This is a genomic window from Tsukamurella conjunctivitidis (assembly GCF_007858475.1).
Lineage (GTDB): Bacteria > Actinomycetota > Actinomycetes > Mycobacteriales > Mycobacteriaceae > Tsukamurella > Tsukamurella conjunctivitidis.
In genome coordinates, this window is sequence record NZ_VIGX01000002.1 from 1 (window position 1) to 56,297 (window position 56,297).

The window sequence follows — 56,297 nt, forward strand, 5'->3', positions numbered from 1 at the left end:
GGCGGGTGCGTCGGTCGCGGGTGCCTCGGCCGCCGGAGCGGCGTCGGCTGCGGGAGCGGCCGGCTTGGCGCCGCCGGGCTTCTTCGGCCCGCCCGGGCGCTTGGCCCCACCCGCGAGGCCGAGGCCGACTGCGGGCTTCGCGGGTGCGGCGGGTGCGTCGGTCGCGGGTGCCTCGGCCGCCGGAGCGGCGTCGGCTGCGGGAGCGGCCGGCTTGGCGCCGCCGGGCTTCTTCGGCCCGCCCGGGCGCTTGCCGCCGCCGGCCAGGCCGAGGCCGACCGCGGGCTTCGCGTCCTTCTTCTCCGCCGGTGCGGCGGGCGCCACAGCGGCCGGGGCGGCCGCCGGAGCAGCCGCGGGGGCCTCGGCAGGTGCCTCGGCGAGGGCGGTGGCACCGTCGGACACCTTGCGGTTGGGGTTGCCGACGACGATGCCCTCGGGAAGGCCGCGCTTGACGGACTCGAGGAGCATCTGGGCGACGTCGACGACCTCGGGCGCGGCGGCCTCGTCGTCCGCGGTCTGGGCGGTCACCCCGTCGGAGAGCATCACGCGGCAGAACGGGCAACCGGTGGCGATCTTCTTGGGCGTGGCCTCGGGCGTCGAGGAGAGGGTGTTGAGGGCCTCGTCGACGCGGTCGATGTTGATGCGCTTGCCGAGCTGTTCCTCCATCCACATGCGCGCGCCACCGGCGCCACAGCACATGGACCGCTCGAGATGCCGCGGCATCTCCTTGAGGGTGGCGCCGGATGCGCCGATCAGCTCACGCGGCGCCTCGTAGACCTGGTTGTGGCGACCGAGGTAGCAGGGGTCGTGATAGGTCACGTCCTCGCTCGGGGGCGCGACGGGCACGAGCCGCTTCTCACGGACCAGCTTGTTCAGCAGCTGCGTGTGGTGGACCACCTCGTAGTCGCCGCCGACCTGCGGGTACTCGTTGCCGAGCGCGTTGAAGCAGTGGGCGCAGGTCACGACGATCTTGCGCTGCTTCGCGGGCACGCCGTCGAAGACCTCGTCGAGCTGCTCGATGTTCTGCTGCGCGAGCATCTGGAACAGGAACTCGTTGCCCGCGCGACGAGCGGAGTCGCCCGTACACGTCTCGCCCTGGCCCAGGACCAGGAAGTTCACGGCGGCCACGTCGAGCAGCTCGGCGACGGCCTTGGTGGTCTTCTTGGCGCGGTCCTCGAAGGCGCCGGCGCAGCCGACCCAGAACAGGTACTCGAAGCCGTCGAAGCTCTCGACGTCCTGGCCGTAGACCGGGATGTCGATGTCCATCTCGTCGATCCACGCGGTGCGCTGGCTGGCGTTCTGGCCCCAGGGGTTGCCCTTGTTCTCGAGGTTCTTGAACAGTCCGGCGAGCTCGTGCGGGAACTCCGACTCGATGAGCACCTGGTAGCGCCGCATGTCGACGATGTGGTCGACGTGCTCGATGTCCACGGGGCACTGCTCGACACACGCGCCACAGGTGGTGCAGGACCAGAGGACCTCGGGATCGATGACGCCGCCCAGTGCGCCGTCCTCGCCCGCGGGCCCGACGAGCGCGCGCTCGGCCTCGGCGCGGGCGTCGGCGGGGATCTTCTCGAGTTTGGCCTCGTCGGGGTTGCCCTCGGCGTCGACCAGACCGATCTGCTCGCCCGACGGATCCGTGCGTCCGCCGGCCAGCAGGTACGGCGCCTTGGCGTAGCCGTGATCGCGCAGCCCCATGATGAGCAGCTTCGGGCTCAGCGGCTTGCCGGTGTTCCACGCGGGGCACTGGCTCTGGCAGCGACCGCACTCGGTGCAGGTCGTGAAGTCGAGCCAGCCCTTCCAGGAGAAGTCCTCGATCTTGCCGGCGCCGAGGTTGTCGACGTCGGGATCGGTGTTCTCCATCGTCAGGACCTTGCCGTTGGAGATCATCGGCTTGGCGGCGCCCAGCGCGCGCCGGCTGCCCAGGTCGCGCTTGAAGTAGATGTTGAAGAACGCCGAGAAGCGGTGCCAGGCCACGCCCCAGGTGAGGTTGCTGCCGACCAGGATGAGGAACATCACGCCCGACATCAGCTTGATGAAGGCGAAGATCGTGACCATCGTCGGGCTCGCGGGGAGCAGCTCGGCGACCTGACGGGTGAAGAAGTCGGTGACGGGGCTGGACTCGCCGGTCATGGCGATCTTGCCGGCCTTCACCATGATCATGCCGAGGCCCTCGAACAGGACGATGGCCTCGATCGTGTACGCGGGCAGGAACTTGCTGCCGGAGAAGCGCGAGAAGAGGGCGGGATTACGCGGGTGCCTGACCTGGCGGACCACGATGAGCACGAGGATGCCCAGGAAGGTCGCGATGCCGAGGAGCTCGTCGAGCAGGTGGTAGAACGGCCACGAGCCGATGACCGGCCAGTGGAACGACGGGTCGAAGCTCTGCGGCAGCGCCTCGAACCACAGGATCATGCCCGCGAGGAAGCCGACCATCACGAACCAGTGGGCGATGCCCACGGTGCGGTTCTTGATCATCTTGGTGTGGGCGAGGAACTCGACCACGACCTCCGCGGCGCGGGGGATGAAGGGGAGCCAACGGTCCTTCGCGGACTGACCCTGGGCGATGATCCGCACCATGCGGAATGCGCCGCGGAAGAAGATCGCCCACGCGACGACGAACGCGACTGCGCCGATCGTGCCGAGGGCGATGTTCAGCGGGGTGATGTCGGACTCGGCGGCGGCCAAATACGTCTGGTCCACGTCGTGCACCTTTCTGCCTCGCGGGCTGGGTAGCCACTCATGTTACTTGCGAGTAACATGAGTGCGAAACCACTGCGTCTGGCATAACGGTAGATCGCGGACCGGGGGGCCTTCTCGCGAAGGTTGACCTAACTACCTGCTCGGTAAGGTGTGGTCATGAGTTCCGTCGTCCCAGCGCTCGCGCGGCCCGTCTCGCGCCTGCGCTCCGTCGTGACGGGCATCACCGGGCTCGGGCCCTTGTATTCGCCCGCGACGGCGCCGTCCGCGCCGGTCGCGATCGCCTTCGGCGCGTCCGTGCGCGGCGGCCGGCCGGGCTCCTTCGTCGAGGGGCGACTCAAGGCGTCGCTGCAGCTCTATCGGCTGGGACAGGTCGAGAAGATCCTGGTATCGGGCAACGCCGGGGGACTCTCCGGTGACGAGATCGCAGTGATGACGGGGTGGCTCCGCGACCACGGCGTGCCGGATTCCGCCCTGCTCACCGACGGTGCCGGGCTCGACACCTATCTCGCCTGCCTCCGTGCGCGGGACGAGTTCGGGGTGGAGCGCGCCCTGCTCGTCTCCCAGTTCTTCCATGCCCGACGGGCCGCCGCCCTCGCCCGGCACCTCGGCCTCGACGCCGACGCCGTCCGCGCCGAGGCCGCATGTACCCGCCGCTCCTGGGTGCGCAACCTCGCCCGCGAGTACTTCCTCTCGCGCCCCAAGGCGGCTCTGGACATCGCGCGGCGCCGCTGATGTGTGGCAGTGGTGGCACGCCGCGTCCTTCGGGGCTTCCTGTGGCGGGGCCGCGCGTCCGTGAATAAGGGCCCGGAGGCTGAGCCGGAGGGGCGGGCCGCGGCCGCGGGTCAGTCGCGGGTGTCGATCCACTCCAGGTAGGCGCTGCCGGCGACGGGCTCGTCGGCGAAGGTGCCGATGTAGGTGTACGCGCCGACGTACCCGCGACCGTGGCCGTACCGGAGCGGGCTGTCGACGGAGCTGTCGATCGTGAGCACCTCGGCATCGCCGTCGCGCACCGTCCATCGGAGGAGCACGGGCACCGACATCGTCCGGCCCAACCCGTCGACGAGATCGCGCGACTCGAGGACCTCCATGCGCACGTCGTCGTAGACCTCGGCCGGCTCGCCGAGGCGCCGCACGTGCGCGAGCCGGCAGGCCATGGCGCCGCGGGCGCGGACGTCCGTGAGCAGGATCTGCGTCGTCGGATCGATGTCGATGATCTGGTAGGTGAAGAAGTCGATCGGCAGCTTGAGCGGGCCGGGGATGGGGCGCCGGGTCAGGGCCTGGTGGCTGCGGATGCGCGCGTACTCGAAGGTGCCGAGGCCCTCGACGTGATCGCCGTCGACGGTGCCGGCGTACGGCGCGGTGAGGCTCAGGTGGTCGTAGACGGGCGTCTTCACGAAGTAGGAGACCTGATCGGTCACTTCGAGTTCGAGGTCGACACTGAACCCGGGGTAGCGCCCGCGCACCGAGACGCGGGGGAGTTCGACGTCGATCGCCAGCTCGTCGCCCCAGCGCAGCTCGGATCCGTCCGCCGCGAAACGGCATTCGGTCGAAGCGTCGTAGGCGCGGTAGAAGTGCTGGTCGTCGTAGGCGGTGGAGGAGAGCACCGTCGTGGTGTGGCGGGCATCGGTCGCGGCCAGATGATCCTGGTCGAAGAGTTCCGCGCCCGAAGCGCCGATCAGAGTCATCGTGTTCACGTACCGGTAGGGCTCGGGCAGATCGGGCACGAAGACGCCGTAGTGCGTGGTGGCCCACACCTTCGAATCGACGTGCGGCCGTAGGATGTCCGGCTGGTCGAACGGGCGACGGGACGCCGCGATCCTGCTGTCGAGCAGGGGGAGCGCCGTGTCCACGACGGCGCGGGACAGAAGAGTGGAAACGATGCGGCTCATGGCATCTCCGTTTCGGATGCGGTCGACGGTGCCGGGTACGAGAAGGCCGCGAGGATGCGGCCCGAGGTGGCGGACAGCTCCGCCGCGGACAGTTCGGGGTTGAGGCGCCACCAGTGCATCGACGCCGAGACCATGGACTCCCAGATGAGCACGGCGGCGGCGCTATCCCGGGGGTCGGCGAGTCCGGCCGAGCGGAGCACGTCGGCGACGGTGCGCGCGGACTGCTCGCGCAGCCGATGCCGTTGCGCGCGCGCCGCATCGCGGCCGGCGCCCGCGGGGAGCGTGCGGTCGTAGAGGAGCGCCCAGTAGCCCGTGCGCCCGTCGAGGGCGGTGAACAACGAGGTGAGGACGGCGTTCGCGGAGCCGCTGAAGAGGGACGACCCGGGGATCGCGGGGGCGGGGGCATCGACGGCCGCGGCAACCGCGTCGAAGACGATCGGGCCCGCCTTCTCGACGCACGCGATGTAGAGCTTCTCCTTGGAGCAGAAGTAGGCCAGCACCAGCGCCTTCGACACCCCGGCGCGGCCCGCGATCGTGGTCAGCTGCGCGCTGGCGTAGCCCGCCCTGCCGAACTCCTCGGCGGCGGCTTCCAGGATGGCGGCGGCGCGAACGGCGCGCGGTACGCCACGGGTTCCGGATCGGCCGGACGTGATCGACGCGGTCATCCGGCCTCCTCTCTCCTGGGCGGCCTGCGGATCAGATATGACCTGTCGGTCACATTAGGTCGCGCTCGGCCGATGGTCAATCGCGCGACGGTGCGGCTTGCTCGGCTAACGGTGTTCGCCTATCGTGAAGCTAACAACGTTAGCCAAGGAGGAAGCGATGAAGTGGATCCTGTCGATCGCCGCGGTGGTCGTGCTGGTGGGAAGTGCGGCCCTGGTGCTGTACCGGGAGCGGACCGTCGAGCGGTCGATCGAGATCGCCGCCCCGCCCGCCGAGGTGTGGCGCGTCCTCGTCGACTTCGACGCGTACCCGCAGTGGAACCCGTTCGTGGTGCACGCCGTGGCCCCCGACGGGCTGGCGGTGGGCCGCGATCTCGACGTGCGCATCCGCGGCCGCGGCTCCGAGACCGGCTTCCGCCCCGAACTCCTGGCAGTGGAGCCCGAGCGTGAGATCCGTTGGGTGGGAAAGGTGCTGATCTCGGGGCTGCTCGACGGCGAGCACTCCTTCCGGCTGGAGCCGGCGGCCGGCGGCACCCGGTTCACGCAGGGGGAGAGATTCCGCGGCGTCCTCGTCCCCCTCGTCGGCTCATCGATCGACGTCGGCGACGGCTTCGACGCGATGAACTCGGCGCTCCGCGATCGGGTGCTCGCTACGATCGCCCGGTGATCCCCGACGACCTGGACCCCCTGCGCTCCGCGACGCCGCGGGCGCGCCAGATCGTTGACGCCGCACGCGGCCTCCTGGAACGCGAGGGCTGGGACCGGGTCACGATGCGCGACCTCGCCGACGACGTCGGGATCCGCGCACCGTCGCTCTACAAGCACTTCGCGAACAAGGACGCGCTCAAGGCGGTGCTGGTGGGCGTCGCGCTCGCCGAGTCGGGCGGGGCGCTGCGGCCCGTCACCGGCGTGTCCGATCTGTTGACCGCCTACCGCGCGGTCGCCCGGGGCAACCCCAATCTGTATCGGCTCGCCACCGTTGGGCCGCTGGACCGGGACGCGCTGCCCGAGGGGCTGGAGGAGTGGTCGGGGGCGCCGTTCTTCGAGGTCACCGGCGATGCGCACGCGGCGCAGGCCCTGTGGGCCGCGGCGCACGGCATGGCGATCCTCGAGATCGACGGTCGCTTCCCCACCGGCACCGCGCCTGACGAGACGTGGGCCGAGCTGGCCCGCCGCTTCGCCTGAAACGTCGTCGTCGCTGAGGCGGCTCCGTGGACGAAGTCGGTGCCCGCGCCGGAAAACGTGTCGAGGTTTCGCGGCGGCCGGGCGTAGGGTGGGGCCCATGAACCGAGGAGGAGTGTCCGGCGCCCTGCGCCACGGCAGATGACCACGCCCCGCAGCCGATCCGTCCAGGACCGGCTGCGCAGCTCTGCCCACACACTCCCTCACCCCGCGTCCGGTCGCGGGGCCTTGTGAAAGACGGTTCGATCATGGATCCCGTATCCCAGCAGCAGATCATCGACGCCTTCCGCGGCGCCACCAAGAGTGAGGTCAAGCGGGTCACCTTCCCCGCGGACTTCGACGACATCGACTTCGGCAAGCTCGAGTTCCTCGGCTGGCGTGACAAGAAGATCCCGCGCCGCGCCTACGTCTCCGTGCCCACCGGCGACGGGTTGGTGACGATCCTGCTCACCCAGGCCGAGGCCAAGCCCAAGGCGAAGGCCATGTGCACCTGGTGCCGCGACGTGAACATCTCCAGCCAGGCGGTTCTGTACACGGTCCGACGGGGTGGTCCCGCGGGTCGCAAGGGCGACACGATCGGCGTGCTCGTGTGCGAGGACTTCAGCTGCGCCGCCAACGCGCGGAAGCTGCCGCCCGCCTTCCACAAGGGCACTGACACCGAACTGATCCGCGAGCAGAACCTCGCCGACCTGCGGCGCCGGGTGAACGGTTTCGTCGCCGAGGTGCTCAGCACGGAGGACTAGCGGCGGGCTACCGGTACAGCGGCTTGCCGTAGTTCGGGTTGTTCCCCGTGGGGATCTCGATGTTGATGGGCCGGAACTCGCCGAGGTACAGCAGCTCCAGAGTGTTGGCGAGCTGATCGAACTGGCGGTAGATCTCCGGCGGCATGGCTGTCTGCGTGAGCACGCCCTCGCGGATCGCGACGTACGTCGGCCAGCCCGCGGTGAGCAGGCCCTGCAGCAGTGGCTGCCGGGGCAGCTGCATCCAGTCGGTCAGTTTGTCGCCCAAGGAGTACCGGGTGAAGGCCTCGAGGGAGGGGCGGGAGAGGATCGTGCCGTCGACGGATCTGCCCAGATCCATCAGCATGCTCGCGATCTTCACCCCCTCGGGCGTCGGGCCCATGATCGAGTCGAGATCCACCTGTGCCTGCCTCTCGGCCTGGTCCCAGCTCGACGGGATGTACGCGTCGTCGATGCCCAGCATGTGGCCGTTCACCTGCCACGAGTGCAGGAGCCCTTCGGTTTCGTCCTGCGGCAGGTGGACGCCCCAGTTGCGCATGATCCGCATGCCCATGGTCGCCAGGCTGTGCCAGGTGACCATCATGTCGGCCTGCGAGATGGGCAGGGGTTGCTTGTTCACCTTGCGCCAGTGCGGGGACTGCGGCAGCAGGTGTCGCACGGCGCTGTGCGTGAGCCGCACCTTGACCGCGGTCGTCGCGGCGCGGCCGCTGGGGCCGTAGGCGCCGACGGCGATCTGGTCGTAGACCAGGCGGTAGGTCTTGGCGATGCGGTCCTTCATGTCCGCGCCGCCGGCGGACCAGTACACCGCCTGCGACTCGCGGGGGATCACCGACATCATGACGCCGCCCGAGAAGCCGATGATGACCGACAGGTACAGGCTGCGGGTGGTGTAGAACTTGTCGGCGCCCTTGAGGAGGCGCCGGTCGAGCCAGTCCGGGAGTTTCCGGGCGTGCTCGATGAAGTCCCGCACGTCCGATGGCATTCCGGCCGGGACCGGCTGGTCGTTCGTCTGCCAATCCGCGAGTGCCCGGTTGACCCTGCCCGCGTCTCCCCGTTCGAGCACCGACTTCATGAGCTGGTCGCACTCGGTGTCCCACGTCCGTTGCGGATCCGGCGTGCCGTCCGTGCGGACGCCCGGCGCCGCGGAGACGAGGCCTGTGCCGAGCGTCCCGCCCAGTGCCGCGACGCCCGCCGCGGCCGCGCCCACGCCGGCGGCGCGGAGCGCGCCCCGCCGGCTGATTCCGTCGTGCCCCAGGATCCCGCTCACACCCACGCCCTCTCGCCCATGATCTCGGCGTAGGGTAGCGAGTAGGTGTTGCTATTGCAATGTCGTGGTCATTCCTTGGCTTGGGGCAGCTTCGCGCCCCGGGGCGACACCCGCCCCGCGGACGGCGGCGGCACCATCGGGCCGATGTCCCCGTCGGGAGCGGTGTCGATGTCGAGCATCACGGGGGCGTGGTCCGACGGTCCTTTGCCCTTGCGGGCCTGCCGGTCGATCCACGCCGCGGCGGTGCGGTCGGCGACCTCGCCACTGGCGAGGATGAGGTCGATCCGCATGCCGAGGTTCTTGTTGAACATGCCGGCGCGGTAGTCCCAGTAGGAGAACACCTGCTCGTCCGGCCAGCGCTCGCGCACGACGTCCCGCAGGCCGAGCTCCGCAAGTGCCGCGATGGCCGCGCGCTCGGGCGCGGTGACGTGCGTGTGTCCGTCGAAGGCGGCCGGATCGAAGACGTCCTCGTCGGTGGGGGCGATGTTCATGTCGCCGCAGACGAGCTGGGGCACGGTGTCGGCCTTCACCTGGGCGACGAGGGCGGCGAGCCACTCGAGCTTGTAGCCGTAGTGGTCGGAATCGATCTCCCGGCCGTTCGGCGTGTACAGCGAGTGCACGCGGATGCCGGGGTCGCCGTCTCCGGCCCCGCAGACGCCCGAGATCGCGCGGCCCTCCGTGATGCCGTCGAAGACGGGCGCTCCGGGGATACCGACGATCACGTCCTGCAGCCCGACCTTCGACAGCAGCGCCGAGCCGTTCCACTGCGGCTGCCCGGCCGTGGCGAACTCGTAGCCGCGCTCTTCCAGATCGGGCCCGATGAGGGTGGCGAAGGCGTCGTCGGTCATCTTCAGTTCCTGCAGGCAGACGACGTCCGGCCGGCGCGAGTCCAGCCACTCCAGCAGCCGCCCGTGCCGCTGCTTGACCGAGTTCACATTCCAGGTGGCGACGCGCATGCATCCACCGTATCGGGGTGCCCTGACAGGTCCCGCGACGCGGTCGGGACACTGGAGGCATGGATTCGAGCGAGCGATACCGCCGCGCCGCCGTCGCGGCCTCCGCGGTGGTGATCCGCGACTACTCCACCTCCTTCTCCCTCGCCGCGCGTCTCATGCCGCGGCGCGTGCGTGACCACATCACGTCGATCTACGGGTTGGTCCGCGTGGCCGACGAGGTCGTCGACGGTGCCTGTCCCACCGATCCGCGCGCCCACCTCGATGCGCTCGAGGGCGCCGTCGAGCGCGCGATGGAGGAGGGGTTCAGCGCGAACCTCGTGGTGCACGCCTTCGCCTGCACCGCCCGCGCCACGGGTTTCGGGACGGAGCTGACCAGGCCCTTCTTCGCGTCCATGCGCGCCGACCTCGAACCCGCGCCGCATACCGAGGAATCGCTCGCCGAGTACATCCACGGCTCCGCGGAGGTCGTCGGCCTCATGTGCCTGCGTGCCTACCTGGTGGGGGTGGCACCGTCGGACTACGAACGGCTCGCGCCCGACGCGCTCCGGCTCGGCGCCGCCTTCCAGAAGGTCAATTTCCTGCGCGACCTCACCGACGACGAGCTGCGGCTCGGACGGGCCTACCTCCCCGAGCTCACGCAGCGCGCCTACGACGATGCGCTCGACGACGCCGCCGCCGACCTCGCCGCCGGGCGGGCGGGCATCGCGCGGCTGCCGGGCGATGTTCAGCGGGGCGTCCGGGTCGCCGCCGACCTCTACGCCGAGCTCCTGCGCCGCCTCCGCGCCGCCGGCCTCGACGGTGCGCGGTCCGGCCGGATCCGCGTCCCCACCGCGACGAAGGCGGCCGTGATCGCCCGCTCGCTCTCGATTTCCCGATGATGCGGTAGTCGCCCGGAAAGCCGTGCGTTCTGCGCATGTCTGGTGCATCTCCAGTTCAGAAGCTGTTTCTCGAAGTGGTGACATGCGTTCCGCGCATGGGCTCCTCGACCGACGGTATTGCCCGCGAATATGGCGCCTGCTATACCTAGATACAAATTCGATCTAGGTAGGAGTCGAGATGGCGGTGGACGACTGGCCAGAGGGCGACCGGCAGTGGGCAGGGGAGTACATCCTGGGACTGTTCAGGGCGGGCGTTCCGGCGGGCGCGACCGTGACGCGACAGACGGAGCTCATCGCCGCGGCCGAGGCCGCGGGTGCCCCGGCGGTGGAACTGTTCGGAGATCCCGGCGAGGCCGCCCGCGCCGATGCCCCTGATCTCATGGATGCCGACGCCGTAGCGGCGGACGCGGACGAGATCGGCTTGCGGAAAACGCTTGTGTACGGCGGTGTTGCGTTGATGTTCATGGGGGTGATCGCTGCGATCATGGTCGTTATCGATGGCGCAGGAGCGGTCGATGTCACCGTGGGGATGACCGTCGTGATGGTCGCCATCGTCGCCGCGCTGCTGCTCGGGATAGCGGCGACGAACCACTTCCGTGCCGGACGCCTGACGTCCGCGAAAGTGCTGGCGGTACTCGCGGTGACGGCCGTCGTGGTCGGTGGATCGCAGGTCGCCTGGCCGGGTCGTGACGTCATCCTGATGGATGGTCTTCCTCGATGGGCGGCCGCTCTCGCCCTGCTCGGTCCCGGTGTCCTCGCGATCATCGTCGGACGAATGATCCCGGAGCGCGTTCCACAGGATTCGTGGACTGACGAGGAGTGGTTCGACCGTTTCCGGGGTGTGCTGGTGTCGAAGCAGGTTTCCCCTGCGGCCGCGCGCGAACACGAGCGTTCGCTACGAGACGGGCTGGCGGTCCCGGCATTCGAAGAATACGGCCGCCCGGACGTCCTCGCGCTCCGTCTTGCCAGTGAAGATCCGGCGGCGCCGAGTCGTCGGCAATGGTGGGGCGCCGCGGGCTGGTTCGCCTTCGCTGTGCTCCAGGCGACCTTCATCCCCGGCGAGACGGGCGCGTGGCTCGTCGTCCGCATCGCGTTCACGATCGGGTTGCTCGCGCTCGCCGTGCGCAGTGCACTCCGTGCACGAGCGGCGGGACCGGCGTCACGGGCGACGGCGTGAGCACCGCGGCCTGGCAGCGGGCGACGTTGCCGCTCTTGATCCTCGGCGTGCTGGAGACGGTGCCGCGGCACGGCTACGGCGTCTCGGCGGCCCTCGTCGAGGTGGGACTGCAGCCGATCAAGGGGGCGCAGCTGTACCCCGCGCTGGTGAAGCTGGAGACCGACGGATTCATCGCCGCGTCCTGGGAGGCCGGCGATACCGGGCCGGCCCGCAAGGTCTACGAGCTCACGGACCTCGGTCGCGCCGAACTCGGGCGGCTGCGGGAGGAATGGCGCGCGTTCACCGCCGCGGCCGCCGCGCTCGGCGCCACGCCCACTCGTTGAGACACCGCGATCCCGCTTCCCGCTATCGCTGCCGACACCTCATAGCGTTGCAACGTTATGAAGAGTCGGAAGTGATCGGTGGACTGCGGTCCGGCGGGTGAGCTCGAGGAAGTTGCACTCCGGGTACGCCGTAACGAGCGTCAGGTGATGCGTGCGACGCATCGGGAGGAACTCCGAAAGCGCTCCCCTGAACTGCGTCGATGACGGTATGCGAGAAACGCATAGCCTCCGCGTGCGACATACCCCGCAGCCGGCCGCAGCGGAGACGGCGAATCGCCACCTGCGCGGCCTCCGATGGCGGCGCCGCCCGCGCCGCGCGCCCACGGGCCGTGAGCGGCTCCGCGACTACTGCGATGCGGCCTTCGGCAGCTCCGACACGGCGTTGCGGTGCAGGAAATCGGTGATGAGCGCGGCGAACTCGCGGGAGCACTCGAGCTGCGGCATGTGGCCCACGCCGGGCAGGAGGTGCGTCTCCGCGTGCGGGATGAGCTTCCGCGCGGCGTCGAGGTGCTTGGGCGGGAGGATGCGATCCCGGTCGCCCCACAGCACCATCGTCGGGCGCGGCGTCGTGGCGATGGTCCGGTGCAGCTCGTCCCGCCACTCCTGTCGCACGCCGCCGAGTACGGAGCCGAGCGAATCGGCGGTCTTCCACGCCGTGAGGCCGGCGTCGGTCTCGCGCGCGATGGCCATCGCGTGATCGATGCGCGCGCGGGTCGCGAAGGACTTGTCGGCGAAGATCAGGCGCTCCTGCACGATCGCGCCGGGACGGCTCGCCGTGGTCGCGATCAGCTTGCCCAACACCGGGATCCCCAGCAGGCGCAGCAGCGGCGTGACCTCCTTGCCGAAGCCGGCGGGGTCCGCCAGAGTCATCGTCGCCACCAGGTCGGGGCGCTGCGCGAGCAGCATCATGGTGACGGCGCCGCCGAGCGAGTTACCGGCCACGTGCACCGGCTCCGAGACCTCGAGCGCGTCCAGGAGCTCGGCCACGCCGCGGGCGAGAGCCGCAAGCCCGGCACCGTCGGGATGGGGCGCGGACCAGCCGTAGCCGGACAGGTCCGGCGCGATCAGCCGGTACTCGCCCTCGAGTGCTTCGAAGGTCGGGTCCCAGTCCTCCAGGCTGCGCGTGATGCCGTGCAGCAGAAGCAGGGTGGGCAGGGTCTCGTCACCGGAGACGCGCACGCGCACCCAGCGGCCGTTCACGGGGATGCTGCGGATCATCGGTTGGCCTCGATCCACTCGAAGGTCGCCTCCGCGAGCGGGCCGGGGTTCTGCGCCACCACCCAGTGCCCGCCGGGCACCGAGACGTGCCGCGACTTGGGCGACTTCTCCAGGCCGGCCAGCTGCAGCGGCGGCGTCACGAACAGATCGCCCTCGGGCGTGACCACCTGCACGGGCACCGACGTCGTCGCATCGGTCGGCTTGAGGAAGGGGCCGGGCATGTTGGCGCGGTACAGGTTCAGGCCGTTCGTGAAGTCCCGGTCGCTGCGCGTGTAGCCCTCGGCCGTTCTGCCGCCGGTGCCGCGCTTCTCCAGCGTCTCGATCAGCTTCTGGCCCCAGCCGCGCTTGTAGAGCGAATCCGCCAGTCCCGGAACGAGGAAGAACGGGATGTACGTCGAGCCGGCGGCTTGACGCAGACGCGCGGGCACGTCCTTCGCGCTGCGCACGCCCTGCAGGTACTCGCCGGCGTGGTTGAGGTTCGGCCCGGACACCGACGTGTACGAGGCGGTCTTGTCGGCCACCGCGGGATCGACGACCGCGTGCCAGCCCTGGATCGAGCCCCAGTCGTGGCCGATGAGGTGCAGCTTCGACCGATCGCCGCTGACCTCGCGCACCGCGTCGATCACGCGGGAGACGTCGGAGATGAGGCGGTCGAACCGGTAGCCGGCCTTACCCGCCGGTGCCTCGGACTCGCCCGCGCCGCGCACGTCGTAGGTGTAGACGTTCGCCCGGCCGTCGAGCGCGGCGGCGACGCCGTCCCAGACGTGGTGGTTGTCGGGGTAGCCGTGGATCGCGAGCACCGTCGGGCGGGCCGCGTCGTGGGTGCCGTAGCGGAAGCCCGCGAGGGTCAGGCCGTCCGATGTGGTCACGTCGAAGCGGTGCTGGTCAGTCATGGTGTGCGCCTTACAGATCGATGGTGAGATGGTCGCCGGCAGCGCGCGAGACACAGGTCAGCATCTGACCCTGCTCGCGCTCGAAGGGCGTCAGGGTCCGGTCCCGGTGGTCGACGACGCCCTCGGTCACCGTCATCCGGCAAGTGCCGCAGAAGCCCTGCTTGCACGAGTACGGGGCGTCCGGCCGGGCCTTGAGGATCGCGGCCAGCAGGGTCTCGTCGGCGGCCACGTCCAGAGTCTGTCCGGACTTGGCGAGGGTGGCGGTGAAGGGCTTACCGTCCACCACCGGCGGGGCGGAGAAGCGCTCGTAGTGCAGCTCGACGTCCGTGCGGCCGATCAGGCCCACACGCAAGGACTCGAGCATCGGGATCGGGCCGCAGGCGTAGAGCGCCGTGGGGCCGGGGGTGTCGCCGATGAGCACGTCGGCGGTCGGAATGCCGTGCTCGTCGTCGGTGCGGACCTCGACCTTGTCGCCGAACCGCGCGACCTCGGCGATGAACGGGATCGTGTCGGTGGAACGGCCGGTGTAGAGCATCGACCAGCTCAGGCCCAGGCGCTCCGCGGCGATCATCATGGGCAGGATCGGCGTGATGCCGATGCCGCCCGCGACGAAGCGCAGGTGCTCGGCCGAGGAGCCGTGGCCGGGGACGGCCATCGGCATGCCGTTGCGCGGGCCCTTGACGGTCACCGTCGCACCGACGTGCAGCGTCTCGTGCACCTCGACGGAACCGCCCCCGCCGCCCGGGATCCGGCGCACCGCGATGCGGTAGGTCTCGGGGTCGGCGGGGTCGCCGCACAGCGAGTACTCGCGCATGCGGCCCGAGGGCAGCAGCAGGTCGAGGTGCGCGCCGGGAGTCCAGCGGGGCAGCGGGGTGTCGTCGGCGGAGACGAAAGTCAGTGCGACGACGTCCTTGTCGTGCGCGACGATCTCCCGTGAGACGACGCGCAGATCGCGGCTCGCGCTGGGCTCGGCCAGGTTCCGCGGCTTCATCAGGTGCGCGAACGCGGGAATGGTCACGCCGAAGAAGGCGTTGGCGAAGCGCAGCAACGGGTCGCGCTTCCAGCGCCCGTACAGGTGCGGGGGGATCTCGGTGACGGGCTCGCCCCAGGGCCGGAAGACCGACGGTGCCTTGCGCTCGCCCGTCATCCGTTGGCCGCCCGGGCGGCCGGCGACGTGGCGAGGTACGCCACGGCCTGTGCGGTCGACCCGATCGACGCGGGATCGAAACTGGGCTTGAAGTAGATGAGCGTGAACTTCACGACGTCGCGCAGCTTCGGCAGGATGTTCTTGTGGGATCCCTTGAGGTACTCCCACCACAGGCGAGGGTAGGAGTAGCTGAAGTTCGGGTCCTTGCGGAGCATGTAACCCGACGTGCGGTGCAGCGCCAGGATGAGGAAGACGATGCCCACGATCATCGCGCGGCAGCGGTGGAAGTAGCTCGGGTCGAAGTAGTTCGCCACGTCGTGCGCGACGGACCGGTGCTCGACCTCTTCCGCGCCGTGCCAGCGACAGATGTCGGCCATCGTCGGATCGACGTTGTAGTCGTCCCAGGCGTTGTTGAGCGCGAAGACGCCGAGGATGGCGGTGTAGTGCTCGACGGCCGCGATGAGCCACAGCCGCTGCACCATGTCGTTGTACTGCGCGCGGTCGGAGTGGTAGGTCCGCGGCGCGAGGATCTTGCGGAAGATGTACTCGAACTGCCGCGCGACGGGGGCGGTGTCGATCCCGCAGCGCTGCAGGTACTCGGAGAGCGCCCGGTCGTGCGATTCGGCGTGCATCGCCTCCTGGCCGATGAAGCCGCGCATGGTGCGCGCGAGGTTCTCGTCCTTCACGTACGGCAGCGCCTCGGTGTAGACCTCGCAGAACCAGCGCTCGCCCTCGGGAAGCACGGAGTGCAGGATGCTGCTGATGATGTCGCTGGCCACGGGCTCGCCGGGGATCCATTCAAGGGGCACGTTCTCCCAGTCGAACTCCACGTTCCGGGCGTGGATCTCGACCTCCGCGGGCTCGTGCTGCTGCGCCGATGTGCGCGAACTCATCGTCCGACTCCTTCCACGGGGTGTCTTGACATTCAACACCCTGATGTCCAGTGTGCGCCACCCGCGGTGAGAGCGCTCGGCTCGAAACCTATCACTTTCCTGCACCCATGCAGAACTGCTTGCGGGCCCGTTGTGACGGCGCTAACGTACAACCTGATGGTTGTAGATGAACTGGATGCGGATGAGGCCGACAGCCTCTTCCACGCCCTCGCGGATCGCACCCGGCGCGACATCGTCGTCCGCGTGATCGAGCGGGAGTGCTCCGTCTCGGAGCTCGCCCGCGGGTACGCGATGAGCTTCGCCGCCGTGCAGAAACACGTCGCGGTGCTGGAGCGGGCGCACCTGGTCGTCAAGACCCGACGGGGCCGCGAGGTGCTCGTCGGGCCGGACGTCGCGACCATCGCGCGCGGCAGCCGCCTGCTGCGTCGCTACGAGGACCTCTGGCGGGGGCGGGTGGCCCGGATGGACGCGCTGCTCGACCCGCCGATCGACCAGGACTGAGGAGTTCCGCCATGCCCGTGCTCACCACCGGCGCCGATCGTGAGGCGCTCAAGTTCACCCTCGAAGCCGAGTTCGCCGCGTCCCCGGAGCGGGTCTGGCAGCTCTGGGAGGATCCGCGACTGCTGGAGAAGTGGTGGGGCCCGCCCACCTGGCCCGCCACCTTCGTTCGGCACGAGTTGCGGCCGGGCGGTGAATCCCGCTACTACATGACCGGACCCGACGGCACGAAGGCCGGCGGCTGGTTCGCGACGGTGTCGACCGACGCCCCGTCGACCTTCACCTTCCGCGACGGCTTCGCGGGCGACGACGGTGAGCCCGTCGACCCCGAGGACTACTCGACGAACACCGTCGTCCTCGCGCCCGAGGGCGCGGTCACGCACATGACCCTCACCGCGACCCACCGCTCGCTCGAGCAGCTCGAGCGGGTGCTGGAGATGGGCATGGAGGAGGGCATGACGGAGGCCATGAACCAGATCGACGCCCTCCTCGCCTGAGCTGTGATGGATCGTGCCCGCCCAGCGGGCACGATCCATCACACGTGCTCGGTCACTCCCAGAACGAGCGCTGCGCCGCGACCGCCCAGGCCGTGACCCGGCGGGTGTCCGCCCGTTCGGGTAGCGGGCTCCCTCGATCGAGCAGCCCACGGATCTGCTGCTCGAGCACCGTGATCGTCGCCGAGACGGCGTCCCGGGGGACCTCGCCCCGCTTCACGGCGAGCACGTGCTCGCGCTGCTCGGGCGGCATCGGCAGGGTGAGCGTCGCGAAGCGGGCGATCTCGTACCCCTGGTACGCGAGTCGCAGGGCGTGGCTGCCGTACTTCACATCCCAGCCGTACCGCTCCACCAGTTCGGGTCGATTCGGCACGCCGCTCGCCCGGCCGAGCATCCGCTCGTGCTGCGCGTGCATGTAGCCGAGGAATCGCTCCACTGCCTGCCGGGACAGGAACGCCGCGCGCAGGTCCCGGAGCGACCGCCCGAGGTCGGTCACCGTGATCACCGATTCCTCGGGCGCGTAGAGCGGGAGGAGCACCGTCGGGTTGCCCTTGACGGCCAGCCGCAGGTACTTCCGCAGCGAGTACATGACCAGGTCCGTATCGCCGGGGCCGCTGCGCACGCCCTCGGGCTGCGTCCGCCAGATGTAGTCCGCGCGCGGCTCCTCGACGCCGAGCAGGAACTCCGGCGGCTCGAGGTAGACACCGAGCTCGTCGTGATCGTCCGTGCCCGCGATCGCGATGCCGTGCACGCCCGAACCCACGACGGTGCGCAGGATCTCACCCTGCAGCGCGACGTCGCGGTTCCCGTACTCGACATTCTTCCGATCGGGCATGCCGAGCACGGTACGACTCTGCGGAAGTCCGCTCCACTGAATTTCGTTGGGCTCGCGCTGCGCGGTAGTGCAGACTACCGGGGTGTACCTGACCATCTCCACGACGCACGTCCCCGCCACCGACCTGGGCTTCCTCCTGCACAAGCATCCCGACCGCGTGCAGGAGTTCCGGCAGCCCTTCGGTACGGCGACGGTGTTCTATCCGGAGGCCGGCGAGGCGCGCTGCACCGCCGCGCTCCTGCTCGAGGTGGACTCCACGGAGCTGGCGCGCCGCCGCCGCTCCACCCCCGACTTCTCGTTGGGTCAGTACGTGAACGACCGCCCGTACGCGGCCTCGTCGCTCCTCGCCTCGGCGATGGCCGACGTCTTCCGCAGCGCTCGCGGCGGTCAGGGCGGCAGCCGACAGGCTTTGGCGGACAGCGCGATACCGCTCGAGATCGAGATCCCCGTACTGCCCTGCCGCGGCGGCCCCGACCTGGCGCTGCGCGTCTTCCGCCCGCTCGGCTGGGAGGTGCAGGCGGAGCCGATTCCGCTCGACGACGCCTTCCCCGACTGGGGCGACTCGCGCTACGTCCGTCTCCGGCTCGCCGGGACGGTGCGGCTGGCGGACGCGATCAACCAGCTCTACGTGCTGCTCCCGGCGCTCGACGAGTCGAAGCACTACTGGCAGAGCGGCGACGAAGTCGACAAGCTGATGCGCTCGGGCGAGGGCTGGCTCGCCGGGCACCCCGAGCGGGAGCTCGTCACGCGCCGCTACCTCGGCCGCGGGCCGGGCCTGGCGCGGGAGGCGCTCGACCGGCTCGCGGAGCTCGACGGCACCGTCGGCGAGGACGAGGTGGACACCGGGCCGGACGGCCCGCCCACCCCGCTCAATCTGCTCCGTCACGAGGCGGTGCACCGCGTCGTCGTCGAGAGCGGCGCGGCCTCCGTGATCGACCTCGGCTGCGGGCCGGGCCAGTTCCTGGACCGGCTGCTGAAGACACAGGGTGTCGAGAAGGTCGCCGGCACCGACGTTTCCGTGCGCTCGCTGCAGCACGCGGCCAAGCGCCTGCACCTCGACGGCATGACCGAGCGGCAGCGCGAGCGCATCGATCTCTTCCAGGCAGCGCTCACCTACGAGGACCCGCGGCTCGCCGGCTTCGACGCCGCGGTGCTCATGGAGGTGATCGAGCACGTCGAACCATCGCGGCTCGGCGCGCTCGAGCACGTGGTCTTCGGCGCCGCCAGGTCCGGCACCGTGATCGTGACCACCCCCAACCGCGAGTACAACGCGCTCTACCCCGACCTCGTGGGGATGCGGCACCCGGACCACCGATTCGAATGGGACCGTGCCGAATTCGCGCGCTGGGCCGGCGGCGTCGCCGGCCGGTACGGCTACGCGGTGCGGTACGACGGCATCGGCGACGTCGACGCCCACCGCGGCACCCCCACCCAGATGGCGATCTTCACCCGGAAGGAGTCGACCGATGACTGACACCCCGATCGCGGTCCCCGCCGCCGGCCTCGTGCTGCTCGTCGGCGTCTCGGGCAGCGGCAAGTCGACGTTCGCCCGCACGCACTTCCGTGCCACCGAGATCGTGTCCAGCGATACGTGCCGCGGGCTCGTGGCGGACGACGAGAACGACCAGGCCGCGACGGCCGACGCCTTCGACCTGCTGCACCACCTCGTGGGGATCCGCCTGCGTCGCGGCCTGCTCACGGTGGTCGACGCGACCAACGTGCAGCGCCCCGCCCGCGCCTCCCTGCTGCAGGTGGCACGCGATCACGACGTGCTCACGGATGCGATCGTCTTCGACCTGCCGGACGAGGTCGCGGTCGAACGCAACCGAATCCGGACCGACCGCACCTTCGGCCCGCAGGTGATCACCCGCCAGGGACGCGAGCTGCGCCGCTCGCTCAAGGGGATCAAGAAGGAGGGCTTCCGCCGGGTCCACGTCCTGCGCGATGTCGCGGCGGTGGACGCCGCCGCGATCACCCGCGAGCGGTCCTGGAACGACCGCACCGAGCTGACCGGGCCCTTCGACGTGATCGGCGACGTGCACGGCTGCGCCGCCGAGCTGCGGTCCCTCTTGGGGGAGCTCGGCTGGCAGGTGCGGGACGACGGAGCCGAGCACCCGGAGGGCCGGACCGCCGTCTTCGTCGGTGATCTCGTCGATCGCGGCCCGGACACGCCGGGGGTGCTGCGCCTCGTCATGGGCATGGTCGCGGCGGGAACGGCGCTGTGCGTCAGTGGCAATCACGAGTCGAAGCTGGCCCGCGCGCTGCAGGGCCGGAAGGTCACGGTGGCGCACGGGCTCGAGCAGTCCCTCGAGCAGCTCGCCGCCGAGTCCGCGGAGTTCCGGTCGTCGGCGCTCGCCTTCATGGACGGACTGCTCAGCCACTACGTGCTCGACGGTGGCCGGCTGGTCGTCGCGCACGCCGGTCTCAAGGAGGAGTACCACGGGCGGGCCTCGCGCCGGGTGCGGGCCTTCGCGCTGTACGGCGACACCACCGGCGAGACGGACGAATTCGGTCTCCCGGTGCGCTACCCCTGGGCCCGCGACTACCGCGGCGCGGCGGCGGTCGTCTACGGGCACACCCCGGTCGAGGAGCCGCGGTGGGTCAACAACACGCTGTGCATCGACACCGGCGCCGTCTTCGGCGGCGCGCTCACCGCACTGCGCTACCCGGAGCGCGAGATCGTCTCCGTACAGGCGGAGTCCCAGTGGTACGAGCCGACCAGGCCGGTCGTGGAAGAGGAGCCGGAGGACGACCGCGGCGAGTCGGTGATCCGGATCGACGACGTCGCCGGAACCCGGTGGCTGGCGACCCGCACGGCCGGCCGGGTGAAGATCGAGGAGGAGAACGCCGCCGCGGCGCTCGAAGTGATGAGCCGGTTCGCGGTGGACCCGCGCTGGCTGATCCACCTGCCCGCCACCATGTCCCCGGCATCGGTGGCGAAGGCCGACGGCTACCTGGAGCACCCGGAGCGGGCCTTCGAGGACTACGCGGCGTGGGGCGTGCGCCGGGTGGTGTGCGAGGAGAAGCACATGGGATCGAGGGCCATCGCGGTGATCGCCCGCGACTCCGCCGTCGCCGCCCGCCGCTTCGGGATCAGCGACGGCAGTACGGGCGCCGTGTACACCCGGACCGGGAGGTCGTTCTTCCAGGACTCGGAGGCGCTCGTCGACCGCGTCCGCACCGCCGTCGCGCCCCTGTTCGACCGGCTCGACACCGATTGGCTCGCACTCGATTGCGAGCTGCTGCCGTGGTCCGCGAAGGCGGGGGAGCTGATCCGGTCGCAGTACGCGTCCGTGGGCGCGGCGGCGGGCGCCGCGTTCCCCGCGGCGCTCGCCGGCCTCGACGGCGCAGCGGCCCGCGGCCTCGACGTCGCGGCACTGCGGGCGCGGACCGAGCGCCGGGCGCGCAGCGCCCAGGACTTCCGCGGCGCGTACGCCGGGTACTGCCGTCCCACCGACGGCCTGGACGGGGTCACCATCGCGCCGTTCCAGGTGCTGGCAGTGGAGGGGAGAGTGCTCGTCGGCGAGCCGCATGAGTGGCACCTCGCGCAGTTCGACGCGCTCGACGACCCGTTCCTGACGCGGACGGGGCGGCGGACCGTCGACCTGGGAAGCGAGGCCGACCGCGCCGAGGCGACCCGATGGTGGACCGAGCTCACGGAATCCGGCGGCGAGGGCATGGTGGTCAAGCCCGCCGAGCCCGGCGGCAGCCGGAAGTCGCAGCCCGGCCTCAAGGTGCGCGGGCGGGACTACCTGCGGATCATCTACGGTCCCGACTACCTGGATTCCCTGGATGCACTGCGGGATCGGAACCTGGGCCGCAAGCGGAAGATGGCGATCACGGAGCACGCCCTGGGCCTGGACGCGCTGACCTCCTTCGTGGAGGGCGAGCCGCTCTGGCGCGTGCACCAGGCGGTCTTCGCGGTGCTCGCCTCGGAATCGGAGCCGGTGGACCCACGCCTGTAGGCGGGCGCGCTCGTGACGAATCGGCCGATTTCGCGCCGGCGATCGCCATGAGCGTTCCCGTCGCGGAATCGGCCGGTTTCACGAGGAACCGAGCGCCTCCGCAGCGAGCCGGCCGGAGATGAGCGCGGGCGGCACGCCCACCCCGGGATGTGTCATCGAACCCGCGAGCACCGCGTTGCCGATGCCGGGCACGCGCTGCGGGCGGCGCAACGGCCCCGTCTGGGTGAGCGTGTGTGCTGCGGCGAAGGGCGTGCCCGCGGACATGCCCTGTCGCGCCCAGTCCGCGGGGGTGTCCACCCGAAGCGTCTCGGCGTCGGCGATCCCGCGGTAGCCGCGGCCCGCGAGGGTCCGCAGCACGTCGCGCACGTAGTCGGGGCCGATCGAATCCCATTCCAGCAGGGCCGATTCCAGGTTCGGGCACGGCGCGAGGACGGAAACCGGGGAGTCCTCGCCGGTCGTGACCGAGGGCCGCGTGATCAGGAACGACGGATCGCTCATCAGGCGGCCGCGCCCCCGCGTCGCGGTGATCTCCGCGAAGGTCTGTTCCCACGCGGCGCCGAAGTCCAGCGTGTGGTGCGCCTGCGTGGGCCAGTGCTCCTGCAGGTCGGGATCCACGTCGAGGTGCACGACCACCGCCGACGGCGAGAGCCGCACGCGCCGCGGCGCGCGGCCGCCCAGGGGCGCGATGAGCCGGTCCGTGATCGGGGCGTCGGCGGTGAGCACCACCCCGTCGAACGGGAGCTGCCGCACGCCGGCCTCCGAGCGGGCCCGGAGCCCGGTCACCCGGCCGCGCCGGCCGTCGAGGCCGAGCACCTCGTGCCCGAGGAGGACGGTGCCCCCGGCCCGCTCGAACTGCCGCGCCATGACCTCCGCGACGCGGCCCATCCCGGCCCGCGGGTACCAGACGCCCAGGCCCACATCCATGTGCGAGATGACGGCGTACACCGCGCGGGCCGCCGACGGTGCCACCCCGGCGTAGAGCGCCTGGAAGGTGAGCATGCGGCGGGCGCGCGGATCGTCGACGCGGCGGTCCACCTGATGCTGCATCGACCGCAGCGCGCCGAGGCGCACGAGCCGGCCGAGCGCGGCCAGGTCGCGCGGGTTCACATACGAGCCCCACGCCGCGTCGCCGCCGATGAACCGCTCGTAGGCGGCGTCGAACATCGCCTCCTGCCAGCGCATGTGGTCGTCGACGGCGAGGTCGTCGGGCACGTGCAGCACGCCGGCCGGGCGACCGTCGAGAGCCGGGAACCGCCCCGCGTACGCGGGCGTCACGGGCAGCAGGTCCAGCTCGGCCTCGGCGGCCTCGCGATCCAGTCCCGCGGCGGCGAGGGCGTCGAAGACCAGCTCGGGCATCGTCAGCACGCTGGCGCCCGGATCGACGGGGTGCCCACGGAGGTGCTCCGTCCCCGCGCGCCCGCCGACCTGCGCCGACCGCTCCACGACGGTGACCCGATGGCCCGCCCCGAGCAGGTGCAGCGCCGCCGACAGTCCGGACAGTCCCGCCCCGATGATTCCGATGTGCACGGGACGAGTCTAGGAAGTGCCTGGAATGACATATTGCAATGTATGCATATGTGGCATACGCTCAGGCCATGAGCGCAGAACACGACCACGAATCCGGCCACTCGGCGCGGTGGGAGATCGGCTTCGCCATCGCCTCGGGCGTCACCTACACCGCGGGCATGATCGCCGAGTACGCCCTGAAGCTGCCCGACGTGAGCACCGCCTTCTTCCTCGCCACGTACTTCTTCGGCGGCTTCTTCACGATCCGGTCCGCCATCAAGTCGACGCTGAACGGCAAGTTCGAGGTCGACTTCCTCATGCTGGTCGCGGCGATCGGCGCCGCCTCGATCGGCCGCTTCGCCGAGGGCGCGGTGCTGCTCTTCCTCTTCAGCCTCGGCCACGCGCTGGAGGAATTCGCGCTGGCCAGGGCGTCGAAATCCATCGAAGCCCTCGCCGGCCTCGCGCCCCGTACCGCGCTGGTGCACGTCGGCGGACCGTCGACCACCGCGGGTGAGTACGTCGATCGGCAGGTGGAGGACGTCGCCGTCGGCGACCTCGTGCTGATCCGCCCCAACGCACGCGTCAGCTCCGACGGCGTGGTGGTCGATGGCCGGTCCGCGATCGACCAGAGCGCCGTCACCGGCGAGTCGATGCCCGTCGAGAAGGAGCCGCTCGATCCCGCCCGCACCGGTCGCGTCGCCGACGAGAACAAGGTCTTCGCGGGCACGGTCAACGGCTCCGGCGCGCTCGTCGTGCAGGTCACGGCGCTGGCGAAGGACTCGACGCTGAGCAAGGTCGTCGAGCTCGTCGCGTCCACCGACCAGGCCAAGTCGCCCACGCAACGCTTCCTCGACAAGTTCCAGCGGATCTACGTGCCCGCCGTGATCGCCTTCGTCGTCGGCGTCTTCCTGGTCGGCTACTTCGCGCTGGGCAACCCCTTCGACGACGCCTTCTACCTCGCGATGGCCGTCCTCGTCGCCGCGAGCCCCTGCGCGCTCGCGCTCGCCACCCCGTCGGCCGTGCTGGCCGGCGTGGCCCGAGCCGCCCGCGCCGGCGTGCTGGTCAAGGGCGGCGCGCCGCTCGAGACCCTGGGCCGCGTCACGTCGATCGCGTTCGACAAGACCGGCACCCTGACCTGGGGCGAGCCGCGGGTCACCGACACCGTCGCCGCGCCCGGCGTCGAGCTCGACGAGCTGCTCGCGACCACCCTCGCCGTCGAGAAGCTCTCCGACCACCCCCTCGCGGCCGCGGTCGCCGAGGCCGTCGCCGCGCGCACCTCGACGGTGCTCACCGCCTCCGACCTGCAGTCCGTCACCGGCCGCGGCGTCCGCGCCCTGGTCGAGGGGGACAGCGTCGAGATCGGCAACGAGCGCCTCTTCACCGACGCCGGCATCGTGCTCGACGGTGCCGTCGCCGCCGACGTCGAGCGGCTGCAGGGCGCGGGCCGCACGCTGATGATCGTGCGCCGCGGCGGCCGCTTCCTCGGCGTGATCGGCGTGATGGACACGCCCCGCCGGGAGGCCGGGCAGGTGCTCGACCGCCTGCGCGAGTCCGGCATGACCGACATCGTGATGATCTCCGGCGATCACCAGCAGGTGGCCGAGGCGGTGGGCCGCGAGGTCGGCGTCGACCGCGCGCTCGGCGGCCTGCTGCCCGAGGACAAGGTGACGCAGGTCCGCGGCCTGTCCGGCGCCGGCGCGGGCCCCGATGCCCGACGGTGCGCGATGGTCGGCGACGGCGTCAACGACGCCCCCGCGATGGCGCAGGCCGACGTGGGCATCGCGATGGGGGCCGCGGGTTCCGCGGTGGCACTCGAGACCGCCGACGTCGCGCTGATGAGCGACGACTTGGGCCGGCTGCCCTTCGCGGTGCGGCTGAGCCGGCAGACCAGCCGCATCATCCGGCAGAACCTCATCGCGTCGCTGGGCATCGTCGTCTTTCTGGTGATCGTCACCTTCCTCGGCATGCCGATGGGGCCGGTGGTCTTCATCCACGAGGGCTCGACGCTCATCGTCGTGGCGAACGCGCTGCGCCTGCTGCGCTTCGAGGTGGGTAGGGAGCACGAGGGTGTGGAGCACGAGACACGCCCGGAGCGCGAGCCCGCCGCGGCCTGATCGCGAAAGCGTTGCCCCCGGCACGATGGGTGCCGGGGGCAGGGTTCGCTCAGTGTAGAGGATCCAGCGTGCGTGCGAGGTAGTCCCAAACCTGTTGTTGCGCTTCGTCGGAGTAGATGTGCTCGCGCTTCGCGCGCGACTCCGCCGGATCGGACCGGCTCGGGTCGCCGCCGTAGCCCAGAGTGGTCAGCTGCTGCTGGCAGGCGCGGTCCAGGATCACCGCGGCCACCGTCGCCGTCTCCAGATCCGGCCCGACGGTGACGATCCCGTGGTTCACCAGGAAGAGGGCCTGCGCCTTGCCGAGAGCGGCGGCCACGCTACGGCCAAGATCGCGGGTGAGGATCAGGTCAGCGGTCTCGGTGAAGCGCGGAACCCCGTTTCCTGCGAAGTAGTTCGCCTCATGGCTCACCGGCAGTAGTTCCGCCCCCGCGGCGGCGAGCGCGACCGCGTACCGGCTGTGTACGTGCACTACGCCGCCGACGTCCGGACGGGCAGCCATCACCTCGGTGTGGATCGGAAATTCGCTGTGCCGCTGGCCGCCGCCGTCCAGGACCTCGCCGTCGGGCGCGACCAGGTGCACGCGGTCGGGGGTGATCTCCTCCAGCCCGTACGACGCCTGCTTGAGCCAGACCCCGCGGCCCTCCGGGTCGCGGACGCTGACGTGCCCCCAGATGAGGTCGCCGGCGCCGGTCGCCGCCATGATGCGCGACGAGGTGGCGACCGTTGCGCGAGGATCGTTGTCGGTCATGAGAATGCTCCAATCAGTAGTGGCGGGTGTGGGGTTATCGGAACATCACGTTGATGACCTTCTCCTCCGTGTAGCTCAGGAGCTCCTCCAGGCACTCCTCCTTGCCCCCGACGCCCGACCCCTTGACGCCGCCGTAGGGCACGTTGGGGAAATGCATCGACGAGCCGTTGATCCAGGTGTGTCCCGCCTCGAAATCGCGGGCGACGCGGTGCGCGCGGTCCAGGTCGCGGGTCCACACGCTGGCGGTGAGCCCGTAGTCCACCGAGTTCGCGATCGCCACGGCCTCTTCCTCCGTGTCGAACGGGATCACCGAGAGCACCGGCCCGAAGACCTCCTCGCGGGCGATGCGCGAGGCGGGGTCCACGTCGGCGAGGACCGTGGGCGCGACGAAGAAGCCCGTGGCGAAGTTCTCGCCCTCGGGGCGGCCGCCGCCCGTCACCAGGCGGGCGCCCTCCGCACGCGCGATCCCGATATAGGACAGGGACTTCTCGTACTGGGCGCGGTTGATCATGGTGCCCTGCTCGCTCGACTCATCGAGCGGATCGCCGATCCGCCGCGCCTGCACCAACTCGGCCACGCGGGTCACGACCGCGTCGTAGATCTGCCGCTGCACCAGCAGGCGGGAGTTCGAGCCGCAGGACTGGCCGGACCAGGTGAAATTCATTCCGGACACAGCGCCGGCGGCCGCGGCGTCCACGTCGCTGTCAGCGAAGACCACCATCGCGTTCTTGCCACCCAGCTCCAGCGTCACGTGCTTGACCGCGGCCTCCGCCGCGGCGCGCTGAATGGCCCGGCCCGTGGGCTCGGACCCGATGAAGCCGATGCGCCGCACGGCGCGGTGCCGCACCAGCCGGTCCGGGATGGCGGGGCCGTCGCCGACCACGATGTTCACCACTCCGGGCGGGAAGACCTCGGCCGCCAGCTCGGCGAGGCGCAGCGTGGAGAGCGGCGCCGCCTCCGGCGGCTTACCGACCACGGGGTTCCCCGCGACGAGAGGCGCCGCCATCCGGCAGGCGAACATGAGCGGGTGGTTGTACGGCCAGATCTTGGCGACGACGCCCACGGGCTCGCGGACCGTGAGGTGCAGTGCGTTCGAGGCGGGGATGGTCTGCCCCTTCATCTCCAGCGCGAAGCCGGCGAACATCCGCATCTGCTGGAGCGCGATCTCGACATCGAAGCGCGCGTTGCTGATCGGCGAGCCCGCATCCACGCAGTCGAGGAAGGCGAGCTCATCGGCGTTCGCCTCGATCAGGTCGGCGAAGCGCAGCACGAGGGCCGCGCGCTCGGTGGCCGGCGTCGCCCGCCAGCCCGGCCGGGCCGCCTCCGCGGCCTCCGCGGCGGCGTCCACATCGGCGGCCGTCGCGTCGGGGACCCGGGCGAGCTCCTGCTCGCTGAACGGATCCGTGGTGGCGAAGGTCCCGCCGTCGGCGGCGGGCCGCAGCTCGCCGCCGATGAGCAGCCGCCACGGGTGCGCAGCGAGCGCGGTGATCTGATCGGCGTGCGCCGCATGGCCACTCGCGGCGTGTGTCGTGGTGGTCATGTCCTGTCCTCCTGGAGAATCGGTGCGGCACCGACGGTGCCGGCGAGCAGCTCGCGCAGTTCGCTGTCTGTCACGCTGACCCGGTTGTTGGCGCGGAACGGGTGGCCGTCGCTCGCGGCGACCATGGATTCGAGCTGTTCGCGGCCCACCGCCGCCGGGTCGAACCGCGGCGTGAACTCCAATTTCCGGTACAGACCGGGGAGCAGGTCGATCAGCGCGACGCCCGCGGGGGCGACGGCGACCCGGTTGAGCTCGGCCACCCGGGGCAGCAGTACGCCGTTCTGCAGGCCGTGGGCGAGCGGGACCCGCACTGACGAGGACAGCGCATGCACCAGGCCCAGGCCGCTGTTCCCACAGGCCAGGTTGGCCATCGTGCTCGCCTCCATTAGCTGCTGCAGCGCAGCGTCGTTGCCGCCCTCGGCGTTGCCGCGCACGATGTCCCGGCCGGCGCCCGCCACCGCGACCGGCAGTGCCGCCATGATGTCCTGGGCGGCGCGCAGAGCGAGCGCTTCGGTGAAGACCGTCGCTCCGCGCGCCCACAGTGATTCCAGGGCGTGGGTGAGCGCGTCGAGGCCTGCGTAGAGCATCGGCGCCCGGGGTAGGCCGCGGAGGACCGTCGCGTCTAGTACAGCGACCTGCGGCTCGCATCCCTGCCCGCGGACGATGATCTCCCGGTCGCGGCCCGGCTCGTGCAACACCAGGGCGTTCGAGACCTCGCTGCCGCTGCCCGCCGTGGTGGGGACCGCCACCAACGGTGCCGGCGGCACGGGAACCCGGCCGGCCCCCTCGTATTCGGTGATCGGGCCCGGGTTGGTCAGCAGGATCGCGGCGGCCTTGGCCGCGCCCAGTCCCGAGCCGCCGCCGATGCCGAGCACGCTCGTGCAACGCGCGGAGCGGGCCACATCGGCGGCGCGCTCGACGGCCGCCACGTCGGGGTTCGGATCCACGAAGACGGTGGCACCGATCCGGTCCGGCGCTACGTGCCGGAGGATCCCGCCGAGCAGGCCCGCGGTGTCGAGCCCGCGATCGGCGATCACCGCGACGGGGCCCTGCAGGGCGCCCAGCTCGGCGTCCAGCCGCTCGAGCGAACCGATGCCGGTGACGATCCGGGGCGGCGCGCTGAAGATTCCGGCGGCGGTCATCGCAGCTCGATGGTCAGCATGTCGGCCGCGCCGATCCGCGCGACGGCGGCATCCAGCAGGGTGCCGCACATCGGGCAGGCGTACTCGCGCAGTTCGAGGCCCTCGTGCAAGCGCAGATAGTCGCCGTGGCTGCGAGGATCCACCACCCGCCGCACGGTGCCGGACAGCCAGTCATTGGCCGGGCCGAGCGCGCAGCCGCACCCGCAGGCGACGGTGCCGCCGGTGGTCCGGACCAGCGCGGGGCCCACCCCGGCGCCGGATACGGAGGCGCCGTCCGCGTGTGCGGATGCCGTGATGGCAGAACCGGATCGGTCGGCCCGGGCGGCGGCGCGCCGCGCGGTGGTGGCGGGCTCGTCGACCTCGCCGCCTCGCAGCACCACGCCGTACAGGTTGTGGGCCGCGTCCTCGCTGATGTAGCCGTTCGTGACATCGTCCGCCACGGAACGAGGGTCGCGCGTGAGCGGGTCGCCGTAGCCGCCGCCGCCCTGGAAGCTGTACGCGAGGCTGTCCCCGGCGCGGAGCGAGAGGAATCCGGGCTTGGCGCCGAGCACCTGCACCGCATCGTGTCCGGTCAGGTCGTCGGCCGACGAGATGCGCCCGACGGGGCTCTTCCCATCGCTCGGCAGCAACTGGTTCCGGTTGCACGAACCCTCCAGGCCGCCGAACAGCCCGACGCTGTTGGGCACCTCGACGCCGTGGCCGACGATCATCGCCGAGAGCGACTCGGTGTCGTGCGGCGTGATCGCGAGGCCCACGGTGTTGCCGCCGCGGAACCGGCCGGCGCCGCCGGTATCGGTGAGGATCGATCGGTACAGGAACAGGATCGGTCCGTTCGCCTCGTGGCTCTCGACGTTCGTGATCGCGGGCCGCGGCACGCAGAAGTCGCCGGAGCCGGTGAGACCGTCGTGGTCGACGTAGGCGCCGCCGCCGCCCGCGGTGGAATCGAGCAGGAAGTTGCCGTAGGGCAGCCCGTCCCGGTCGCGTCCGTTGAGTACTAGCGCCGTCATCGAGCCCTTGGTGATCGCCGCAGCATCGGGTGCCGTCACCGGAGAGGTGGCCGCGAGGCGGGACAGCGCGGCCAGGGCCACGTTCTGCACTACCCACACCGCGGAGATGGTGGCAGAGGAGACTGGAGCGGGCCAGGTCGCGTTGCAGATAACACCTTGCGGCGCGGTGATGGTCAGCGGGCGGAACAGGCCCTCGTTCCAGCTGATTCGCGGCGCCAGGGTGGGCAGCAGCGCGGTGAAGACGCCCGCGACGAGTCCCGAACGGGTGCAGTTGACGAAACCGGGCGCCTGCGGATCGGTGCCGGTGAAGTCGAACTCCAGTTCGTCGCCGGATTTGGTTACGGTGAGCCGGAATTCGTACAGTTCGTTGGTGTGCCCGTCGTGCTCGAGGTAGTCGACGGCGCGGAAGACACCGTCGGGCAGCTGCCGCAGCCGATCCCGCAGCTGCTCCTCGGCGTGCTCGATCTCGAGGTGCATCACCCGTAGCACTACATCGAGCCCGTACCGGTCGAACAATTCGTTCAGCCGGCGGGAGGCCACCTGATTGGCCGCGATCATCGCCTTGAGGTCCAGCCCCACGGCCATCGGCATCCGGGACATCCCCATGACCATGTCCCACAGGTCGCCCCGGATATCGTCGTTCTCCACGATCTTGACCCCGGACAACAGCATGGCCTCCTGTTGGATCTCGGTGGCACCGAAGGCCCAACTGCCGAAGTTCATCCCGCCGACGTCGATCTGGTGGGCGCACGCGCCCACCCACGCCACCCGCTCGCCGCCGTGGAAGACCGGCGCCACGATCGACACGTCCTGCTGGTGCAGGGCGCCCTTGTACGGGTTGTTGAGGATGAACATGTCGCCTTCGGCGATGCCGGGATTCTCGGTGCGGTCGGCGATGATGTTGCGCACCACGCTGGCCATGGAGCCGGAGTGGAACAGCACCTGCGGGCCCATCGTGACGATCGAGCCGTCGGACAGGTAGGTGCCCACGTTGAAGTCGGTGGCGTCCGTGACGACAGGGGAGCCGGAGACGGACTTCAGGGTGATCGCCTGCTCCTCGGTGATCGCCGAAAGGCGGTTGCGGATCACCTCGAAGGTGATGGGGTCGACGTCGGCGACGGCCTCGGTCAGGATGTCGGTGGTCATAGCGATTCTCCTAGAAGTGCCGCTCACGCGGTGATGATGAGGTTGCCGAAGGTGTCGATTCCTACGCGCTGGCCGTGGCCGGTGTAGACGGTGGTGGTGGGGTGCTCGACCACGGCGGGGCCGGGGATCGTCTCGCCCGGTTCGAGCGAATGCCACTGCACGACGGTGGCGTCCATCCAATCGTGCGCCGCGAGGTCGTACACGGGACGCGAGTGCGCGTTCGCCGCGGTGGTGGGTGCGGTGTCCCGGAACGAAGGCTTGGGGGTGCGCCCGATGCCGCTCACCCGGAAGGTGGTCAGCTCGATGCCCGCCTCGCGGAAGCCGGCGCCGCGTCCGTAGGTGTCCTCGTACGAGGCCTCGAACCGTTCGACGATGCCGCGCACGAGCGCCGCGTCGACGGCGCCGTCGGGGACCGGGGTGATGAGCTCGTGGGTCTGGCTGCGGTAGCGCACGTCCACGGAGCGTTCGATCACCGTGTCGGCGGGGTCCACGCCGTCGCGGGCGAGTTGCTCGCGGGTGCTGGCCTCCAGCTCGGCGAAGATGACGTCGAGCGACGCGGCGTCGATGTCCTCCCACGGCCGCGGGTTGCCCGGCGTGGTCTTGACCAGGTGCGAGCGCTCAGCGCTGTGGTAGATGTCCGCCGCAAGCGCGCCGTACGCGGAATGCGCCATCGAGGTGGCCGGGACCACGATCTCGGTCACGCCGAGGTCGGCGCCGAATCCGGCGCAGTGCATCGGGCCCGCGCCGCCGTAGGCGTAGAGCACGAAGTCTCGCGGGTCCAGTCCGCGGCCCACCGACAGCTCGCGGAGGGTGTCGGCCATGCGTGAGTCCACGATGTGCCGGATGCCGGCCGCGGCCTCGACCACGGTCAGCCCCAGTGGCTCCGCGATCTGCTCGGCGATGGCGCGCTCGGCGGCCTCCTTGTCGAGCCGCATGCGGCCACCCAGGAAGGTGTCCGGGTCGATCACGCCGAGCACCACGTCCGCGTCGGTGACGGTGGCGCGAGTACCGCCGCGGCGGTAGCAGACGGGCCCCGGGAAGGCGCCGGCGCTCTCGGGGCCGACGCGCAGCTCCCCGGCGACGACCTCCGCGATGGAGCCGCCGCCGGCACCGATCGCGGTGATGCTCACCATCGGCGCGGCCACGTGGTACTGCGCGACCTCGGTCACCGCGGAGACCACGGGCCGCCCGTCCACGATGAGGCCGACGTCGAAGCTGGTGCCGCCCATGTCGGAGGTGATCACATTGCGGTGGCCGAGCTGTTCGGCCAGGTGCTGGCTGCCGAGCACGCCGCCCGTGGGGCCGCTGGCCAGTAGGAGGACGGCGCGGTCGGCCGCGTCGCGGGCGCTCATCACGCCGCCGATGCTGTTGAGCACGCTGAACCGGCCGGACATGCCAGCCTCGATGAGCTTGCGCTCCATGCGCTCGAGGTAGCGCTGGACGCTCGGTCCGAGGTAGCTGTTGAGTACCGTCGTCGATGTGCGCTCGTACTCGCCCAGGACCGGATTGACCTCGCTGGACAGGCTCACGTAGACGTCCTCGCCCGCGATCTCCCGAACGATCTCGCCGATCCGTCGTTCGTGCGCCGGGTTGCGGAAGGACCAGAGGAGGGCGATCGCGTAGGCGGTGACTCCGTCGGCGGCCAGCTCCTCGACGGCGCCGCGCACAGCGGTCTCGTCGAGTTCGATGATCACCTGGCCGGCCTGGTCCACGCGCTCGAGCACCTCCTTGATCCGGTTGCGCGGAACCAGTGGGTCCGGGTAGCGGCGGCGGCTGAACTCGCCGAGCTGCTCCACGGGCGTGCCGGCGGTGAAGCCCATGAGGCGCTGCAGCAGCAGGGTGTCGCCGAAGCCCTTCGTGGTGATCAGGCCGGTGGTGGCGCCGCGGCGCTCGATCAGCGCATTGGTGGCCTGAGTCGTACCGTGGCCGAAGCTCACGACCTTGGCGAGCATCTCGCCGAGCGTCTCGCCGCGCTCCTCGGCGATCAGACTCAGAGCGGCGAAGACGCCGTCCTCAAGCGCCTGCGGGGTGGTCGGTGCCTTGTTGGTGAGCACCGCCCCCGACTCGTCCATCACCACCACGTCGGTGAAGGTGCCGCCCGTGTCCACGCCCACGTAGAGTCCCTGTTTCATCGAATCGCCTTTCTCGCCCATCGAGCTTGAGAGTCCGCCGATCGAGGTCGATGCCGCTGTGCGGCAGCGTCATCCGTCGGTTGCGGCGGTGTTGCTGTGCTCGTGACGAGAACGCTACTGTGATCCACGCAACACTCGATCTACGATTCTGGTATGCGGAACCGACCGGCGTACGGGCAGAGCTCAGTCGACAATGCGCTGCTCCTGTTGCACATCCTGCGGGACCAGGGGATCGTCACCGTGAGTCAAGCGGCGGAGCTGCTGGGGGTGGCCCGCTCCACCGCGCACCGATTGCTCGCGATGCTGGTGTACCGCGACTTCGCGGTGGAGAACGAAGAGCACAAGTACCTGCCCGGTCCCGCCCTGTACGTCGCCGCGGTCGAGAACCGGCCCACCGGCGAGTACAACGCGCACCTGCGGCCGGTGATGACGGTGATCGCCGCCGAGACGGGGGAGACGGTGCAACTCGCGGTGCGGACCGGGCGGTGGGTTCGGTTCATCGCCACCGTCGAGTCGGCGCAGGCCATCCGCGTCGGCGACCGGCGGGGCGTCGCGCTGCCCGCCCGGCTCACTTCGACAGGGCGCGCGATGCTCGCGGAGCTCGCGCCGCAGCAGCTGCGGGCGCTCTATCAGAGCCCGGGGAACGACGGCGAGGCACGGCTGGGCAATGCGCAATGGCAGCGCCTGGTCCGGGAGTTGGAGCTCACGCGGCACCGTGGGTACGCCGTGAACGCCGAGGATACCGAGGCGGGCCTCACCGCCGTCGGGATCGGTGTGCGCGATACGAACGGTGCAGTGGGCGCCGCGCTCTCGGTGGCGGGTCCGGCAACGCGGGTAGGGGGCGCCCGGGTTCGCGAGATCGGGGAGTACTTGCTGCAGCAGGCGGAACTGTTGCGGCTGCCGAAGGACCGCCCCGAGTAGTCAGAGCCAGTGTGGTGGGGGATCCGACGGCCCATCGCTGAGGCCGACTGCGCCGCGTCCGGCGGCCCAGCGGGTGACCGCGGCGAGATCTCCGGCCACGGGGGTCCGTGCGGCCGGCGGCATGGCGTCGTCGATGGCGATGGGCGCCCGCCCGGCTGCCCGGAGCTCGAGGACGCTGCCCTCGCCCGTCGATCGCCATCGGGTCACGACATCGCTCAGGAGGCCGTCGAGCACCTCCGGCGGCGCGTCGCCGAACCGGGCGCCGGTGCCCAGGTCAACGGCGTGCACCCACACCTCGCGGGCGCGCATCCAGATCGTCTCCGCGGCGGCGATGTCCCGCCCCTGCGCCGATCGCACCCGTGCCGACCACGCTGAGGGAGAGGCGTTGCGCCACTTCTCGTCGAGCCGGGCCACGGTGTGGTCGAACAGGTTGCGCAGCGCCGAGGGCGGCAGGGTGGCGCCCTTGTCGATTTCGGCTGCGCGGGCAGCGGGGGAGGCGTACATCGGGTTCTCGGTGCCCGTTATCGCCCAGTCCATCAGCCGGCACAGCGCCGCCGCGTTGTAGGCGACGTGCGCCAAGAGGTGCCGCCGCGTCCACCCGTCGAGGTCGCAGGGCTCGCCCAGTTGCGCGTCGGACAGAGTGCCGAGGTGTCGCGCGAAATGTGCCGTACCCCTGCGGCACAGCGTCAGCTGCTCGTCGCGGGGAAGGTCACGGAAGACGACGCCGTCGGACATGTCAGGCGACGATCGTTCGGTTGCGGACCGAGCCCAGGCCCTCGATGCTCACCTCGACGGTCTCGCCGTCGCGGATGTACCGGGCCGGCGTGCGGGCATGGCCCACGCCGCCCGAGGTGCCGGTGATGATCACGTCGCCCGGCTGCAGCGTGACGATGTGCGAGATGTACTCGACGAGTTGCTCCGGGCCGAAGACGAGGTCGTCCGTGGTCGCCGACTGCATGACTTCGCCCTCCAGGCGCGTCTCGATGCGGGTACCGAGGCGGTAGTCGGTGTCCAAGTAGGGCCCGAACCCGGAGGTGCGGTCGAAGGTCTTGCCCTGGTCCCACTGCAGGGTGCGGTACTGGTAGTCGCGCATGGTGTAGTCGTTGATCACCGAGTAGCCGGCGATGAAGGACGCGGCAGCGTCGGCGCCCACGCGGGTGGCGCGGGCGCCCACGATCACTGCGAGCTCCGCCTCCCAGTCCAGCTCGGACGCGGCGTAATCGGGCACGATCACGTCGTCGTACGGGCCGGTGAGGGCGTCCGCGAACTTGGCGAACAGCGTCGGGTACTCGGGGAGGTCGCGGCCCATCTCGGTGATGTGCGTGCGGTAGTTGAGGCCGACGCACACGATCTTCCCCGGCCGTGGCACCACAGGCCCGAAGTCCGCCGCGCGTAGGTCGATCCGTGCGCCACGGGCGGCGGCGGCGACGGAACGCCAGTCCGGATCGGCCAGGAGGGCGGACAGGTCGGGGTAGCCGTCGATCACGGTGGCCGTGGTCTCGTCATCTGCGCGGACCGCGACCGTGCCGGTCTCGGTGCGGAGGGTTGCTAGGCGCATGATCATGCTCCTTCGGGGAAGTAGGTACGGGAGAAGTGCAGGCGTTCCATGATCGGAGCGTCGGAGAAGGTGAACAGGTCGATGCCAGTGTCGCTGCGCACGGACCACTCGGACCACGACGGGATCACCACGAGATCGCCGGTGCGCAATGGCGTCTCGTCCCCGTCGAGCTTCACCGTGCCGGCACCGTCGAACACCTGGAAGACGGTGGAGCCCACGTCCCGGCGGGTACGGGTGTGCGCTCCGGCCCGCAGCCGGTGGAACTCGGCTCGGATCGTGGGCAGCACATCGCCGCCCGTCGTCGGGTTGGTGTACCGGACGGCCGCGTGTCCGGGCTCGACCGTGGCGGCGTGGCCCTCGTCCTCGAGTGCGAGCTGTTCGATGAGCGCGGCATCGGTGTGCGCCCAGCGGTAGCAGGAGATCGGGGAACTGGTGGCGGCGTCCATGCCCACCAGGGGGCGCAGGCCCGGGTGCGCCCAGAGCCGCTCGGAGCGGGAGATGTCGGGCGTTCCCTCGTCGGTGACGCCGTCTGCCCCGAACTCGAAGAAGCCCGTGTCCGTATCGCGCACGAACGGGATGTCCAGACCGTCGATCCAGGCCATCGGCCGATCGGACTCGTTGTGGTGCCCGTGGAAGGCCCAGCCGGGCGTCAACAGCAGGTCGCCGCGGCGCATCGCGACGGGATCGCCGTTCACCACGGTCCACACGCCCTCGCCCTCGACCACGAAGCGGAAGGCGTTCTGCGCGTGCCGATGTTCGGGCGCGGTCTCCTTGGGGCCGAGGTACTGGATCGCAGCCCACAGCGTGGGGGTGGCATAGGGCACGCCGCCCAGTCCGGGGTTCGCGAGAGCGATGGCCCGGCGCTCCCCGCCGCGCCCGACCGGCACCAGATCGCCCGCGCGCTGCGCCATCGGCAGCAGGTCGGACCAGCGCCAGACGTGCGGGACCGCGCGCGGGGCCGGTGCCTCAGGCATCAGGTCGCCGAGCTGCGTCCACAACGGGTTGAGATGGGCTGCTGCGAAATCCGCGTACAGGCGGTCCAGTTCGGGATCGCCGGTGAGGTCGATGGACACGGTGCCTCCTCGGGTGGTGTGTCGTGCCTGGCACCACGCTAGGGAGCTCGCGCCGTCGGTGGCGGCGCTGTTCTGCACAGCAGAACCTTCGTGGGTGCGGACCGGTGGCGGGCGTCACAGTCGATGCAGTGTTCGCGGAGATCGAGGAGCAGATGATGGCGAAACGAGCAATTGTTGCGGGCGGCGGTATCGGCGGAGTCGCCGCGGCGTTGGCCCTGAGTAGGCGGGGCGCCGAGGTGACGGTGCTTGAGGCCGCCCCGGAGTTCGGGGAGGTGGGCGCCGGGCTTCAGATCGGGCCGCACGGCTCCCGTATCCTGCAGGAGTGGGGAGTCTTCGACGAGGTGGTCTCCCGCGGCGTGCTGCCGAAGAACCTCGTCTTCCGTGACGCCCTCACCGCGGAGGAGCTGACCCGACTCGACCTGGGCGCCGACTTCCAGCGCCGTTACGGCGGCGTCTATTTCGTGGTGCACCGCTCGGATCTGCACGCGGCGCTGGTGGAGGCCGCCCGCGCGGCGGGCGCCGACCTGCGCACCGACAGCCGGGTGGCCGATGTGGTGACCGACGGCGCCGGAGTCCGTGTGATCCTGGCGGACGGCGAGGAACTGCGCGGCGACGTCGCCCTCGGCATGGACGGCCTGAGGTCGACCCTGCGGGCGAAGCTGTCGCGGGACGAGCCCGTCGGCTCGGGATATGCGGCCTACCGCGGCACGTTCCCGATCGAGCAGGTGCCCTTCGCCGACGATATCGAGGACGTGATCGGCTATATCGGACCCGGCTGCCACTTCATCCAGTACCCGCTACGCGGCGGCGCGATGCTGAACCAGGTCGCGGTGTTCCAGTCGCCCGGTTACCTCCGCGGCGAGACGGAGTGGGGCGGGCCGTCCGAGCTCGAGGACGCATTCGCGCACTGCCATCCCAGCGTCCGCGCGGCCACCGACTACCTGTGGAAGGACCGGTGGTGGCCGATGTTCGATCGCGAGCCGATCGAACAGTGGGTGGACGGGCGGATGATCCTGCTGGGCGATGCCGCGCACCCGCCTCTGCAGTACCTGGCCTCGGGCGCCGTGATGGCGCTGGAGGACGCTCGGTGCATCGCCGAGAACGTGCCGGATACGAACTCCGGCTGGGAGGCCGCGCTGGCCGCGGTGAACGCCGCGCGGGCGCCCCGATGCAACCGGATCCTGTCCACGGGACGGATGTGGGGCGAGTTGTGGCACCTCGACGGTGCCGGGCGCCAGGCCCGGAACGAGCTGTTCCGGTCGCTCCACGGCGACGCTGTGTACAAGTACACCGACTGGCTGTGGGCGCCTCAGGAGGCGCCGCGCCCGGCGGGAATCCGCTGACGGCGAACGCCGATGCCCGGCCGGAACAACCCGGCCGGGCATCGGCGTTGAGCGGATCAGACTGAACTTGGGAGGCCCAATGTCTGAGCAGATCTCGCTGCCCGTCCTCTTCGTCCCCGACCTCGTGGTGCTGCCCGGCATGGTCGTGCCCGTCACGCTCGACGACGCCGCGCAGGCGGCCGTCGACGCCGGCCGCGCGAGCGAGCGCGGCAAGCTCCTCATCGCCCCGCGGCTCGACGATCGCTACCCGACACACGGTGTCGTCGCCTCGATCGTGCAGGTCGGGCGCGTGCCGGGGCAGTCCGAGTACGTCGCGGTGCTGCGCGGCGAACAGCGCGCCCACATCGGCTCCGGCACCACCGGACCGGGTGCGGCACTGTGGGTCGAGGTCGACCTCGTCGACGAGACCGCCGTCACCGAGCGCACCCGCGAGCTCGCCGCCGAGTACAAGAAGGTCGTGCTCGCGATGCTCCAGCGCCGCGAGGCCTGGCAGGTCATCGACGCCGTCAACAAGCTCACCGATCCCGCCGCACTGGCGGACACGTCGGGCTACTCGTCGTGGCTGACGAACGAGCAGAAGCGCACCCTCCTGGAGACCGGCGACGTCGACGCGCGGCTGCAGCAGCTCATCGACTGGACCGGCGAGCACCTCGCCGAGACCGAGGTCAGCGACAAGATCGCCTCCGACGTGCGCGACGGAATGGAGAAGCAGCAGAAGGAGTTCCTGCTCCGGCAGCAGCTGAACGCCATCCGCAAGGAGCTCGGGGAGGACGAGCCCGACGGTGCCGACGACTACCGCTCGCGCATCGAGGCGGCCGACCTGCCGGAGAAGGTCCGCGAGGCGGCGCTGCGCGAGGTGGGCAAGCTCGAGCGCGGCACCGACCAGAGCCCCGAGGCGGGCTGGATCCGCACGTGGCTCGACACCGTCCTCGACCTGCCGTGGAGCGTCACGACCGAGGACTCCGACGACCTGCCCGGCGCGCGGGCGATCCTCGACGCCGACCACCACGGCCTCGACGACGTGAAGGACCGCATCGTCGAGTACCTGGCCGTGCGCTCGCGGCGCGCCCAGCGCGGTATGTCGCTGGTCGGCGGCCGCGGCTCGGGCGCCGTCATGGTGCTCGCCGGCCCTCCCGGGGTCGGCAAGACCTCGCTCGGCGAGTCCGTCGCGCGGGCGCTGGGCCGGAAGTTCGTCCGCGTCGCCCTCGGCGGCGTGCGCGACGAGGCGGAGATCCGCGGGCATCGTCGTACGTACGTGGGCGCGCTGCCCGGCCGGATCGTGCGCGCGATCGGCGAGGCGGGCTCGATGAACCCGGTGGTGCTGCTCGACGAGATCGACAAGGTGGGCTCCGACTACCGCGGCGACCCCGCGGCGGCGCTGCTCGAGGTCCTCGACCCGGCGCAGAACCACACCTTCCGCGACCACTACCTCGACCTCGACCTGGACCTGTCCGACGTGGTCTTCCTCGCGACGGCCAACGTGGTGGAGAACATCCCGTCGGCGCTGCTCGACCGCATGGAGCTCGTCACCCTCGACGGCTACACCGAGGACGACAAGGTCGCCATCGCCCGGGACTACCTGGTCCCGCGGCAGCTCGAGAAGGCGGCCCTGACGCCCGACGAGGTGACCGTCACCGATGACGCCCTGCGCGAGATCGCCGCGAACTACACGCGCGAGCCGGGTGTGCGGCAGTTCGAGCGGTTGCTGGCCAAGGCGCTGCGCAAGGTCGCGGTGGAGCAGTCCTCCGGAGAGGCGGCCACCGTCGTGGACGTGGACGACCTCCAGGGCTACCTGGGGCGGCCCCGGTTCACCCCGGAGACGGCGGAGCGGACCGAGGTGCCCGGCGTGGCAACGGGTCTGGCCGTGACGGGCATGGGCGGCGACGTGCTGTTCATCGAGGCCCTGCACACGCCGGGCGAGAGCGGTCCCGAGCTCAAGCTCACCGGCCAGCTCGGCGACGTGATGAAGGAGTCGGCCCAGATCGCGCTGTCGTACGTGCAGGCCCACGCCGCCGACTTCGGCATCGAACCGTCGGCGCTGAACGGCACGGTGCACATCCACTTCCCGGCCGGCGCGGTCCCCAAGGACGGCCCGTCGGCCGGTGTCACCATGGTCACCGCGCTGGTCTCCATGCTGACCGGGCGGCGCGTGCGCAGCGACGTCGGCATGACCGGCGAGGTCACGCTGAACGGCCGCGTGCTGCCCATCGGCGGCGTCAAGCAGAAGCTGCTGGCCGCACAGCGCAACGGCCTGACGACGGTCTTCGTGCCGCAGCGCAACGAGCCCGACCTGGACGACGTCCCGGCCGAGGTCCTCGACGCGCTGGACGTGAAGCCGATGGTCGACGTGGCGGAGATCGTCGCGCTGGCCCTCGAGCCGGTGTCGGAGAGCGCTCAGGTCGCCGCCTAGCAGGTTCGACGGTGCGCGGGCGGGTCGCTGCGGCGGCCCGCCCGCAGGCGTTTCGTGGGGAGTCGGCGCGGCGCGGGGGACGTCGCGTACACCGCGACGGCGCTGTCCGAGGCGCCTACAGGGAGACCTCGGTGACCTCGGTGAACACCATGGAGGCGCCGCCGGTGGCGAAGTTCGCGACGTCCTTGCCGACCTCGCGGCCGATGTCCGAGCCGAGTGCGGCCAGCAGGTCGGCCTTGCTGTCGAAGTACAGCTCGGCCACCTGGTAGATCTCCGGCGTGCTGCCATCGAGTGTGTCGCCCTTCGACACGGCGGCGCTCCGCAGCCCCGGCAGCTTCGCGGCGAGCGGCAGATGCGTGCCCGTGTAGTACGCGTCGAACGCTGCGGGATCGGTCGGCTGGTTGTAGAGCACGGTCAATCGGTACATCGTCTTCTCCTGGGTCGGCGCGGGCTTCGACCCCGACGCTACCGAGGCCGACGGTGCCGCCACGTCGCTTCCGCCACCCGACCCGTGCGATCAGGGCCGTCCTCGGGCGCCGTGCCGCGAGGAGTGCGGGCGTTCAGTGGGACGCGGCGGCCAGCACGGTGAACAGGACGGCGGCGACGACGGGGCCGGTCATCAGGAGGCGTCCAGTCCCGCCGGGGTGGGGACGCCGGCGGGGGTGGGCGGCACCGTCGAACCATGCGACCTGGGACAACGGGCCTTGAGTGGGATCCGCTCAAGTTTTTTCAGGAATCGGGAACATTCCTGTCCGCCCGCCCGTTGGACATGACGTACTACTTGAGCGTGCTGCGCTCAATGGGGTAGAACTGAAGTGTTCGCCCCTTGAGCCGGGGGCGCTGAAGTCTGGATCAGAAGCAGAACTATCAGGAGGCAAATCAATATGGGACGTGCAGTAGGCATCGACCTCGGCACCACCAACTCGTGCGTCGCTGTCCTCGAGGGCGGCGACCCGGTCGTGATCGCGAACGCCGAGGGCTCGCGGACCACCCCCTCGGTGGTCGCCTTTGCGCGCAACGGTGAGGTCCTGGTGGGTCAGCCCGCCAAGAACCAGGCCGTCACGAACGTCGACCGCACCATCCGCTCGGTCAAGCGCCACATCGGCACCGACTGGTCGCAGAAGATCGACGACAAGGACTACACCAGCCAGGAGATCAGCGCCCGCACGCTGATGAAGCTCAAGCGCGACGCCGAGGCTTACCTGGGCGAGGACGTCACCGACGCCGTCGTCACGGTGCCCGCGTACTTCAACGACGCGCAGCGCCAGGCCACCAAGGAAGCCGGCCAGATCGCCGGCCTGAACGTGCTCCGCATCGTCAACGAGCCCACCGCCGCCGCGCTCGCGTACGGCCTGGACAAGGGCGAGAAGGAGCAGACCATCCTGGTCTTCGACCTCGGTGGCGGCACCTTCGACGTCTCGCTGCTGGAGATCGGCGACGGCGTCGTCGAGGTCCGCGCGACCTCGGGCGACAACGAGCTCGGCGGCGACGACTGGGATCAGCGCGTCGTCGACTGGCTCGTCGAGAAGTTCAAGGCGCAGCACGGCATCGACCTCACCAAGGACAAGATGGCCATGCAGCGTCTACGCGAGGCCGCCGAGAAGGCGAAGATCGAGCTGAGCTCGGGCCAGAGCACCTCGATCAACCTGCCCTACATCACGGTGGACGCGGACAAGAACCCGCTCTTCCTCGACGAGAACCTGTCCCGCAGCGAGTTCCAGAAGATCACCAACGATCTGCTCGAGCGCACCCGTAAGCCCTTCCAGGCGGTCATCAAGGACGCCGGCATCTCCGTGGGCGACATCGACCACGTCGTGCTCGTCGGTGGTTCGACCCGTATGCCCGCCGTGACGGAGCTGGTCAAGGAGCTCACCGGCGGCAAGGAGCCCAACAAGGGCGTCAACCCGGACGAGGTCGTCGCCGTCGGCGCCGCCCTGCAGGCCGGCGTGCTGCGCGGCGAGGTCAAGGACGTGCTGCTGCTCGACGTCACCCCGCTCTCCCTCGGCATCGAGACCAAGGGCGGCGTGATGACCAAGCTCATCGAGCGCAACACCACCATCCCCACCAAGCGCTCCGAGACCTTCACCACGGCCGACGACAACCAGCCGTCTGTGCAGATCCAGGTCTTCCAGGGTGAGCGTGAGATCGCGGCGCACAACAAGCTGCTCGGCAGCTTCGAGCTGACCGGCATCGCGCCGGCCCCGCGCGGCGTGCCGCAGATCGAGGTCACCTTCGACATCGATGCCAACGGCATCGTGCACGTGACCGCGAAGGACAAGGGCACCGGCAAGGAGAACACCATCAAGATCTCCGACGGCAGCGGCCTGTCGCAGGAGGAGATCGACCGGATGATCAAGGACGCCGAGGCGCACGCCTCGGAGGACAAGGCTCGCCGCGAGGAGGCGGAGACCCGCAACCAGGCGGAGTCGCTGGTCAACCAGACCGAGAAGTTCCTCAAGGAGAACGAGGACAAGGTCCCGGCGGAGAACAAGACCAAGGTCGAGGCCGCCATCAAGGAGGCGAACGAGGCGCTCCAGGGCACCGACATCGCCGCCGTGAAGGCCGCCGTCGAGAAGCTCTCCGCCGAGTCGCAGGAGCTGGGTCAGGCGCTCTACGCGCAGGCCGGTGCCGCTGAGGCGGGCGCTCCGGGGGCCGAGGGTGCCGACGCCGGCGCCCAGCAGGACGACGGCGTCGTGGACGCCGAGGTCGTCGATGAGGACCCGAAGGACACCAAGTAATGACGAGTCCCGAGAATCCGGTGGATCCGGAGGAGGTGACCCCGGAGTCGGAGGTCGCGGCGGAGGAATCCGCCGCGGTCCCGGCCGAACCGGGAGAGGCCGCGGACGCCGAGGCCGTCGAGGAGGCCGCGCCGGACAAGGAGGCGGAACTCACCGCCGACCTGCAGCGCGTGACCGCCGAGTACGCCAACTACCGCAAGCGCACTGCGCGCGACGTGGTGGACGCCCGCGCCGCGGGCAAGGCCTTCGTGGTCGGCGAACTGCTGGTCGTCCTCGATGACCTGGATCGCGCGCGCAACCACGGTGACCTCGAGGCCGGGCCGCTGAAGTCGGTGTCCGACAAGCTCGACGGCGTCCTCAAGGCCCTGGGCCTGGAGTCCTTCGGCGAGGTGGGCGACGAGTTCGACCCGGCGATCCACGAGGCAGTGCAGCACGAGGGCGACGGCGCCGATCCCGTTCTGGGAGCGGTCCTGCGCCAGGGATACCAGATCGATGGCAAGGTGATCCGTAACGCGATGGTCGCCGTCACGGATCGCCCGGCGGATGCACAGGGTGAATCCGCGCAGGACGAGACATAGAAAGGAGGTGATGCCCAGTGGCACAGAGGGAATGGGTTGAACAGGACTTCTACAAGGAGCTGGGCGTCAGCTCCAGCGCGAGTGCCGACGAGATCAAGAAGGCCTACCGCAAGCTCGCCCGTGAGTTGCATCCGGACGCGAATCCGGGCAACACGCAGGCCGAGGAGCGGTTCAAGCGGGTCTCCGAGGCGCACGCCGTGCTCTCCGATCCGGCCAAGCGCAAGGAGTACGACGAGACGCGGCGCCTGTTCGGCGGCGGTCGATTCGGCTCCGGCGGTGCGGGCGGCTACGGCGGCGGTGGCGGGTTCGGGTCCGGCGGCTTCGGCAACACCGGCGGCGGCGGGGGCGGGTTCTCGTTCTCGGACATCTTCGACGGTGCCGCGTCCGGCAACGGCGGAGGCGGCTTCGGGGACATCTTCGAGGGCCTGTTCAACCGCGGCGGCGCCGGGCAGGCGCCCGGCCCGCAGCCGACGCGGCCGCGTCGCGGCAGCGATCTGGAATCCGAGCTGACGCTGGGCTTCCGGGACGCCACGCTGGGCGTGACCACGCCGATCACGCTGACCTCACCGTCGCCCTGCACGACCTGCCACGGGTCCGGCGCCAAGCCGGGCACCAGCCCGCGGGTCTGCCAGTCGTGCAACGGTTCCGGGCTCGTGAGCCGGAATCAGGGAGCGTTCAGCTTCTCCGAGCCGTGCCCGGACTGCCGCGGCACCGGCTCGGTGATCGACGATCCCTGCACGGACTGCAACGGCACCGGCGTCACCGTGCGCACCCGCACGGTGAACGTGAAGATCCCGCCCGGCGTCAAGGACGGCCAGCGGATCCGCCTGGCGGGCCAGGGGCAGGCCGGGATGCGCGGGGCGCCCTCGGGCGACCTGTTCGTCACCGTCCACGTGGGCGCCGACGACGTCTTCACCCGGAACGGCGACGACCTGCTGGTCACCCTGCCCGTCAGCTTCGCCGAGCTGGCGCTGGGATCCACCGTCACCGTCCCCACGCTGGGACAGCCCGTGGGCGTGAAGATCCCGGCGGGGACCACCGACGGTCGCACCCTCCGGGTACGCGGCCGCGGCGTTCCCAAGCGGGCGGGCGGCCACGGCGATCTGCTCGTCAAGGTGCAGGTCGCGGTTCCCCCGTCGCTGGACGAGCGGGCACAGCAGGCGCTGCGCGACTACGCGGAGGCCGAGCGTGCCGCGGGCTTCGACCCGCGGGGCGGCTGGGCGGGCGCCGGAACCGCTGCGGGGGCGTAATGATGAACGTCGACCAGCAGTTCCCCGAGGATCCGGACGCGCACGTGTTCATGATCTCGGTTGCTGCGCAACTCGCGGGGATGCACGCGCAGACCCTCCGCACGTACGACCGGCTCGGGCTCGTGACGCCCGAGCGGTCGGCGGGCGGGGGCCGGCGTTACTCCTCGCGCGATGTCGACCTGCTCCGCGAGGTGCAGCGCCTCTCGCAGGACGAGGGCGTGAACCTCGCCGGGATCAAGCGGATCATCGACCTGACCAACCAGGTGGACGCCCTGCAACGTCGGGTCGAGGAACTCACCGCACAGGTCGAGAACGTCCGCCGCGGAGGCGAACTGGTGCACGTGCCGAAATCCTCCGCCATGGTGGTCTGGCAGCCGCGGAGTCGCCGCAAGGGCTGAGCAGAAGGCCTCGTCACGGCCCCGGGAGTCCGACGACCCCGGGGCCGTGGCGCGTCCTGGGTCGTCGCCGCGCATCCGGAGCGGCGTCGCCGACGTCCGCTCACAGCGGGTCGTGCACCACGTCCTCCGGTGCGGCGCCCCGCTCCACGGCCTTCTCGCTCGCGGCGCGCAGCAGGCCCTTCGGGCCGGCGATGAGCACGCGGTGGCCGGTGAGATCCAGGCCGTCCATCGCCTCCACCAGCGAGCCGTGCCGCAACGGGAGCGCGCGGTAGGCGGTGGCGGGATGCTTGAGCCACCACGGATCCCGTCGCGCATCCGTCACCTGCGTCACCTTGAGCCACGGATTCGTCGCCGCCAGCGGCGCGAGCGAGTCCGAGTCGTACAGCAGCCCCGGCGATCGCGCCCCCACCAGGAGGTGCACGTCGGGGTTGTTCGCGTTCATGGACATCGCCAGCAGGATCGACTTCATCGGCGCGAGGCCCGTGCCACCGGCGATCATCGTGACGGGGCGGTCACCGTCGGGCCGCAGGAGCCCGTGTACCTGCCCGAACTGCCACACGTCGCCCGCGCGCGTCTCGCCGAAGACGGTGCTGGAGAGGTAGCCGCCCGGTACGGAGCGGATGTGGAACTCCACTTGGCCCTGCGTGTTCGGCGGCATCGCCAGCGACAGCGGCCGCCACACGCGCGGCACCTGCGGAATCTGCGTCTCCACGTACTGGCCGGGCCGGAAGAGCAGCGGATCGTCCGCCAGGAGCCGCACCACCGACAGGCCGGGATGGGGTCGCAGCACCTCCACGACGCGGGCCGTGCGCCGGGCGGGCGTCGGATCGGAGTGCGCGCCGCCGCGCATGACGCCGGTGAGCAGTTGCACGCCCTGCTCGAGCACCGCGGCGTCCTCGTCGTCGAGCCCGCCGTGGGGCTTGTAGACGGCGTGCACCTCGGCGATGATCGCCGCCGACATCGTCTCGTAGTGGGCCTCGGTGAGGCCGTACTTGCGATGATCCCGCCCGAGCTGCGCGAGGAACTCGATGAGTTCGTCGTGCCCCTCGGTCTTCGGGATCGACGTGAAGACGTGGTCCAGCACGCGCAGGAAGACGGCGCGGTGTCCCGTCATGTTGGCGGGGAAGAGATCGCGCAACGACGGATCCATCGCGAACAGCCGGGCGAACAGGCCCTTCGTGAAGTCGTCCGCCACGGGGCGGAGATCAGCCGCGATCTGCGCCAGACCGTGCCGTGCATGCGCACCCACTGCCGCTCCGCTCCTGCCTTCCGATCCCTGCGTTGACGGGCCCATCCTACCTGCGGCTTTTCCTCCATCACATCGTCGCGCGCACGGCGCGCCCGGTTCTGCACCGAACCGCCCGGTCGAGTATCTTTCTCCCGGGGCGCGGGGATCGTGCCGAGGGATCGATGAACTCGAAGAGAGGGTTCCACCGCATGGTCGCTTTGCGAGTCAGTCGCCGCGTGCGCCGCATCGGGTACGGCATCGCCGTCGGGACGGGCATCGCCCTCGCGCCGATCGCCGCCGGTGCCGCTTCCGCCGATACGGGGCCGACGCCGGCCGCCGACGCACCCGCCGCGTCCACGGCCGTGCAGCGCGTGAAGCCGGTCGTCGTGCCCAAGCCCGTCGCCGCGAAGCCCGTGGCTGCGAAGCCGGTCGCCGCGAAGCCTTTCGTTGCGAAGTCGGCGGCTGCGAAGCCTGTTGCGGGGAAGCCCGTCGCGCGGCCGGTCGCCGCGAAGGCGGCGTCCGCGGGACCCGCGCTGCGGGGCGGCACCGTCGATCGCCGGCCGGTCGTCGTCATCGGCGCCTCCGTCTCCTCGGGTAAGGAGGTGTCCGCGGCGCAGGCCTACCCGCGCCAGGTCGCCGCGCTGTCGGGTCGACCGGTCGCGGTCAGCTCCCGTGTGGGCGCCGGGTACGCCGACGGTTCCATCGCCCGCCTCACCCGCGCCGCGAACCTGCCTGCACAGAATCCGTCGCTCGTGGTGCTCCAGGCGGGTACGAACGACGTCGGCGCGCCCCCGGCCCTCGTCGCGGGCCAGGTCCGGCAGGTCGTCTCGACGGTGCGCCAGCAGGCGCCCGGCGCGAAGATCGCCGTGGTCACGGTCTTCCCGTCGATCCACAACGGCGCCGCGGCCCGCCGCACCGACGCCGCGATCATCGGCGCGGCGCGGTCCGTCGACCCGAACGTCGCCGTGATCTCCCCGCTCAACGAGGGCTGGACCTACCGCGCGTCGGAGGACGGGCACCCCGGTGCCGCCGCGCACGAGCGGATCGCCGAGCGGGTCTCCGGCCTGGTCTGACACCCGCGCGAGCGCGAGCCCCCACCGCTGTCGGTGGGGGCTCCGTCGTTTCCGGGGGCGCCCCGGTCGTCCGAGTGAGCCAAGGGGCGGAAGTTACTCATGCGGCTGGTGTTGTGTCAAGATGTCGGCATGAGCGTGTCGCGTTTCGGTGCAATGGTCGGAATCGGAGCCGTGGTGGTCGCGTCGGTGAGCGGGGGGCCCGCCGCCGCCGAGCCCGCGGCCGCACCGCGGACCACCGACTCCCGGCCGATCGTCGTGATCGGGGCGTCGATCTCGACGGGCTACGAGGTACCCGGCGTCGTGGCCTATCCGCGGATGATCAGCGCCATCGCCGGCCGCTCGGTGTACCTCAGCGCCCGCGGCGGGGCGGGATACAACGACGGCGCCATCGCCGGGCTGACCCGGGCCGCGAACCTCGCCGGCCGCGACCCGGCGCTCGTCGTCGTGCAGGCGGGCTCCAACGACGTGGGCGCCGCACCCGCCGCGATCGACGGCCAGGTGCGGCAGGTGATCACCACGGTGCGGTCGCAGGCGCCGAACGCCAGGGTCGCGCTCATCACGGTCTTCCCGTCGGTCCGCGGCAGCGGCCCCGACGCCCGCACCACCGAGGCGACGATCGTCGGCGCCGCCCGCGCCGTCGATCCGTCGGTGTCCGTCATCTCGCCGCTGACCGAGGGCTGGGTCTACGGGGCCAGCAGCGACGGGCACCCCGACGCGGCGACGCACCAGAAACTAGCCGAGCGCGTCGCCGCGCTGGCCTGACCGTTCACGGCCGCTCTCCGCGCCGGACCCGGTCGCGGGGTAGTGCGGGCACCACCCGGGAAAGGGGTGCGCGCGTCAGGGTGCCGAGTCCGCCCGCCGCATACGGTCATCGGGTGAAGCACTCCTGGCGGCGTCCTGCCGCGGTCCTGGTCGCGACGGCGGCGATCCTCCCGGCCCCGGCGACGGCGAGCGCCGAACCCCTGTCGAGCACGGCGGTCGCGGAACTCCTCGAACGCTCGACCATCCCCGACCTCCAGCGCGCGATGGACGGTCGCCGGCTGACCTCGCGAGACCTCACGCGCGCGCTCGAGAACCGGATCGCCCGCGTCGATCCGGGCCTGCGTGCGGTGATCCGGACGAATCCCGACGCCGTGCGCTCGGCCGAGGCCAGCGATGCGCGACGTCGTGCGGGTGCCGTGCGCGGCCCCCTCGACGGCATCCCGGTGCTGCTCAAGGACAACATGGACACCGCGGACGGTATGCGGACCACCGCCGGCTCGACCGCGCTCGACGGTGCGCGCCCCGCCCGCGACGCGCACGTGGTGACCGCCCTCCGGAACGCGGGTGCCGTGATCCTCGGGAAGTCCAACCTCTCGGTCTGGTCCAACTTCCGCAGCTCCGAGGCCATCGCCGGATGGAGCCCCGTCGGGGGACAGACCCGCAATCCGTACGCGCTCGACCGCAGCGCCTGCGGATCGTCGAGCGGCGCCGCCGCGGCGGTGGCGGCGGGCCTGACCGTGGTCGCGATCGGCACCGACACCGACGGATCGGTGCTGTGCCCGGCGTCCATGACCTCGACCGCCGGGATCCGGCCGACGGTGGGCGTAGTGAGCCGGACGGGGATCGTGCCGATCACGGCCCAGCAGGACACCCCCGGACCGATCGCCCGGTCGGTGACCGACGCGGCTCTCACGCTCCGGGCGATGGCCGGGCAGGACCGCGCCGACTCCGCCACGGCATCGTCGACCCAGGTGCGGATCCCGACGGACCTGCGCGCCGATGCGCTGCGCGGCAAGCGCATCGGGCTGTGGCGGACCGGGCGCGTCGGCCTCGACCCGGCGGTGGACCGCGCCTTCGAGGACGCGGTGCGTAGGCTCCGCGCGGCGGGCGCCGCCGTGGTCGACGGTGCCGACGTTCCCGCGATCGACCGCATCGTCGCGAAGGACCTGGTCCCGGCGCTGATGACGGAGTTCAAGCACGACCTCAATGCCTACCTCGCCGCGACGCCGGGGACGCACCCGCGGGACCTCGCCGGGCTGATCGCCTTCGGACGCGCCCACGCCGGAGTCGAGTTGCCGCTGTTCGGGCAGGACCTCTTCGAGGCCGCCGAGGCGTCGGACGGTGACCTCACCGCGCCCGCCCACCGCGCCCGCCGGGCCGCGGCCACGGCCGCCGCCCGGCGCGCGATCGACGACGTGATGGCGCGCCTGCGGCTGGACGCGATCGTGACACCGACCGCCGAGGCGGCGCCCCGCGTCGACCGGCAGGGGCCGCCCGAGCGACCCTTCACCTCGTCGACCCGGCAGAGTTCGACGGCCGGTTACCCGCAGGTCACGGTGCCCGCCGGCTACGACCCGGACGGACTCCCGCTCGGGCTGTCGTTCCTGGGCGGAAGCGGTTCCGACGCCGCGTTGGTGCGGTACGCCGCCGCGCTGGAGCAGATCGAGAAGGTCCGCCGGGCGCCGGCCCTTCATGTGAGGTGAGTCACCGCGGAAAGCAGGGTTGAGTGGAACAGACTCAAGAGTCTGCGCGTTGAAGGACACAGAAGGCATACTTGAGTGAAGAGCGCTCAGGGTGCACGACGTGTTCGAGACGACCCAGGAGGAAGTACGTGGATTCGTTCCAGCCCACCACCAAGACGCAGGCCGCGCTGACCTCGGCCCTGCAGGCGGCGTCCGCCGCGGGGAACCCGGAGATCTCTCCGGCGCACCTGCTGGTGGCGCTGCTCGACCAGACCGACGGGATCGCCGCACCGCTGCTCAAGGCGGTCGGGGTGGACCCCGTCACCATGCGCAACCGCGCACAGGAGAGCGTGGATCGCAAGCCGAAGGCCAGCGGCTCCACCACCACGCCGCAGCTCAGCCGCGAGTCCATCGCGTCGATCAGCGCCGCGCAGAAGCTCGCCACTGAGATGGGCGACCAGTACGTCTCCACCGAGCACGTGCTCTACGGGCTCGCGGAGGCGGGCGGCGAGGCCGCTCAGCTCCTCACGTCCGCCGGCGCCACCCCGCAGGAGCTGCGCGAGGCCTTCACGGCCGTCCGCGGCAGCGCGAAGGTCACCTCGCAGGACCCCGAGGGGCAGTACCAGGCGCTCGAGAAGTACTCGACCGACCTCACCGCGCGGGCCCGCGAGGGCAAGCTCGACCCGGTCATCGGGCGCGACAACGAGATCCGTCGTGTCGTGCAGGTCCTGAGCCGGCGCACCAAGAACAACCCGGTGCTCATCGGCGAGCCCGGCGTCGGCAAGACCGCCATCGTCGAGGGCCTGGCCCAGCGCGTGGTCACCGGCGACGTGCCGGAGTCGCTGCGCGGCAAGACGGTGATCTCGCTCGATCTCGGCTCGATGGTCGCGGGCGCCAAGTACCGCGGCGAGTTCGAGGAGCGGCTCAAGGCCGTCCTCGACGAGATCAAGGCCAGCTCCGGGCAGATCATCACCTTCATCGACGAGCTGCACACCATCGTGGGCGCCGGGGCCACCGGCGATTCCGCGATGGACGCGGGCAACATGATCAAGCCGATGCTGGCCCGCGGCGAGCTCCGACTCGTCGGCGCCACCACGCTCGACGAGTACCGCCAGTACATCGAGAAGGACGCCGCGCTCGAGCGCCGCTTCCAGCAGGTGCTGGTCGGCGAGCCGAGCGTGGAGGACACCGTCGGCATCCTGCGCGGCCTCAAGGAGCGCTACGAGGTGCACCACGGCGTGCGCATCACCGACTCCGCGCTGGTCGCCGCCGCCTCGCTCTCGGACCGCTACATCACGTCGCGCTTCCTGCCGGACAAGGCGATCGACCTCGTCGACGAGGCCGCGTCGCGCCTGCGGATGGAGATCGACTCCCGCCCCGAGGAGATCGACGCCGAGGAGCGGCTGGTCCGTCGCCTCGAGATCGAGGAGATGGCGCTGTCCAAGGAGTCCGACGCCGCGTCGAAGGACCGCCTGGAGAAGCTGCGCGGCGAGCTCGCCGATCACAAGGAGAAGCTGGCCCAGCTCACCTCGCGCTGGCAGAACGAGAAGGGCGCCATCGACTCGGTGCGCTCCCTCAAGGAGCAGCTCGAGACCCTCAAGGGTGAATCGGAGCGCGCCGAGCGCGACGGCGACCTCGGGCGCGCGGCGGAGCTGCGCTACGGCCAGATCCCCGCGCTGGAGAAGCAACTCGACGAGGCCGTCGCCACGTCGGGTGCCGCCTCCGACGGCGAGGTCATGCTCAAGGAGGAGGTCGGCCCCGACGACGTGGCCGACGTGGTCTCCGCCTGGACCGGCGTCCCCGCCGGCCGCATGCTCGAGGGCGAGACGGCGAAGCTGCTGCGCATGGAGTCGGAGATCGGCAAGCGCGTGATCGGCCAGGAGGCCGCGGTCACCGCGGTCTCGGATGCGGTGCGCCGCACCCGCGCCGGTGTCGCGGACCCGAACCGGCCCACCGGCTCGTTCCTGTTCCTCGGCCCCACGGGCGTGGGCAAGACGGAGCTGGCGAAGGGCCTCGCGGAGTTCCTCTTCGACGACGAGCGCGCCATGGTGCGCATCGACATGTCGGAGTACGGCGAGAAGCACTCCGTCGCACGGCTCGTCGGCGCGCCTCCCGGGTACGTCGGCTATGAGGCCGGCGGCCAGCTGACCGAGGCCGTGCGGCGCCGCCCCTACACGGTGGTGCTGTTCGACGAGGTCGAGAAGGCGCACCCGGACGTCTTCGACGTGCTGCTCCAGGTGCTCGACGAGGGCCGGCTCACCGACGGCCAGGGCCGCACGGTGGACTTCCGCAACACGATCCTGATCCTCACGTCGAACCTCGGCGCGGGCGGCACGCCCGAGCAGGTGATGGCCGCGGTGCGCGCGAAGTTCAAGCCGGAGTTCATCAACCGGCTCGACGACGTGCTGATCTTCGACTCGCTGAGCTCGGACCAGTTGACCGGCATCGTCGACATCCAGCTGGACCAGCTGCGCAAGCGGCTCTCGCAGCGTCGACTCGAGCTCGAGGTCTCCGACGAGGCCAAGGGCTGGCTCGCGGAGCGGGGTTTCGACCCGCTCTACGGCGCCCGGCCGCTGCGCCGCCTGGTGCAGCAGGCCATCGGCGATCAGCTCGCCAAGGCGCTGCTCGCGGGCGACATCCGTGACGGCGACACGGTGCACGTCACCGTCAGCGACGACGGCGACCGGCTGATCATCAGCTGATCACGTCCCTCTGTGGCCGGGTCCTGGCGGGCCCGGCCACAGTCGTATCGGTGTCGCGATCAGATGGAACCGGCCTTCTCGACGACGAGGATGCTCGCCTCGCCGACAGGTACCGCCTTGTGTTCGTCGCCCACCTCGGCGACACAGACGGTTCCGGGCGACAGCCTGCGTACGTGCTCCTCGCCGTGCTCATCGCGATAGTGCATGTCGACCTCACCGGCTACGACAGCGAACACCTCGATGCCGTCGTTCCGATGCCAGACGTACTCCCGATCGGTCCAGTGCAGTCGCACCGTCGCGGTGTGTAGTGACGCGAGATCGATGGCATCCCATGGCTTCTCCGGGGTGAAATCGCTGGTCGTGACGAAGCGCATGGGTCCTCCGGGTAGGGGGTCGGCGGCCTCCGAAGCCTAGCGAATCAGTCGCACGCAGGCGGTTCAGCGTGCCTCGGGCGCCGACAGCACGCCGGCGTGGAAGTCCGCGATCAGGGCGTCGACGGTGCCGCGGGCGTCGAAGCGGTTCGTGCCGATCACGCCGGTCGGACCGCGCTTGCACCAGCCGGCCACGTACACGCCGGCGAGCGCGGCACCGTCGGGACCGAGGACCCGGCCGTCCGCGTTCGGGATGGTGCCGGTGGCCTCGTCGTAGGGCACTCCGGGTACCGAGGTGCCGCGCAGCCCGATCGACGGCAGGACCAGGCCGCACTCCAGCTCCGACGGTGCGCCGTGGTCGTCGACGGCGACGATCAGGGCACCGTCGGCCGCGGTGATCGCGGTGGGCGCGGTCCCGAACCGCAGCACGACCCGCCGGCCGTCCGGGCCGGAATCCGCCGCCGGGAGCGCACGCAACAGCGACAGCTTCTGCGCGCGGTAGTAGCGGGCCTGCGCGTCGGCGGGCTCGTCGCCGGCGTCCTCGAGGTCGCCCGGCTCGACCACCACGGGCACGGTACGGGCCAGCCCCACCAGCTCCGGCGCGGTGAAGGCGGCGTGCTCCGGGCCCCGTCGGGCGAGGATCACGACCTCCCGCACCTGCGAATCCCGCAGCGCGGCGAGGGCCTCCTCGGTCATGTCGGTGCCGGCGAACGTCTCGGGGTCGGCGGTGAGGACCCGCGCGACGTCGAGCGCGACGTTGCCGTTGCCCAGCACCACGACGCGCTCGTGCGCGAGCGCGACGGAGAGGCCGGCGAAATCGGGATGGCCGTTGTACCAGGCCACGAAGTCCGCTGCGGCGGTGACACCCGGCAGGTCGGCACCCGGCAGGCCCAGGTCGCGGCCGTGCAGGGAGCCCACCGCGTACACCACCGCGTGATGCGACCGGGCCAGGTCCTCGTGCGTCACGTCCTCGCCGATCCGCACGCCCAGGTGCGTGGTCACGCCCGACTGCGTGCGCGACTTCGCGAACTGCTCCTGCACCTTCTTGGTGTCGGCGTGGTCGGGGGCCACGCCGAAGCGCACCAGCCCGCCGGTCTCCGGGAGCCGCTCGTAGACGTCGATCGTGGCCCGGACGTCGATGCGATGCTGCAACTCGCTCACCACGTAGTGCCCCGCCGCACCGGCGCCCACGACGGCGACGCTCAGCGTCTCGGCGTCCGACGACGGACGCTTGCGGCCGATCCGCGGGTCGGTGAACGGGTGGTCGCGGTCCGCGGCCGAGCCCACCGCCTCGTAGTACTCCGCGTTCATCGACTCGAACGGCGCCATCTCCGTGGTCAGCTCGTAATCGGTGGTGATCGCGGAGACGGGGCACGCGTCGATGCAGGCGCCGCAGTCGATGCACACGTCCGGGTCGATGTAGAGCATCTCGGCGGTGGCGTAGTCCGGCTCGTCGGGCGTGGGGTGGATGCAGTCGACGGGGCACTCGGGGACGCACGACGCGTCGTTGCAGCAGTTCTGGACGATCACGTGGGGCATGCCTCGATACTGTGCCGCCGACGGCGCGGGGGCAAGGGGCTCGCCGTGGAGATCCGGCCCGCTCGCTCCGCTCCCGGCGCCGTGTCGATCCGCCCGCTCGCTCCGCTCCCGGCGCGGCGACGTGTCAGGGTGGAGACATGACGACCTTGACGCCGCACGTCGTGCGGACCGCGCGCCACACCACGTCGTACCTCGCCTCCGGCCCCGCCGACGGCCCGCTGCTGATCTTCGTGCACGGCTGGCCCGAGCTCGGCTACACCTGGAGGCACCAGCTGCGCGCCCTCGGCGCGCTCGGCTTCCGGTGCGTCGCGCCCGACATGCGCGGCTACGGATCGTCGACCGTGCATCCCGAGAAGAGCGCGTACCGCCGGGAGGAGGCGGTCACCGACATGCTGGAGCTGCTCGCCGCGCTCGGGCGGTCGAGCGCGATCTGGATCGGCCACGACTGGGGCGGGCCCGTGGTGTGGAACATCGCCACCCACCATCCGGACGTCGTCGACGCGGTGGCCTCGCTCAACGTCCCGCACTTCCCGGCGAGCGGACCCTCGCCCTTCGACCTCATCGACCGCGACAAGTACCCCGCCAACGAGTACCCGTACGGCCAGTGGGACTACCAGGTGCACTACCTCAAGGCCTTCGACGAGGCGACGTCCCAGTTCGAGAGCGACATTCCCGGCCTCGTCGCCGCCTTGTTCCGCAGCGGCGATCCGCGCCACCTCGAGGGCCCGGCGCCCACTGCGCTGGTCACCCGGAACGGCGGCTGGTTCGGCGGGGGTCCGGTGCCGCAGCTGCCGCACGACCCGGCGGTTCTCACCCCCGAGGACCACGCCGTCTACGTCGCGGCCTTCGAGCGGAACGGCATGGCCGGACCCAACTCCTGGTACGTCAACACCCCCGCCGACGTCGAGTACGCGAAGACGGAACTCGACGACGGCCGGATCGACAAGCCGGCGTTGTTCCTGCACGGCCGCTACGACGCGACCCTCGACACCGTGGGGACCGGGCTCGCCGACCCGATGCGCGCGGCGTGCACGGACCTCACCGAGGTGATCGTCGATTCCGGGCACTGGATGGGGGAGGAGAAGCCCGCCGAGGTCAGCGCGGCGATCGCGGGCTGGATCGCCCGCAGCGTCCCTGCGTCCTGGCCGGTTACGCTGGGTGCATGACTTCGACCGTCGCTGATGTCGCGGACGTCAAGTACGTCCTGCTGACCACCTTCCGCAAGGACGGCACCCCCGTCGCGACCCCGATCTGGGCCGTGCGCGACGGTGCCGACCTCGTGGTGTGGACCGTCAGCGACTCCTGGAAGGTCAAGCGGCTGCGGCGCAACCCGTCGGTACTGGTCCAGGCCTGCGACGCGCGCGGCAAGAAGACCACGGGCCCCGAGGTCGCGGGCACGGGCGAGGTCTTCGACGGCGGTGAGGCCGCGTCGAAGATCGCGAAGAAGTACGGGATCCTCGGCTGGCTCACCGTGACCGGTTCCAAGCTCCGACGGGGATCGGGCGGGACCGTCGGGATCCGGGTCCGCGACGCGGAGTGATTCCGAAACCGCGTCGACGTGCGGTCAGGACGAAGTATGTCCATCGTGGCCGAACTCGAACGCGGTTTCCGTCAGCGTGACG

Annotated in this window: 49 protein-coding genes; 25 read left to right on the forward strand and 24 right to left on the reverse strand. The window is 70.8% G+C overall.

Features of this window, described 5'->3' with window-relative positions; translation table 11 throughout:
• A partial coding sequence (locus tag FK530_RS03795) for a (Fe-S)-binding protein (protein ID WP_166443259.1) occupies nucleotides 1–2,661 on the reverse strand: 2,661 nt, incomplete at its 3' end.
• 192 nt (nucleotides 2,662–2,853) lie between these two features.
• Here FK530_RS03795 and FK530_RS03800 point away from each other — a divergent pair.
• A complete protein-coding gene (locus FK530_RS03800; protein ID WP_146485660.1) occupies nucleotides 2,854–3,429 on the forward strand; it encodes a SanA/YdcF family protein in 576 nt (191 codons plus the stop codon).
• A 110-nt stretch (nucleotides 3,430–3,539) separates the two neighbouring features.
• Here FK530_RS03800 and FK530_RS03805 read toward each other — a convergent pair whose 3' ends face one another.
• Together FK530_RS03805 and FK530_RS03810 are read right to left on the reverse strand one after the other, a co-directional pair.
• The gene (locus FK530_RS03805; protein ID WP_146485661.1) at nucleotides 3,540–4,586 is read right to left on the reverse strand and encodes a DUF6670 family protein; all 1,047 of its coding nucleotides are present in this window, start codon (nucleotides 4,584–4,586) and stop codon (nucleotides 3,540–3,542) included.
• The gene (locus FK530_RS03810) at nucleotides 4,583–5,251 is read right to left on the reverse strand and encodes a TetR/AcrR family transcriptional regulator (RefSeq protein WP_146485662.1); all 669 of its coding nucleotides are present in this window, start codon (nucleotides 5,249–5,251) and stop codon (nucleotides 4,583–4,585) included. Before FK530_RS03810 ends, FK530_RS03805 begins: the two co-directional genes overlap by 4 nt.
• A 157-nt stretch (nucleotides 5,252–5,408) precedes the next feature.
• On the opposite strand from FK530_RS03810, the gene FK530_RS03815 reads away from it, so the two are divergent.
• The 3 genes from FK530_RS03815 (at nucleotide 5,409) to FK530_RS03825 (ending at nucleotide 7,173) form a co-directional block, all read left to right on the forward strand.
• On the forward strand, nucleotides 5,409–5,915 hold the full coding sequence (locus tag FK530_RS03815) for an SRPBCC domain-containing protein (RefSeq protein WP_146485663.1): 507 nt from the start codon (nucleotides 5,409–5,411) through the stop codon (nucleotides 5,913–5,915).
• Entirely contained in the window at nucleotides 5,912–6,433 is a 522-nt protein-coding gene (locus FK530_RS03820; RefSeq protein WP_158645019.1) for a TetR/AcrR family transcriptional regulator, read from the forward strand. The genes FK530_RS03815 and FK530_RS03820 overlap by 4 nt, the downstream gene beginning before the upstream one ends.
• Nucleotides 6,434–6,678: 245 nt before the next feature.
• Nucleotides 6,679–7,173 (forward strand): FBP domain-containing protein, encoded by a 495-nt coding sequence (locus FK530_RS03825; RefSeq protein WP_146485664.1) that lies wholly within the window; start codon nucleotides 6,679–6,681, stop codon nucleotides 7,171–7,173.
• 7 nt (nucleotides 7,174–7,180) lie between these two features.
• On the opposite strand, the gene FK530_RS03830 is transcribed toward FK530_RS03825, so the two are convergent.
• Together FK530_RS03830 and FK530_RS03835 are read right to left on the reverse strand one after the other, a co-directional pair.
• Complete coding sequence (locus FK530_RS03830; protein WP_231706491.1) at nucleotides 7,181–8,437, reverse strand: oxygenase MpaB family protein; 1,257 nt, start codon at nucleotides 8,435–8,437, stop codon at nucleotides 7,181–7,183.
• Between the two features lie 68 nt (nucleotides 8,438–8,505).
• The gene (locus tag FK530_RS03835) at nucleotides 8,506–9,393 is read right to left on the reverse strand and encodes an exodeoxyribonuclease III (RefSeq protein WP_146485665.1); all 888 of its coding nucleotides are present in this window, start codon (nucleotides 9,391–9,393) and stop codon (nucleotides 8,506–8,508) included.
• 59 nt (nucleotides 9,394–9,452) lie between these two features.
• Between FK530_RS03835 and FK530_RS03840 the strand changes: the two genes are divergently transcribed.
• The 3 genes from FK530_RS03840 (at nucleotide 9,453) to FK530_RS03850 (ending at nucleotide 11,771) form a co-directional block, all read left to right on the forward strand.
• The gene (locus FK530_RS03840) at nucleotides 9,453–10,271 is read left to right on the forward strand and encodes a phytoene/squalene synthase family protein (protein WP_146485666.1); all 819 of its coding nucleotides are present in this window, start codon (nucleotides 9,453–9,455) and stop codon (nucleotides 10,269–10,271) included.
• A 178-nt stretch (nucleotides 10,272–10,449) separates the two neighbouring features.
• Entirely contained in the window at nucleotides 10,450–11,448 is a 999-nt protein-coding gene (locus FK530_RS03845; RefSeq protein WP_146485667.1) for a hypothetical protein, read from the forward strand.
• On the forward strand, nucleotides 11,445–11,771 hold the full coding sequence (locus FK530_RS03850; protein WP_146485668.1) for a PadR family transcriptional regulator: 327 nt from the start codon (nucleotides 11,445–11,447) through the stop codon (nucleotides 11,769–11,771). The genes FK530_RS03845 and FK530_RS03850 overlap by 4 nt, the downstream gene beginning before the upstream one ends.
• Nucleotides 11,772–12,116: 345 nt before the next feature.
• Here FK530_RS03850 and FK530_RS03855 read toward each other — a convergent pair whose 3' ends face one another.
• Genes FK530_RS03855 through FK530_RS03870 form a run of 4 tightly spaced genes read right to left on the reverse strand, consistent with a single transcriptional unit; the run spans nucleotide 12,117 to nucleotide 15,922 of the window.
• Nucleotides 12,117–12,989: an alpha/beta fold hydrolase gene (locus FK530_RS03855; RefSeq protein WP_146485669.1), complete on the reverse strand. Its 873-nt coding sequence runs from the start codon at nucleotides 12,987–12,989 to the stop codon at nucleotides 12,117–12,119.
• Complete coding sequence (locus tag FK530_RS03860) at nucleotides 12,986–13,882, reverse strand: alpha/beta fold hydrolase (protein ID WP_146485670.1); 897 nt, start codon at nucleotides 13,880–13,882, stop codon at nucleotides 12,986–12,988. Before FK530_RS03860 ends, FK530_RS03855 begins: the two co-directional genes overlap by 4 nt.
• 10 nt (nucleotides 13,883–13,892) lie before the next feature.
• Nucleotides 13,893–15,029 carry a PDR/VanB family oxidoreductase gene (locus tag FK530_RS03865; RefSeq protein ID WP_146485671.1) on the reverse strand — a complete coding sequence of 379 codons (1,137 nt, stop codon included), beginning with the start codon at nucleotides 15,027–15,029 and terminating at the stop codon, nucleotides 13,893–13,895.
• The gene (locus FK530_RS03870) at nucleotides 15,026–15,922 is read right to left on the reverse strand and encodes a metal-dependent hydrolase (protein WP_146485672.1); all 897 of its coding nucleotides are present in this window, start codon (nucleotides 15,920–15,922) and stop codon (nucleotides 15,026–15,028) included. The genes FK530_RS03865 and FK530_RS03870 overlap by 4 nt, the downstream gene beginning before the upstream one ends.
• A gap of 156 nt (nucleotides 15,923–16,078) precedes the next feature.
• On the opposite strand from FK530_RS03870, the gene FK530_RS03875 reads away from it, so the two are divergent.
• The gene (locus FK530_RS03875) at nucleotides 16,079–16,423 is read left to right on the forward strand and encodes an ArsR/SmtB family transcription factor (protein ID WP_146485673.1); all 345 of its coding nucleotides are present in this window, start codon (nucleotides 16,079–16,081) and stop codon (nucleotides 16,421–16,423) included.
• Between the two features lie 11 nt (nucleotides 16,424–16,434).
• Nucleotides 16,435–16,917 carry an SRPBCC family protein gene (locus FK530_RS03880; RefSeq protein WP_146485674.1) on the forward strand — a complete coding sequence of 161 codons (483 nt, stop codon included), beginning with the start codon at nucleotides 16,435–16,437 and terminating at the stop codon, nucleotides 16,915–16,917.
• 52 nt (nucleotides 16,918–16,969) lie between these two features.
• Here FK530_RS03880 and FK530_RS03885 read toward each other — a convergent pair whose 3' ends face one another.
• The gene (locus FK530_RS03885) at nucleotides 16,970–17,749 is read right to left on the reverse strand and encodes a nucleotidyltransferase domain-containing protein (RefSeq protein WP_146485675.1); all 780 of its coding nucleotides are present in this window, start codon (nucleotides 17,747–17,749) and stop codon (nucleotides 16,970–16,972) included.
• An 82-nt stretch (nucleotides 17,750–17,831) separates the two neighbouring features.
• On the opposite strand from FK530_RS03885, the gene FK530_RS03890 reads away from it, so the two are divergent.
• Together FK530_RS03890 and FK530_RS03895 are read left to right on the forward strand one after the other, a co-directional pair.
• A complete protein-coding gene (locus FK530_RS03890) occupies nucleotides 17,832–19,223 on the forward strand; it encodes a 3' terminal RNA ribose 2'-O-methyltransferase Hen1 (RefSeq protein ID WP_146485676.1) in 1,392 nt (463 codons plus the stop codon).
• Entirely contained in the window at nucleotides 19,216–21,714 is a 2,499-nt protein-coding gene (locus tag FK530_RS03895) for a polynucleotide kinase-phosphatase (RefSeq protein ID WP_146485677.1), read from the forward strand. The genes FK530_RS03890 and FK530_RS03895 overlap by 8 nt, the downstream gene beginning before the upstream one ends.
• A gap of 78 nt (nucleotides 21,715–21,792) precedes the next feature.
• Here FK530_RS03895 and crtI read toward each other — a convergent pair whose 3' ends face one another.
• Nucleotides 21,793–23,241 (reverse strand): phytoene desaturase family protein, encoded by a 1,449-nt coding sequence (gene crtI / locus FK530_RS03900; RefSeq protein WP_146485678.1) that lies wholly within the window; start codon nucleotides 23,239–23,241, stop codon nucleotides 21,793–21,795.
• Nucleotides 23,242–23,309: 68 nt separating this feature from the next.
• On the opposite strand from crtI, the gene FK530_RS03905 reads away from it, so the two are divergent.
• Nucleotides 23,310–25,334, forward strand: coding sequence for a heavy metal translocating P-type ATPase (locus FK530_RS03905; protein WP_146485679.1), 2,025 nt, complete (start codon nucleotides 23,310–23,312; stop codon nucleotides 25,332–25,334).
• Nucleotides 25,335–25,383: 49 nt separating this feature from the next.
• Here the strand turns inward: FK530_RS03905 and FK530_RS03910 are convergent, their stop codons facing one another.
• Genes FK530_RS03910 through FK530_RS03930 form a run of 5 tightly spaced genes read right to left on the reverse strand, consistent with a single transcriptional unit; the run spans nucleotide 25,384 to nucleotide 33,049 of the window.
• Nucleotides 25,384–26,082, reverse strand: coding sequence for a class II aldolase/adducin family protein (locus tag FK530_RS03910; RefSeq protein WP_146485680.1), 699 nt, complete (start codon nucleotides 26,080–26,082; stop codon nucleotides 25,384–25,386).
• Between the two features lie 34 nt (nucleotides 26,083–26,116).
• The gene (locus FK530_RS03915; RefSeq protein ID WP_146485681.1) at nucleotides 26,117–27,622 is read right to left on the reverse strand and encodes an aldehyde dehydrogenase family protein; all 1,506 of its coding nucleotides are present in this window, start codon (nucleotides 27,620–27,622) and stop codon (nucleotides 26,117–26,119) included.
• Nucleotides 27,619–28,764, reverse strand: coding sequence for an iron-containing alcohol dehydrogenase (locus tag FK530_RS03920; RefSeq protein WP_146485682.1), 1,146 nt, complete (start codon nucleotides 28,762–28,764; stop codon nucleotides 27,619–27,621). Before FK530_RS03920 ends, FK530_RS03915 begins: the two co-directional genes overlap by 4 nt.
• Nucleotides 28,761–30,917, reverse strand: coding sequence for a hydantoinase B/oxoprolinase family protein (locus FK530_RS03925; protein ID WP_146485683.1), 2,157 nt, complete (start codon nucleotides 30,915–30,917; stop codon nucleotides 28,761–28,763). Before FK530_RS03925 ends, FK530_RS03920 begins: the two co-directional genes overlap by 4 nt.
• A gap of 23 nt (nucleotides 30,918–30,940) precedes the next feature.
• Nucleotides 30,941–33,049 (reverse strand): hydantoinase/oxoprolinase family protein, encoded by a 2,109-nt coding sequence (locus FK530_RS03930; RefSeq protein WP_146485684.1) that lies wholly within the window; start codon nucleotides 33,047–33,049, stop codon nucleotides 30,941–30,943.
• A 153-nt stretch (nucleotides 33,050–33,202) separates the two neighbouring features.
• Between FK530_RS03930 and FK530_RS03935 the strand changes: the two genes are divergently transcribed.
• Entirely contained in the window at nucleotides 33,203–33,970 is a 768-nt protein-coding gene (locus tag FK530_RS03935) for an IclR family transcriptional regulator (protein WP_146485685.1), read from the forward strand.
• Here FK530_RS03935 and FK530_RS03940 read toward each other — a convergent pair whose 3' ends face one another.
• From FK530_RS03940 to FK530_RS03950, 3 genes are read right to left on the reverse strand one after another with little or no spacing between them, the layout of a single operon-like run.
• The gene (locus tag FK530_RS03940) at nucleotides 33,971–34,705 is read right to left on the reverse strand and encodes a maleylpyruvate isomerase family mycothiol-dependent enzyme (protein ID WP_146485686.1); all 735 of its coding nucleotides are present in this window, start codon (nucleotides 34,703–34,705) and stop codon (nucleotides 33,971–33,973) included.
• 1 nt (nucleotide 34,706) lies between these two features.
• A complete protein-coding gene (locus FK530_RS03945) occupies nucleotides 34,707–35,528 on the reverse strand; it encodes a fumarylacetoacetate hydrolase family protein (RefSeq protein WP_146485687.1) in 822 nt (273 codons plus the stop codon).
• A 2-nt stretch (nucleotides 35,529–35,530) separates the two neighbouring features.
• The gene (locus FK530_RS03950) at nucleotides 35,531–36,601 is read right to left on the reverse strand and encodes a cupin domain-containing protein (protein ID WP_146485688.1); all 1,071 of its coding nucleotides are present in this window, start codon (nucleotides 36,599–36,601) and stop codon (nucleotides 35,531–35,533) included.
• Between the two features lie 152 nt (nucleotides 36,602–36,753).
• On the opposite strand from FK530_RS03950, the gene FK530_RS03955 reads away from it, so the two are divergent.
• Nucleotides 36,754–37,944 carry an FAD-dependent monooxygenase gene (locus tag FK530_RS03955; RefSeq protein ID WP_146486284.1) on the forward strand — a complete coding sequence of 397 codons (1,191 nt, stop codon included), beginning with the start codon at nucleotides 36,754–36,756 and terminating at the stop codon, nucleotides 37,942–37,944.
• A gap of 79 nt (nucleotides 37,945–38,023) precedes the next feature.
• Nucleotides 38,024–40,354, forward strand: a complete 2,331-nt coding sequence (lon, locus tag FK530_RS03960; protein WP_146485689.1) for an endopeptidase La — start codon at nucleotides 38,024–38,026, stop codon at nucleotides 40,352–40,354.
• 115 nt (nucleotides 40,355–40,469) lie between these two features.
• Here the strand turns inward: lon and FK530_RS03965 are convergent, their stop codons facing one another.
• Both FK530_RS03965 and FK530_RS25750 read right to left on the reverse strand, forming a co-directional pair.
• Nucleotides 40,470–40,781, reverse strand: a complete 312-nt coding sequence (locus tag FK530_RS03965) for an EthD family reductase (protein WP_146485690.1) — start codon at nucleotides 40,779–40,781, stop codon at nucleotides 40,470–40,472.
• A gap of 133 nt (nucleotides 40,782–40,914) precedes the next feature.
• Nucleotides 40,915–41,052: a hypothetical protein gene (locus FK530_RS25750; RefSeq protein WP_158645020.1), complete on the reverse strand. Its 138-nt coding sequence runs from the start codon at nucleotides 41,050–41,052 to the stop codon at nucleotides 40,915–40,917.
• A 186-nt stretch (nucleotides 41,053–41,238) separates the two neighbouring features.
• On the opposite strand from FK530_RS25750, the gene dnaK reads away from it, so the two are divergent.
• The 4 genes from dnaK to FK530_RS03985 are packed head-to-tail and all read left to right on the forward strand — an operon-like array spanning nucleotide 41,239 to nucleotide 45,318.
• The gene (gene dnaK / locus FK530_RS03970) at nucleotides 41,239–43,092 is read left to right on the forward strand and encodes a molecular chaperone DnaK (protein ID WP_146485691.1); all 1,854 of its coding nucleotides are present in this window, start codon (nucleotides 41,239–41,241) and stop codon (nucleotides 43,090–43,092) included.
• The gene (gene grpE / locus FK530_RS03975; RefSeq protein ID WP_146485692.1) at nucleotides 43,092–43,670 is read left to right on the forward strand and encodes a nucleotide exchange factor GrpE; all 579 of its coding nucleotides are present in this window, start codon (nucleotides 43,092–43,094) and stop codon (nucleotides 43,668–43,670) included. The genes dnaK and grpE overlap by 1 nt, the downstream gene beginning before the upstream one ends.
• Before the next feature lie 17 nt (nucleotides 43,671–43,687).
• Nucleotides 43,688–44,920, forward strand: a complete 1,233-nt coding sequence (gene dnaJ / locus FK530_RS03980) for a molecular chaperone DnaJ (protein WP_146485693.1) — start codon at nucleotides 43,688–43,690, stop codon at nucleotides 44,918–44,920.
• Between the two features lie 2 nt (nucleotides 44,921–44,922).
• Complete coding sequence (locus FK530_RS03985) at nucleotides 44,923–45,318, forward strand: heat shock protein transcriptional repressor HspR (protein WP_146486285.1); 396 nt, start codon at nucleotides 44,923–44,925, stop codon at nucleotides 45,316–45,318.
• Nucleotides 45,319–45,418: 100 nt separating this feature from the next.
• Here FK530_RS03985 and FK530_RS03990 read toward each other — a convergent pair whose 3' ends face one another.
• Complete coding sequence (locus FK530_RS03990; RefSeq protein ID WP_158645021.1) at nucleotides 45,419–46,567, reverse strand: FAD-binding oxidoreductase; 1,149 nt, start codon at nucleotides 46,565–46,567, stop codon at nucleotides 45,419–45,421.
• Between the two features lie 188 nt (nucleotides 46,568–46,755).
• On the opposite strand from FK530_RS03990, the gene FK530_RS26840 reads away from it, so the two are divergent.
• The 4 genes from FK530_RS26840 to clpB all read left to right on the forward strand — a co-directional run bounded on the left by FK530_RS26840 (nucleotide 46,756) and on the right by clpB (nucleotide 52,765).
• The gene (locus FK530_RS26840; RefSeq protein WP_146485695.1) at nucleotides 46,756–47,619 is read left to right on the forward strand and encodes an SGNH/GDSL hydrolase family protein; all 864 of its coding nucleotides are present in this window, start codon (nucleotides 46,756–46,758) and stop codon (nucleotides 47,617–47,619) included.
• A gap of 129 nt (nucleotides 47,620–47,748) precedes the next feature.
• Nucleotides 47,749–48,381, forward strand: coding sequence for an SGNH/GDSL hydrolase family protein (locus FK530_RS04000; protein ID WP_158645022.1), 633 nt, complete (start codon nucleotides 47,749–47,751; stop codon nucleotides 48,379–48,381).
• Nucleotides 48,382–48,494: 113 nt separating this feature from the next.
• Entirely contained in the window at nucleotides 48,495–50,084 is a 1,590-nt protein-coding gene (locus tag FK530_RS04005) for an amidase (protein ID WP_205124172.1), read from the forward strand.
• A gap of 128 nt (nucleotides 50,085–50,212) precedes the next feature.
• A complete protein-coding gene (gene clpB / locus FK530_RS04010) occupies nucleotides 50,213–52,765 on the forward strand; it encodes an ATP-dependent chaperone ClpB (RefSeq protein ID WP_146485697.1) in 2,553 nt (850 codons plus the stop codon).
• A gap of 59 nt (nucleotides 52,766–52,824) precedes the next feature.
• On the opposite strand, the gene FK530_RS04015 is transcribed toward clpB, so the two are convergent.
• Together FK530_RS04015 and FK530_RS04020 are read right to left on the reverse strand one after the other, a co-directional pair.
• Nucleotides 52,825–53,139 (reverse strand): cupin domain-containing protein, encoded by a 315-nt coding sequence (locus FK530_RS04015; RefSeq protein ID WP_146485698.1) that lies wholly within the window; start codon nucleotides 53,137–53,139, stop codon nucleotides 52,825–52,827.
• Between the two features lie 63 nt (nucleotides 53,140–53,202).
• Nucleotides 53,203–54,675, reverse strand: a complete 1,473-nt coding sequence (locus tag FK530_RS04020) for an FAD-dependent oxidoreductase (RefSeq protein ID WP_146485699.1) — start codon at nucleotides 54,673–54,675, stop codon at nucleotides 53,203–53,205.
• A gap of 137 nt (nucleotides 54,676–54,812) precedes the next feature.
• Between FK530_RS04020 and FK530_RS04025 the strand changes: the two genes are divergently transcribed.
• Both FK530_RS04025 and FK530_RS04030 read left to right on the forward strand, forming a co-directional pair.
• Nucleotides 54,813–55,841 (forward strand): alpha/beta hydrolase, encoded by a 1,029-nt coding sequence (locus FK530_RS04025; RefSeq protein ID WP_146485700.1) that lies wholly within the window; start codon nucleotides 54,813–54,815, stop codon nucleotides 55,839–55,841.
• The gene (locus FK530_RS04030; protein ID WP_146485701.1) at nucleotides 55,838–56,215 is read left to right on the forward strand and encodes a PPOX class F420-dependent oxidoreductase; all 378 of its coding nucleotides are present in this window, start codon (nucleotides 55,838–55,840) and stop codon (nucleotides 56,213–56,215) included. The genes FK530_RS04025 and FK530_RS04030 overlap by 4 nt, the downstream gene beginning before the upstream one ends.
• The last annotated feature ends 82 nt before the right edge of the window (nucleotides 56,216–56,297 follow it).

Bases quoted from the DNA above. Each gene is read 5' to 3' on its own strand.
- FK530_RS03800 (WP_146485660.1), top strand. From the start codon at position 2,854: ATGAGTTCCGTCGTCCCAGCGCTCGCGCGGCCCGTCTCGCGCCTGCGC.
- FK530_RS03805 (WP_146485661.1), bottom strand. From the start codon at position 4,586: ATGAGCCGCATCGTTTCCACTCTTCTGTCCCGCGCCGTCGTGGACACG.
- FK530_RS03810 (WP_146485662.1), bottom strand. From the start codon at position 5,251: ATGACCGCGTCGATCACGTCCGGCCGATCCGGAACCCGTGGCGTACCG.
- FK530_RS03815 (WP_146485663.1), top strand. From the start codon at position 5,409: ATGAAGTGGATCCTGTCGATCGCCGCGGTGGTCGTGCTGGTGGGAAGT.
- FK530_RS03825 (WP_146485664.1), top strand. From the start codon at position 6,679: ATGGATCCCGTATCCCAGCAGCAGATCATCGACGCCTTCCGCGGCGCC.
- FK530_RS03835 (WP_146485665.1), bottom strand. From the start codon at position 9,393: ATGCGCGTCGCCACCTGGAATGTGAACTCGGTCAAGCAGCGGCACGGG.
- FK530_RS03840 (WP_146485666.1), top strand. From the start codon at position 9,453: ATGGATTCGAGCGAGCGATACCGCCGCGCCGCCGTCGCGGCCTCCGCG.
- FK530_RS03845 (WP_146485667.1), top strand. From the start codon at position 10,450: ATGGCGGTGGACGACTGGCCAGAGGGCGACCGGCAGTGGGCAGGGGAG.
- FK530_RS03855 (WP_146485669.1), bottom strand. From the start codon at position 12,989: ATGATCCGCAGCATCCCCGTGAACGGCCGCTGGGTGCGCGTGCGCGTC.
- FK530_RS03860 (WP_146485670.1), bottom strand. From the start codon at position 13,882: ATGACTGACCAGCACCGCTTCGACGTGACCACATCGGACGGCCTGACC.
- FK530_RS03865 (WP_146485671.1), bottom strand. From the start codon at position 15,029: ATGACGGGCGAGCGCAAGGCACCGTCGGTCTTCCGGCCCTGGGGCGAG.
- FK530_RS03870 (WP_146485672.1), bottom strand. From the start codon at position 15,922: ATGAGTTCGCGCACATCGGCGCAGCAGCACGAGCCCGCGGAGGTCGAG.
- FK530_RS03875 (WP_146485673.1), top strand. From the start codon at position 16,079: ATGGTTGTAGATGAACTGGATGCGGATGAGGCCGACAGCCTCTTCCAC.
- FK530_RS03880 (WP_146485674.1), top strand. From the start codon at position 16,435: ATGCCCGTGCTCACCACCGGCGCCGATCGTGAGGCGCTCAAGTTCACC.
- FK530_RS03885 (WP_146485675.1), bottom strand. From the start codon at position 17,749: ATGCCCGATCGGAAGAATGTCGAGTACGGGAACCGCGACGTCGCGCTG.
- FK530_RS03895 (WP_146485677.1), top strand. From the start codon at position 19,216: ATGACTGACACCCCGATCGCGGTCCCCGCCGCCGGCCTCGTGCTGCTC.
- FK530_RS03905 (WP_146485679.1), top strand. From the start codon at position 23,310: ATGAGCGCAGAACACGACCACGAATCCGGCCACTCGGCGCGGTGGGAG.
- FK530_RS03910 (WP_146485680.1), bottom strand. From the start codon at position 26,082: ATGACCGACAACGATCCTCGCGCAACGGTCGCCACCTCGTCGCGCATC.
- FK530_RS03915 (WP_146485681.1), bottom strand. From the start codon at position 27,622: ATGACCACCACGACACACGCCGCGAGTGGCCATGCGGCGCACGCCGAT.
- FK530_RS03920 (WP_146485682.1), bottom strand. From the start codon at position 28,764: ATGACCGCCGCCGGAATCTTCAGCGCGCCGCCCCGGATCGTCACCGGC.
- FK530_RS03925 (WP_146485683.1), bottom strand. From the start codon at position 30,917: ATGACCACCGACATCCTGACCGAGGCCGTCGCCGACGTCGACCCCATC.
- FK530_RS03930 (WP_146485684.1), bottom strand. From the start codon at position 33,049: ATGAAACAGGGACTCTACGTGGGCGTGGACACGGGCGGCACCTTCACC.
- FK530_RS03935 (WP_146485685.1), top strand. From the start codon at position 33,203: ATGCGGAACCGACCGGCGTACGGGCAGAGCTCAGTCGACAATGCGCTG.
- FK530_RS03940 (WP_146485686.1), bottom strand. From the start codon at position 34,705: ATGTCCGACGGCGTCGTCTTCCGTGACCTTCCCCGCGACGAGCAGCTG.
- FK530_RS03945 (WP_146485687.1), bottom strand. From the start codon at position 35,528: ATGCGCCTAGCAACCCTCCGCACCGAGACCGGCACGGTCGCGGTCCGC.
- FK530_RS03955 (WP_146486284.1), top strand. From the start codon at position 36,754: ATGATGGCGAAACGAGCAATTGTTGCGGGCGGCGGTATCGGCGGAGTC.
- lon (WP_146485689.1), top strand. From the start codon at position 38,024: ATGTCTGAGCAGATCTCGCTGCCCGTCCTCTTCGTCCCCGACCTCGTG.
- FK530_RS03965 (WP_146485690.1), bottom strand. From the start codon at position 40,781: ATGTACCGATTGACCGTGCTCTACAACCAGCCGACCGATCCCGCAGCG.
- dnaK (WP_146485691.1), top strand. From the start codon at position 41,239: ATGGGACGTGCAGTAGGCATCGACCTCGGCACCACCAACTCGTGCGTC.
- grpE (WP_146485692.1), top strand. From the start codon at position 43,092: ATGACGAGTCCCGAGAATCCGGTGGATCCGGAGGAGGTGACCCCGGAG.
- FK530_RS03985 (WP_146486285.1), top strand. From the start codon at position 44,923: ATGAACGTCGACCAGCAGTTCCCCGAGGATCCGGACGCGCACGTGTTC.
- FK530_RS26840 (WP_146485695.1), top strand. From the start codon at position 46,756: ATGGTCGCTTTGCGAGTCAGTCGCCGCGTGCGCCGCATCGGGTACGGC.
- FK530_RS04000 (WP_158645022.1), top strand. From the start codon at position 47,749: ATGAGCGTGTCGCGTTTCGGTGCAATGGTCGGAATCGGAGCCGTGGTG.
- FK530_RS04015 (WP_146485698.1), bottom strand. From the start codon at position 53,139: ATGCGCTTCGTCACGACCAGCGATTTCACCCCGGAGAAGCCATGGGAT.
- FK530_RS04020 (WP_146485699.1), bottom strand. From the start codon at position 54,675: ATGCCCCACGTGATCGTCCAGAACTGCTGCAACGACGCGTCGTGCGTC.
- FK530_RS04025 (WP_146485700.1), top strand. From the start codon at position 54,813: ATGACGACCTTGACGCCGCACGTCGTGCGGACCGCGCGCCACACCACG.
- FK530_RS04030 (WP_146485701.1), top strand. From the start codon at position 55,838: ATGACTTCGACCGTCGCTGATGTCGCGGACGTCAAGTACGTCCTGCTG.